Here is a 51119-nt window from a genome sequence, read left to right on the forward strand (position 1 = left end):
GTAATAAGAAGAGGTTGAAGTCAGCCTGGCGCTTAATGTCATTAACAGGACATATATAGGTTTCAATGATAACTTGCTGGGATGTAATAAAAATACTTAATGGCAAATCGCCATATTCATTCATTTTTATAATAAGTGCATCATTGTTATTTTTTAAATCAATATAAATATCGCGCCGGCGCGACAATTCATCGGCAAGCGATGAGAGAGACCATCTCATAATTTCATCCATGTGTTAGTTTTAAAGATATTTATAAAAGCCGAAATCACTTCGGTCGTTATATTACCAGCCAGGGCATAAAAAAAGCCACCCGAATTGGGTGGCTTTTTTACAGATTAATAATCAGCTACGCTGACGCACCGCTTCAAACAGGCAGATACCCGTTGCAACGGAAACGTTCAGAGACGACACGCTGCCCGCCATCGGGATACTGATCAGCTCGTCGCAGTGCTCGCGGGTCAGGCGACGCATGCCTTCACCTTCCGCCCCCATCACCAGCGCCAGACGGCCGGTCATTTTGCTCTGATACAGAGTATGATCCGCTTCGCCCGCGGTACCGACGATCCAGATATTCTCTTCCTGCAGCAGACGCATGGTGCGCGCCAGGTTGGTCACGCGGATCAGCGGAACGTTTTCCGCCGCGCCGCAGGCCACTTTCTTTGCCGTCGCGTTCAGTTGGGCAGAGCGATCTTTCGGTACGATCACCGCGTGCACGCCCGCCGCATCCGCGCTGCGCAGGCACGCGCCGAGGTTATGTGGATCGGTGACGCCATCGAGGATCAGGAAGAACGGATTCTCCAGCTCAGCAATCAGATCCGGCAGATCGTTTTCCTGATACTGACGGCCCGGCTTCACGCGGGCAATGATCCCCTGGTGCACCGCGCCTTCGCTTTTCTCATCCAGGAACTGGCGGTTCGCCAGCTGGATCACCACGCCCTGCGCTTCCAGCGCGTGGATCAGCGGCATCAGACGTTTGTCTTCACGACCTTTCAGAATAAACACTTCCTGAAAACGCTCCGGTGCGCGCTCGAGAAGGGCCTGCACCGCGTGGATGCCGTAAATCATTTCACTCATTGATGGTTCTCGTAATAAGTATTTCCCCTCTCCCGGTTGGGGAGAGGGTCAGGGTGAGGGGAGAATTATTCCGCCTGCTTTTTCTTGGCTGCGCGCTTCGCTTTTGTCGCGGCAGCGATTTTCTGCGTCTTCGCGGAAGGCTTTTTCGCTGAGCGAGCCTCTTTCTTCGCCGCCTTTGGCTTCTGTTTCTTCTCGCCGCGGAACGCGCTGTCCGGCTCGAAGTTCACCTTTTTGCCCGCCTGGCGACGTTTACCGCTCGCTTTGCCGTTTCCGCCTTTTTTCGCCCTTTCACGCTCGGTTTTACCGACGTTACGCGGCGCGCGCTCGCTGGAGATCAGGCTGAAGTCGATTTTACGGTCGTCCATATTCACGGCTTCGACCTTCACTTCCACGCGATCGCCCAGACGGTAGGTCTGGCCGCCGGATTCGCCAATCAGACGCTGGCCGACCTGGTCGAAGCGGTAGTAGTCGTTATCCAGGCTGGAGACGTGCACCAGACCGTCGATAAACAGCTCATCCAGACGAACGAAGAAACCAAAGCCGGTCACGCTGGCAATCACGCCCTTAAAGACGTTGCCCACCTGATCCAGCATAAAGTCACACTTCAGCCAGTCCGCCACGTCGCGCGTCGCTTCATCCGCACGGCGCTCGGTCATGGAACAGTGCTGACCCAGTTGCAGCACTTCGTCCATGGAGTAGTGATACCCACCGGTTTCAGTCGTGTTGCCTTTATGGCCCTGCTCGTGTGCCAGCAGATACTTGATCGCGCGGTGCAGTGACAGATCCGGATAGCGACGGATCGGCGAGGTAAAGTGCGCGTAAGACTGCAGCGCCAGGCCGAAGTGCCCCCGGTTTTCCGGATCGTAAATCGCCTGCTTCATGGAGCGCAGCAGCATTGTCTGCAGCATTTCTGCGTCAGGACGGTCGCTAATGGATTCCAGCAGTTCGGCGTAATCGCGTGGCTCAGGCTTATTACCGCCAGGCAGCTCCAGGCCGAGCTCAGCCAGCACGGAGCGGAACGACGTAATGGCTTCCGTGGTCGGCTTATCGTGAATACGGAACAGCGCAGGTTCTTTGGCTTTCTCAACGAAGCGTGCCGCCGAGATATTCGCCAGAATCATACACTCTTCGATCAGCTTGTGCGCATCGTTACGCTGGGTCTGTTCGATACGCTCAATGCGGCGCTCGGCGTTGAAGATAAACTTCGCTTCTTCGCTCTCAAAGGAGATCCCGCCGCGCTCTTCGCGCGCCTGCTCCAGCGTTTTGTAGAGGTTATGCAGCTCTTCAATGTGTTTAACCAGCGGTGCGTACTGCTCGCGAAGGTCCTGGTCGCCCTGCAGCATATGCCAGACCTTGGTATAGGTCAGACGCGCGTGCGAGCTCATTACCGCTTCGTAGAATTTGTAGCCCGTTAAGCGCCCTTTGGTGGAGATGGTCATCTCACATACCATACAGAGACGGTCAACCTGCGGGTTCAGGGAGCACAGGCCGTTGGAGAGCACTTCCGGCAGCATCGGTACCACCTGCGACGGGAAGTAGACCGACGTACCACGGCTGCGCGCTTCGTTATCCAGCGGCGTGTGCGGACGAACGTAATAGCTTACGTCAGCAATGGCCACCCACAGACGCCAGCCGCCGCCGCGTTTTTTCTCGCAGTACACGGCATCATCGAAGTCGCGGGCGTCTTCACCATCAATGGTGACCAGCGGCAGACTGCGGAGATCCACACGGCCCGCTTTGGACTCTTCCGGTACTTCTTCGCGCAGGTTTTCGATCTGCTCTTCGACCGCTTTCGGCCAGACGTACGGAATTTCATGGGTACGCAGCGCCATATCGACGGCCATGCCAGTGCCCATGTTATCGCCCAGCACTTCGACGATTTTACCGACCGCTTTGGTGCGACGGGTCGGACGCTGGGTGAGTTCAACCACCACCACAAAGCCCATACGCGCGCCCATCACCTCTTCAGGTGGGATCAGAATATCGAAGCTCAGACGGCTGTCGTCAGGCACCACGAAGCCTACGCCCGCATCGGTAAAGTAGCGGCCCACAATCTGGCTGGTTTTTGGCACCAGCACGCGAACCACGCGTGCTTCGCGGCGGCCTTTACGGTCTGCACCCAGCGGCTGCGCCAGGATCTGGTCGCCGTGGATGCACATTTTCATCTGTTCGGATGAGAGGTAAAGGTCGTCCTTACGGCCTTCCACGCGCAGGAAGCCAAAGCCATCGCGGTGACCAATGACGGTCCCTTTCAGCAGATCGAGGCGTTCCGGCAGCGCGTAGCACTGGCGGCGGGTAAAGACCAGTTGCCCGTCACGCTCCATCGCGCGCAGGCGGCGGCGAAGGGCTTCAATTTGCTCTTCACCTTCAATATTTAATTCAACGGCAAGTTCTTCACGATTGGCGGGTTTTTCGCGTTTTGTTAAGTGTTCAATGATGAACTCGCGGCTGGGGATAGGATTCGCGTATTTTTCGGCTTCGCGTTCCTGGAAAGGATCTTGTGACATGTCGGTTCCTCCGTTGTCAGCTCCGGTGGAAATTTTCTTCATTCCACCAGCAATAATTTATAAAGCGGTTGATTCTCTTCAACCAAATCGGCCAGCGTGTAGTTATCCAGTTCCTTGAGAAAACTTTGCACGGCCTTAGAAAGCGCCTGTTTCAGGCGGCAAGCGGGCGTAATGTGGCAGAACGCGCTGCTGCAGTTCACCAGAGACAAGGGCTCCAGCTCGCGTACCACATCCCCGATACGAATACTCTGTGCCGGTTTACCAAGACGGATCCCTCCATTCTTCCCGCGGACGGCAGCAACGTATCCGGCACGGCTAAGTTGATTGATTATTTTGACCATATGATTACGGGATACACCGTATACCTCTGTCACTTCAGAGATACTGGTCATCTTCCCTTCGGGTAACGACGCCATGTAAATCAGCGCGCGTAAGCCGTAATCGGTGAAACTTGTTAACTGCACATCAACCTCAGGAAAAAGGGAAAACGCGGTCAAACCGCAGAGATATTCATTAATGATGATAAACCAGCCAGATAGTTAGCGGCTAATTTATTTGACAGACGGGGCGAAAAAGCGGAGATCCAGGAGCGGTCGCCGGTTGGCGCTACGCTTATCCGGCCTACGGGTCTCCCCGCAGGCCAGCAGTCACGAAGATTATGCGTCGAACGGGTCGCGCAGGATCATCGTTTCAGTACGATCAGGGCCGGTAGAAATAATATCGATCGGCACTTCGGTCAGTTCTTCAATGCGCTTGATGTAATCCAGCGCCGCCTGCGGCAGGCCGCTACGCTCTTTCACACCGAAGGTGGTCTCAGACCAGCCCGGCATGGTTTCGTAGATTGGCTCAATGCCTTCCCAGTCGTCAGCAGCCAGCGGAGTGGTGGTCACTTCGCGGCCATCTGGCATACGGTAACCTACGCAGATTTTCACTTCTTTCAGGCCGTCCAGCACGTCCAGCTTGGTCAGGCAGAAGCCAGACAGGGAGTTGATCTGCACTGCGCGACGCACGGCAACCGCATCCAGCCAGCCGGTACGACGACGACGACCGGTGGTCGCGCCAAACTCGTTACCCTGCTTGCACAGGAACTCGCCGGTTTCATCAAACAGTTCGGTCGGGAATGGACCCGCACCCACGCGAGTGGAGTACGCTTTGATGATGCCCAGAACGTAATCCACATAACGTGGACCCAGGCCAGAGCCGGTCGCCACGCCACCCGCGGTGGTGTTAGAAGAAGTAACGTACGGATAGGTACCGTGGTCGATGTCCAGCAGCGTACCCTGCGCACCTTCGAACATGACGAAATCGCCACGCTTGCGCGCCTGGTCCAGCAGATCGGACACATCAACAACCATACCGGTCAGAATGTCTGCAATCGCCATGACGTCATCCAGCACTTTCTGGTAGTCAACAGCGTCAGCTTTGTAGAAGTTCACCAGCTGGAAGTTGTGATATTCCATCACTTCTTTCAGTTTTTCAGCGAAGGTCGCTTTGTCGAAGAGGTCACCGACGCGCAGACCGCGACGTGCAACTTTATCTTCGTAAGCCGGGCCGATACCACGACCGGTGGTGCCGATCGCTTTCGCGCCACGCGCTTTTTCACGCGCCACGTCCAGCGCCACGTGATAGTCCAGGATCAGTGGGCAGGCTTCGGAGAGCAGCAGACGCTCACGAACAGGGATACCACGGTCTTCCAGACCTTTCATCTCTTTCATCAGCGCAGCAGGAGACAGCACAACGCCGTTACCGATGATGCTGGTGACGTTTTCGCGAAGAATGCCTGATGGAATAAGATGGAGGACGGTTTTTTCACCGTTGATTACGAGAGTATGGCCTGCGTTGTGACCGCCCTGGTAGCGTACAACATATTTAGCCCGTTCAGTCAGAAGATCGACAATCTTCCCTTTACCTTCGTCACCCCATTGGGTGCCCAGTACGACGACGTTGTTACCCATTTTTTTCAAAATCACCGTTTGCTTAAAAATGGATTCTACCATCGCTTTTTCAGATATACAGCACTTTTTGACCTTAAAATACGCCAATTGCGGCTAGTTTTTGATCAGCCAATCGTTTTCCTCAACATGTAGTAGATAACGATACCGGCAACCACAAGACCACCGCCGAAACGACGCAAAATATTATCCGGTAGCTGGCTCATGGTCGCGATCATACGACGCCATGCGCGCGGATAGAGCATCGGGCCGAGACCTTCCAGCACCAGAACCAGGGCCAGCGCGAGCCAGATCGTTGAATTCATTTTTCATCCTTATAAAAGAAAACCACCGCTCCGTTGGGAGCGGTGGTTTGAATACTCAAACGAGCCTGAGTTTATCGCGTTGCGTTGGTCGGCGTCTTCATATAACGGAAGAAATCGCTGTCCGGGCTGAGCACCATCACGTCCTGGTTGCTCTTAAAGCTATTCTCGTAAGCGCGCAGGCTACGGATAAAGGCGTAGAAGTCTGGATCCTGGCTGAATGCATCGGCAAACAGCTTCGCCGCTTCCGCATCGCCTTCACCGCGCAGGATACGGCCCTGACGTTCAGATTCCGCCAGCGTCTTGGTCACTTCATAGTCCGCTGCCGCACGCAGTTTTTCAGCCTCTTCCTGACCCTGTGAACGGTGACGACGGGCTACCGCTTCACGCTCGGCGCGCATACGGTTGTAGATCGCCTCGGACACTTCCGCTGGCAGGTTGATCTGCTTGATACGCACGTCAACCACTTCGATACCCAGTGCCGCCATACTGTTCGGGTTGATCACCGGCACTTTACCGTTGGTTTCAGCCTGAACGCGTTCGGCCGCTTTAGCAATCGCGTCATCCGCTGCTGGCGTTGCCACTTCGTCTTCGGTGCCCGCTGTACCGGAGTTCAGCGCATCGCGCACTTCCAGGGTCAGACGACCGCGGGAGTCGGTCACGATGTCTTTCACATCAAGACGACCAATTTCAGAACGCAGACGGTCAGAGAACTTACGTTTCAGCAGCACTTCTGCCTGAGAAACGTCACCGCCGCCCGTTGCCAGGAAGTAACGGCTGAAATCGCTGATACGCCATTTGATGTAAGAATCAACGATCAGGTCTTTCTTCTCTTTGGTCACGAAACGGTCGGCCTGGTTATCCATGGTCTGGATACGCGCATCGAGCGTTTTCACAGACTGAATGAACGGCACCTTGAAGTGCAGGCCCGGCTCGTAAATCACCGGACGTTTGTCGCCATCACGCACGACGCTGCTGAACTGGAACTTGATCCCACGCTCGCCCTCTTTCACCACAAAGATCGAGGTATACAGCACGACCAGTACGATGACGATGATCGCAATAACTGACTTACGCATCCTTATTCCCCCTGACGCTGGTAGTCGTTACGCTGCGCGTTAGCACGGCGTTGGTCCATAATGTCACCATCGTTCGAAGAAGGCGTTGTGTTCGCGCTGGAGCTGCCTGATGAGGCTGGCGGCAGACGCAGCAGGTTGTTCGCTCCGCTGGTGTCTTTCGCTGCCGGTGCAGAACCGCCTTTCAGCATCTGATCCAGCGGCAGAACCATCAGGTTTCCGCCTTTGCTGTCGTTAACCAGCACTTTGCGGGTGTGGCTCAGCACTTTTTCCATAGTCTCGATATACAGACGCTCGCGGGTAATTTCCGGGGCGGCTTTGTATTCCGGCAGGATGCGCGCGAAGCGAGCCACTTCACCCTGAGCTTCCAGGATGGTCTGGGTCTTATACGCTCGCGCCTCTTCCAGAATACGCTGCGCCTGACCGTTAGCACGCGGCTGAACTTCGTTGGTGTACGCTTCTGCTTCGCGGATGTACTGCTGTTCGTTTTCACGGGCAGCAATCGCATCGTCAAACGCGGCCTTCACCTCTTCCGGCGGACGTGCAGCCTGGAAGTTGACGTCCAGCAGGGTGATACCCATGTTGTACGGACGAATCGTCTCTTCCAGCTCGCGCTGGGTATCGCTACGAATAACGGTACGACCTTCGGTCAGGATGCGGTCCATGGTGTATTTGCCGATCACACCACGCAGGGCGCTGTCGGTCGCCTGACGCAGGCTGTCATCGGCGCTGGTCACGCTAAACAGATAACGCTCAGGATCCGTCACGCGGTACTGCACGTTCATCTCAACGCGCACCACGTTTTCGTCCGAGGTCAGCATCACGCCAGAAGCGGCCAGTTCACGGACGGATTCCACGTTTACCGCAGTCACGTCGTCAATGAAGGTCGGTTTCCAGTTCAGGCCCGGCTCAACCAGGTGGCTGAACTTACCGAAACGGGTGACCACGCCGCGTTCTGCTTCTTTAATGGTGTAGAACCCGCTGGCAGCCCAGACGATCACCAGCCCGGCAGCAACGATGCCCACCAGGCGGCCACCTAATTGCGGGCGCGGTCCCTGGCTGGAACTGCCACCCGAGCCAGAACCTTTTCCTCCGCCAAGGCCACCAAGCTTTTTGCTCAGCTTGCGGAAGATATCATCCAGATCCGGCGGCCCCTGCTCGCGACCACCTTTGTTGCCATTTCCCCCAGAGTTGCCGCCTTGATTATTGCTGCTTCCCCACGGGTCGCGGTCTTGTCCGTTATTACCGGGCTGATTCCACGCCATGTATATGCTCCATATTTGTTATGCAAGGGCGAATTTTTCAGGCTTCCCCTTTCTGATCAGACGATATAGTCCGCCAGCGCAGGTTCTTGTTTACAGAGGCGACGCCAGTCAACGATCGGCATACGCACCTGCATCCCCACGCTGCCGTCATCCTCCATCCACTCTTTTTCTATCGCCTGAAGCTGATAAAACCGGCTGCGCAGCCTGCCTTCCTGTGGCGGCAGTCGCAGCGTGTGCTGAGCTACCTCACCGGAAAGACGTTCTGTCAAAGCCTGGAAAAGCAGTGGCACACCGATTCCGGCCTGAGCAGAAAGCCAGACCCGAATCGGTTTGTTTTCTTCATCACGGTCGATACGCGGTTCGAAATCCTCCAGCATATCGATCTTATTCATCACCAACAGGGTGGGAATTTCGTGGGCGTCAATTTCTTCCAGCACCACGTTCACCGCGTCGATGTTCTCCTGCACGCGTACGTCAGCCGCATCAATCACGTGCAGCAGCAGAGTCGCCTGACGCGTCTCCTGCAACGTCGCCTTAAACGCCGCCACCAGATCGTGCGGCAGATGGCGGATAAACCCTACGGTATCCGCCAGCACTGTTTCACCCACGTCTGCAACGTCAATGCGGCGCAGCGTCGGGTCCAGGGTCGCAAACAACTGGTCTGCGGCATACACCTGGGCCTCGGTTATCTGGTTAAACAGGGTGGATTTACCGGCGTTGGTATAGCCCACCAGCGACACCGTGGGGATGTCGGCTTTGGTTCGCGCCCGACGCCCCTGTTCACGCTGTTTCTCGACACGTTCCAGACGTGAGAGGATCTGGGTAATACGGCCACGCAGCAAACGGCGGTCGGTTTCGAGCTGGGTTTCACCCGGACCGCGCAAACCAATCCCGCCTTTTTGTCTTTCAAGGTGGGTCCAGCCACGCACCAGACGCGTCGCCAGATGGCGCAACTGCGCCAGCTCAACCTGCAGTTTCCCCTCGTGGGTACGGGCACGCTGAGCAAAAATGTCTAAAATCAATCCCGTGCGATCGATAACACGGCACTCGCAGAGAGCTTCCAGGTTGCGCTCCTGGGCTGGAGACAGCGCATGATCAAACAACACGACTGACGCGCCGGTTGCTTTTACGGCATCCGCAATTTCTACTGCTTTACCTTCACCAACAAAATACTTTGGGTGCGGCGCTTTACGGCTACCGGTAATCACCTGCATTGCTTCGACACCGGCGGAAGAGACCAGAGATTCAAACTCCTGGAGGTCTTCCATATCTTTGTCTTGCGAAAAATAGATGTGTACCAGCACCGCCTGCTCACCGGCATCATAACGGTCAAACAAGCGTAAACCTCTCTAAAAAGATCAGCGGGGAACGCAGGATCCCTGGCTCCCCGTGTGGATAACAGCTAAAACCTTATTCGGTCTCGTCGCTGTCCTGCGCAGGAGCAGAAGAACCCTGCGCGTTGCTGCCATGATGGTAGTTACTGCCTGTGCCGCCGCCAGCGTTATTGCTGTGATGAGAGACCGGACGGGACGGAACAACAGTAGAGATAGCGTGCTTGTAGACCATCTGGCTGACCGTGTTTTTCAACAGGATCACGAACTGATCGAAAGACTCAATCTGACCTTGCAGCTTAATACCATTCACCAAATAAATAGAAACTGGAACACGTTCCCGACGCAATGCGTTCAGGAACGGATCTTGTAAAGATTGCCCCTTAGCCATTCTATCTTTTCCTTATATGCTTGTTTTGTACTTAGAACCTTGCGATTCTGAAAAATTGCGCACGATACGTCTCAATTGTACACATTCAGTGGGCGATATCACCAACAACCTCAATCACATCGTTTAACGCCTGTTGCGGTTTTTCACTGTCTAACCAGTGAACCCCCTCCCAACCGCGCAACCAGGTGATCTGGCGCTTCGCTAACTGTCTCGTGGCGCAAACACCTCGATAAACCATTTCATCGTATGAAATCTCACCTTCAAGATACGACCACATCTGGCGGTATCCCACACAACGAACGGAAGGCATATCCGTATGCAAATCTCCACGGGCAAATAGCGCCCGCACTTCTGCTTCAAAATCTGAAGCCAACATCTGATGAAAACGCTGCTCAATTCGTTGATGGAGCAGTTCACGGCTCGCCGGGGCGATGGCGAACTGATGCACCTGATACGGCAGAGCGTCTCCTGACGTTTGCGTCAGTTCCGTTAAAGTTTTACCCGAAATGAAAAAAACTTCCAGTGCCCGGGAAAGCCTTTGCGGATCGTTTGGATGGATTCGCGCCGCCGCAACCGGGTCAATCTCTGCCAGTTGCTTATGCAATGCGTCCCACCCCTGCTCTGCCGCCTGCTGCTCAATCTTTGCTCTGATTTCAGGATCTGCAGAAGGTAAGGGTGATAAACCTTCGAGCAGCGCCTTGAAGTAGAGCATGGTTCCGCCAACCAACAGCGGTATACGCCCCGCCGCCGTTATCTCGGCCATCTCAGCTAAGGCATCCCGGCGGAAATCCGCTGCGGAGTAAGCCTCTGCCGGGTCGAGTATATCCAGCAAACGGTGCGGTGCCGCACGCAGTTCGTCTGCGCCGGGCTTCGCCGTGCCGATGTCCATCCCTCGATAGATGAGGGCGGAATCAACGCTAATCAACTCTACAGGCAAAACTTTACGTAACTCAATGGCTAACGCTGTTTTGCCAGAGGCCGTTGGGCCCATTAAAAAAATCGCCTTTGGCAGGCTCGCCTTGCTTACGTCAGTCATGTTTCAGGGCGGTCATCGCCGTTTTTAAATCAACAGGTTGTAATAACCCACCCGGCGGCGCTTTCACCAACTGTGGGCAGAGGCGTTCCACCTCCGCCAGCAGGGTAATCGCCTGCGCCATACTCCACGGTGAATGTTCGCTGGCCAGATGGCGGGCGATCCACTGCGCGGTGTTGGCAGCCTCCAACGTTGTTTGCTGCGCCAGGTAGCCTATCAGTTCAGGAATCAAGTTTTGTAAATTTTGTTGGCGTAAGGGTAAAGGCACTGCGCGAATTGTCACATGTTGTGGTTCGAGCACAATTTCAATGCCCATTTGCGCCAGCTGGGCCTCTGCACGCTGCAATACCCTTGTTTCTTCAGCGGATATTTTCAGGCGAACCGGGATCAATAACGGCTGCGCACAGGCCGCATGTTCCCCCGGCGTCAGTTGCGCCTGCTTGAGCCAGCGTTCGGCAACCGGCAGCGCCAGAAGCAGCAGTTTGCCGTCGCGCTCAAGCAGGGCCATATCCGGTGCGATAATCGTCAGCACCCGGCCAAAACTCTGGCTATGGCCTTCAAGGGAAGGTGTCGCCACCGAAACGTGCTCTTTGCGCTCGACTGCGGGCGTTTCCAGCAGTTTACGGTACAGCGTCCCCTGCTGCTTCTGATAGCCGGGCTGAGCGTTCGGGTAGTTCACGCCCGTCGGACGCGGCGCGGCTCCTGCAGAGGAGAAACGCGGGGCGTCTAGTTCACGCGCGACGGCAGGCTCCGCAAAATGGTTGCGGCCCGCAGCAACACGGTTTTCCGGAATGGGGCGCGGTGCGGAGTCTTCTTTTTCCAGCGGCAGCGTGGGTTCAAGCTGCTGTTGCAGCACGCTCAGCACGCCCTGGTAGATAAAATCATGCACCAGACGCGACTGATGGAACCGTACTTCATGCTTGGCAGGATGGACGTTGACATCCACCTGATGCGGGTCGATCTCCAGATAAAGCACAAAGGCCGGTTGCTGATCGGCCCCGAGCTTGTCTTCGCAGGCCTGGCGAATGGCGTGGTTAATGAGGCGGTCGCGCATCATGCGGCCGTTCACGTAGCAATACTGAATTTCAGAATACGCCGCGCTACTGGCGTTCGGATCGGCCACCCAGCCGCGTAAAGCCAGATCGCCGTGCTGCCACTCGATAGCCAACGCCTGCTCCAGGAACGGCGTCCCGCAGATAGCGCCTAACCGTCGCTCTTTCTGACCACCTTCAGCCACCGCGCGGTACTGGCGCATCACCTTGCCGTTATGGCTGAGGTTGATGGTGACGTCGAAACGGGCGAGCGCAATTCGGCGGATGATCTCGTCGATATGGCCGAACTCGGTTTTTTCGGTACGCATAAACTTGCGGCGGGCGGGAGTATTGTAGAACAGGTCCAGAACTTCCAGCGTAGTACCGACAGGGTGCGCCGCGGGTTTGACCGTGACGTCCATATCCCGCCCTTCAGCGTAGGCCTGCCAGGCTTCCTGCTGTTCAGCGGTGCGGGAGGTCAGCGTTAAACGAGAAACCGAGCTGATACTGGCCAGCGCTTCGCCGCGAAAACCGAGGCTGATAATCGCTTCCAGGTCATCCAGAGAGGCAATTTTACTGGTGGCATGACGCGCCAGCGCCAGCGCCAGCTCCTCTTTTTTGATGCCGCAGCCGTTGTCGCGAATGCGGATAAGCTTTGCGCCGCCGCGTTCGATATCAATATCAATGCGGGTGGCGCCCGCATCGAGGCTATTTTCAACCAGCTCCTTCACCACCGACGCAGGGCGTTCCACCACCTCACCGGCGGCGATTTGGTTCGCGAGCTGCGGCGGCAGAACCTGAATCGGCATGAATTCTCCTTAATTTGTGGCGGTCAACCCACCCGGCTGCGCGGCGCTGGCCGTCTGGGCTGCTCCGCCCTGCGGCGCGGACTGCAGAGGATGCGCCTCAAAATATTTACGTAAACCGTTATAAATCGCTTCGGCAATTTGCTGCTGATAGCTGTCGCTGCCCAGCAGGCGCTCTTCACTGTTATTGCTGATAAAGCCCGTCTCTACCAGAATTGACGGAATATCCGGCGAGCGCAGAACGCCCAGGCTCGCATGTTCAGGGCGGCGCTTATGCAATGCCCCGATGCCCTGCAACTGGTTCAATACGTTAGTGGCGACATCATACCCGACGCGCTGAGAATGACCGAACTGTAAATCCAGCACCGCCTGGCTGAGGTATGGGTCAGACTGGCTGTTTGCCAGCACATCACCCGCGCCGCCTAACAGTTCAGACTGTTTCTCATGCTCTTCCAGCCAGTTGGCCATTTCGCTGTTTGCCCGGCGGTTCGACAGGACCCATACCGAGGCGCCCGTCGCGTTACGGTTCGGTGCGGCATCCGCGTGAATGGAGACCAGGAAATTGGCGTTTTGCTTACGCGCCACGTCTGAGCGGCCCATCACAGAGATAAAATAGTCGCCGTCGCGGGTTAGTACGCCTTTAAACATCGGATCATCGTTTAACAGCGTCCGCAGCTTGCGGGCCACCGCAATAGTGACATTTTTCTCTCGCGTGCCGCCCGGGCCAATCGCTCCAGGATCCTGTCCACCGTGCCCGGCATCAATGGCGATAATCACTTTGTCACCGCTGACCGTACGCCGTGCGCTGACCGCCGGACGCGTTACCGTGTTACTGCTGGTTGCCGCGGTGATGCGATCGTTCTGCGATTTAAACGGATTACGCGCAGGTTCCGGTGGGCGAGGCGTATACACCGGCTCTTCCACGCGTTTCGCGACAACCGGTGGCGGCGGAGGCGGCGGAACATCGGCATTGATGGTGAAGACCACCGTATAGTTCGCCCCGTTTTGCTGCTTCACCGCCTTCGTTTTGCCCTTTTCGGTCAGATCGACCACCAGGCGCAGTGACTGGCTGTCCTGAGGGGTACCCGAGCGGATACTTTTCACCAGGTTGTTACCGCTGAACCGCAGCGGTAGCCCCTGGATCACGCCTGTCTGTTTGATATCCAGCGCCACGCTGTGGCTGTCTGGCTGTGAAAACGCGTATTCAGGGTCGCCCATAAAGCTGAACGTAATCCGCGCCTGGCTTTCGCCGTTTGACACCTGAATATCCGAAAGGCTTGCCGCCCCGGCCTGCGCGCACAGCAGCACCGTCGCAGCCAACACCCAACCTTTAACGCGACTAATCATCCCGTCATCCCTACTCTTAACCGGCGAGACGCGCCAGTAAGGAACACCCTGATGAGGAAACCGCACTGATGCGAGCCTCACGCCCTTGAGCCTGGTAATCTAAGTGAATTTCGACATCCGGGTCAGGCAGCACACCCGCACCTTGTTGCGGCCACTCCACCAGGCAGATGGCGTCGTTGGCAAAATAATCACGGATCCCCATAAATTCCAGCTCCTCAGGATCCGCAAGGCGGTATAAATCAAAGTGGTACACCATAAGATTGTCGAGGGTGTACGGCTCGACCAGCGTGTAGGTAGGGCTTTTCACGTTCCCGTTATGCCCTAACGCCTGCAAAAAACCCCGGCTGAAGGTGGTTTTACCCGCACCTAAATCGCCATACAGATAAATGACGGTTGCCCCCTGACAGGCCTGCGCCACGCGCTTGCCGAGATCTAAAGTGGCTTGTTCATCAGGTAAAGGAATCGCTCGATTAGTCATTTTCTACGTCAATCACATCCGGGTTAACAACACGCCGCAGCGTGCAAAAAAGATCGGTGGCCAGCATACCGCGTGTCCCCTCCCGCGCAGCAAGCCTGTCAGCTGCCGCGCCGTGGGCCACGCAGCCCGCACAGGCTGCATCATAAAGGGGAAGTTTCTGTCCAAGCAATGCGCCGATGATGCCTGAAAGCACATCGCCCATACCGCCGCTCGCCATGCCCGCATTTCCGGCATCAATAATGCCCTGCGTCTCGTCACTGGCGACAACGGTGCCTGCCCCTTTCAAAACGGCAACACCTCCGTAACGTTTTACCAGACGCTGAGCAGAAAGTAAGCGATCGCTTTCAATTTCTGCCACGCTGCAGTTAAGCAGGCGCGCGGCTTCGCCGGGGTGTGGCGTCAGAATGCGATTGTGACGCTTATCCGGATTTATTGCCAGAAGGTTAAGCGCGTCGGCATCCCACAGCATCGGTTTACGAAAATTCTCGACCTTTTGCAGGGCCTGTTTACCCCATGTCTGTTGCCCAAGCCCGGGACCAATAACCACCACATCCGCCCATTCGAGGCTTTCTTCCAGCGTCTGGGGCGTAAGCTCATGGACCATCAGTTCCGGTCGGGCTGTGATGATTGGCGCAATATTTTCAATGCGAGTGAGTACTCGCACTAACCCGGCACCGCTGCGAAGTGCCGCCTCACCGGTCATGCGAACCGCTCCTGCCGTACCGCGATCGCCACCAATAATCACCAGCCTGCCGTTGTCGCCCTTGTGAGACGTTGGGCGGCGCGGTGGAAGCCACTCTTTTAGCTGCGAGGAATCAAAGCGCGACAGGAGCGTTTCCTGTCCAACGAGCCAGCTCTCCAGCCCCAGCGCGTTATGGTGCAATACGCCGACCACATCCCGCGCTTTTCCGGTTAACAGGCCCGGCTTCAGGGCGATAAAGGTCACGGTGTTCGCAGCCTGAATAACGGCGCCAGGCGTCGCGCCGGTCTGCGCGATCAGGCCCGACGGAATATCCAGCGCGACGACCGGCGCAGGGTACCCGTTAGCGTGTTCAATAAGCGCGGCAATGTTTTCGCGAGGCGCGCTGCGTAGCCCTGTCCCCAGCAGACCATCAACAATCAGATCAACATCTTCCGGCCAGACGATATCAGGAGCATGAATCACGCCGCCTGCGTTCAGCCATGCCTCCCGCGCCGCGCAGGCCTCTTCCGGCAGGGGCTTATCACTCTCCAGCGCCAGCAGGGTAACGCGGAGACCGGCTGCAACGGCAAGACGCGCAACGACGTAACCGTCGCCGCCGTTATTGCCGTGCCCGCACAAAATCAGCCAGTGAGTGGACTGCGTGTACGCGCTGCGGGCAACGTTAAACGCCGCCTCTCCCGCGCGCTGCATCAGTTCATAAAGGGTAATGCCGAGACTGTCTGCGGCCTCTTTTTCGGCGCGCCGGAGGTCATCCGCATGCCAGATGGAATGTGGTATACTTGCGGGGTTTTTCTTCACCGTATGGTCCGTCATGTCACAGCCCCTCGATCTCAATGAATTAGCGCAAAAAATAAAACAGTGGGGTGCTGAGCTTGGCTTCCAGAAGGTAGGCATTACCGATACCGACCTCTCTGCCAGCGAGCCAAAACTGCAGGCCTGGCTGGACAAACAATACCACGGCGAAATGGAGTGGATGGCGCGTCACGGCATGATGCGCGCCCGTCCACATGAACTTTTACCGGGTACACTACGCGTCATCAGCGTGCGCATGAACTACCTGCCTGCCAACGCGGCCTTTGCGCGCACGCTAAAAAATCCCTCCCTGGGTTACGTCAGCCGGTACGCTCTGGGACGTGATTACCATAAGCTTCTGCGTAACCGCTTAAAAAAACTCGGAGAAACCATTCAGCAGCACTGTGATTCGCTGAATTTTAGACCCTTTGTCGATTCCGCGCCTGTTCTTGAGCGCCCGATCGCCGAAAAAGCCGGACTTGGCTGGACAGGTAAGCACTCACTTATCCTGAGCCGCGACGCCGGATCGTTCTTCTTCCTCGGTGAGCTGCTGATTGATTTACCCCTGCCGGTAGATGGCCCGGTGGAGGAAGGCTGTGGCCGCTGCGTGGCCTGCATGACCATCTGCCCGACGGGTGCCATCGTTGAGCCTTACACCGTTGATGCCCGCCGCTGCATCTCCTATCTCACGATAGAGCTTGAAGGGGCGATCCCGGAAGAATTCCGACCGCTTATCGGCAACCGCATCTACGGCTGCGACGACTGCCAGCTGATTTGCCCGTGGAACCGCTATTCACAGTTGACGGACGAAGAGGACTTCAGCCCGCGTAAAGCGCTGCATGCGCCACAGCTTATTGAGCTGTTCGCCTGGACCGAAGCCTGGTTCCTGAAGGTGACGGAAGGTTCCGCTATTCGCCGTATCGGCCACCTGCGCTGGCTGCGAAACGTGGCCGTCGCGCTGGGCAATGCCCCGTGGGATGAAGCGAATATTCAGGCGCTCGAAAGCCGTAGAGGTGAGCACCCACTTCTTGATGAACACATAGAATGGGCGATTGCGCAGCAAATCGAGAAGCGAAATGCCTGCGTGGTCGAGGTGCAGCTTCCTAAGAAACAGCGGCTGGTTAGGGTGATTGAAAAAGGGCTTACGCGGGATGCGTGATATATTCACAGCCTGTGAATAAAAATAAAAACTCAAGCGCCATCTGGACTTGAGAAGAGGTCAAGTGATCTCAATAACATTTTGAAATGAAATTTTATCCACTTAATACAGTGACTTGGGAAGATATTATTCACCCTGCTAACTTTCTGTACGGTTTGGGTAAAGCGCGAATTCTGTGGATAACTCTGTTTACAAGAGTATTTCAGATGCAATAGAAAACGTCCCCAGCGCGTCTTTTCGCTGTGGATATTTTAGAGATGAAGAAGAATTTGGAGCGGGAAACGAGACTCGAACTCGCGACCCCGACCTTGGCAAGGTCGTGCTCTACCAACTGAGCTATTCCCGCAAATCTGTACTGCTTTTGTTGCTGTCGTAACGTGTAATTCTCTGTCGTTACGGGAGGCGCATTATACGAGAAATCCTTTTAGCTGCAACCCCCCTTAAAGTGATTTTTTCGAAATTCAGTTCAAGTGCTTATTTAATCGGCAAGCTGAACAATTTAACGACAAAAACCCGGCCACGCAAGGTGCCGGATCTCAAAATCACAGCTTAATAAAGTTTTCGCGGTAGTACGCGAGTTCCGCCACGGACTCGCGGATATCGTCCATCGCCTGGTGCGTACCCTGTTTTTTAAAGCCGTCCAGAATTTCAGGCTTCCAGCGGCGCGCCAGCTCTTTCAGGGTGCTCACGTCCAGATAGCGGTAATGGAAGTAAGACTCCAGCTCCGGCATGTACTTAAACAGGAAACGGCGATCCTGGCCGATGCTGTTCCCGCAGATCGGCGATTTACCCGCTGGTACCCACTGCTTCAGAAATTCGAGCGTCGCCAGTTCCGCCTCGCGATCGCCCAGCGTGCTCGCCTTCACGCGCTCGACAAGACCGCTGCCGGTGTGGGTACGCACGTTCCACTCATCCATCAGCGCAAGCTGGTCGTCGGACTGATGCACCGCAATCGTTGGCCCTTCGGCAAGGATATTCAGGTTGGCATCGGTCACCAGAGTTGCAATCTCAATAATGCGATCGCGCTCGGGATCCAGCCCGGTCATTTCGAGATCGATCCAAATCAGGTTGTTTTCATCCGCGCTCATGTTATTTTCCACCCTTCTCGCATAACCGGCAGTAGCAGGTTAACTAGTATTAATTAGAGTGTATCATAGAGGTTTTGCCCCTTACGGGCGACCAGGAGCCAGTGCGATTGAGTAAAAATAAACTCTCCAAAGGGCAGCAGCGCCGCGTGAATGCCAATCATCAGCGCCGTCTTAAAACCACTTCGGAGAAGGTCGATTACGACGACAACCTGTTTGGCGAACCAACGGAAGGCGTAGTCATCAGCCGTTTCGGTATGCACGCCGACGTGGAATCCGCTGATGGCGAAATCCACCGCTGTAACATTCGCCGGACCATTCGTTCTCTGGTGACCGGCGACCGCGTCGTCTGGCGACCGGGTAAAGAGGCGGCAGAGGGCGTTACGGTAAAAGGTATCGTTGAAGCGGTCCATGAGCGTACGTCCGTGTTAACCCGTCCCGATTTTTACGACGGGGTGAAGCCGATTGCCGCCAACATTAACCAGATTGTCATCGTATCGGCGATTTTGCCCGAACTTTCGCTCAATATTATCGACCGATACCTTGTCGCCTGTGAAACGCTGCAGGTTGAACCGATTATCGTGCTGAACAAAATCGATCTGCTGGATGACGAAGGCATGGCTTTCGTTAATGAGCAGATGGATATCTACCGCAAGATTGGCTACCGCGTTCTGATGGTGTCCAGCTACACCAAAGACGGACTGAAACCGCTGGAAGAGGCGCTTACCGATCGCATCAGCATCTTTGCGGGTCAGTCCGGCGTGGGGAAATCGAGCCTGCTAAACAACCTTCTCGGCCTCCAGCAGGAAATCCTCACTAACGATGTGTCTGACGTCTCGGGTCTGGGCCAACACACCACCACCGCATCACGCCTGTATCACTTCCCGCACGGTGGCGATGTGATCGACTCACCGGGCGTGCGTGAATTCGGTTTATGGCATCTTGAGCCGGAACAAATCTTTAATGGATTTGTCGAATTCCATGATTATTTAGGCGCTTGCAAATACCGCGACTGCAAACACGATAACGATCCAGGCTGCGCTATCCGCGAAGCGGTTGAGAAAGGTGAAATCGCGGAGACCCGCTTCGAGAATTACCACCGCATTCTTGAGAGCATGGATCAGGTAAAAACGCGTAAAAACTTTTCTGATTCTGATAACTGACAACTAAGCTAAGCATCGCTAAAATCGTCCCCTTTTTTCAGGTTCCGGCGGCTTACTGCCGGATCAGGAACGACAAAACAATGGCCTGGAGGCTACCTTGTTAAACGCATTTAAACTTTCGCTTCAATACATTCTGCCAAAACTGTGGCTCACTCGCCTGGCGGGCTGGGGCGCAAGCAAACGCGCGGGCTGGCTGACCAAACTGGTCATCGACCTTTTCGTTAAGTATTACAAGGTCGACATGAAAGAAGCGCAGAAGCCGGACACCGCCAGCTACCGCACGTTCAACGAGTTTTTCGTGCGCCCGCTCCGCGACGAAGTGCGCCCGCTGAACACCGACCCTAACGTCCTGGTGATGCCAGCAGACGGCGTGATCAGCCAGTTGGGTAACATCGAAGACGACAAAATACTGCAGGCGAAGGGCCACAACTACAGCCTGGAAGCGCTGCTGGCGGGCAATTACCTGATGGCGGACCTGTTCCGCAACGGCACCTTTGCCACCACCTATCTGTCACCGCGCGACTACCACCGCGTACACATGCCGTGTAACGGTATCCTGCGTGAGATGATCTACGTGCCGGGCGATCTGTTCTCCGTGAATCACCTGACCGCGCAAAACGTACCGAACCTGTTTGCCCGTAACGAACGCGTCATCTGCCTGTTCGATACTGAGTTCGGCCCTATGGCGCAGATTCTGGTGGGCGCGACCATTGTCGGCAGCATCGAAACCGTCTGGGCTGGCACCATTACCCCGCCGCGTGAAGGCGTGATCAAGCGCTGGACGTGGCCTGCCGGTGAAGAAGAAGGCTCTGTCGCCCTGCTGAAAGGCCAGGAAATGGGTCGCTTCAAGCTGGGCTCTACCGTCATCAACCTGTTTGCGCCGGGCAAAGTGAAGCTGGCTGAGCAGCTCGAAAGCCTGTCGGTCACCAAACTGGGTCAGCCGCTGGCGGTCTCTACCGAAACCTTCGTGATGCCGGATGCAGAACCTGCTCCGCTGCCGCAAGAAGAGATCGACGCCGAGCACGACGCCAGCCCGCTGGTTGACGACAAAAAAGACGAAGGCTAACAACAGAAGGATCGCTGACGTGCGCCCGATTATCGTTCTACTGATGGCCTGGTGCCTCAGCATGGGGGCGTACGCAGCGACAGCCCCCGACGCCAAACAGATAACCCAGGAGCTGGAGCAGGCGAAAGCGGCTAAACCCGCTCAGCCAGAGACCGTTGAGTCACTCCAGTCCGCACTGAACGCGCTTGAAGAGCGGAAAGGCTCGCTTGAGCGCGCTCAGCAGTATCAGCAGGTTATCGACAACTTCCCTAAACTCTCGCAAACGCTGCGCGCGCAACTCGCTAATCTGCGCGATGAGCCGCGCGAAGTGCCGGAAGGCATGACCACCGACGCCCTGAATCAGGAAATCCTGCAGGTCAGCAGCCAGCTCCTGGAAAAGAGCCGCCAGGCTCAGCAGGAGCAGGAGCGAGCGCGTGAAATTGCCGACTCCCTCAGCCAGCTTCCGCAGCAGCAAACCGACGCCCGCCGCCAGCTTAACGACGTTGAGCGCCGCGTGGGTACGCAAAGCGGCAACACGCCGCAGGCTCAGGCGCAAAATCTGGGTCTGCAGGCGGAATCTGCCCGTCTGAAGGCCCTTGTGGATGAGCTGGAGCTGGCGCAGCTTTCCGCCAACAACCGCCAGGAGCTGGCGCGGATGCGCTCTGAACTCGCTCAGAAGCAGAGCGAGCAGCTGGATGCGTACCTTCAGGCCCTGCGTAATTTGCTTAACAGCCAGCGCCAGCGCGAAGCCGAGCGAGCGCTTGAAAGCACCGAGCTGCTGGCGGAAAACAGCGCCAATCTGCCGGAAGGTATCGTCGATCAGTTTAAGGTCAACCGCGAGCTTTCTGCCGCCCTGAATCAGCAGGCGCAGCGTATGGATCTGGTTGCCTCCCAGCAGCGTCAGGCGACGAATCAAACCCTGCAGGTGCGCCAGGCGCTCAACACCCTGCGCGAGCAGTCCCAGTGGCTCGGGTCATCAAACCTGCTGGGCGAAGCGTTACGCGCCCAGGTCGCGCGCCTGCCGGAAATGCCGAAACCGCAGCAGCTGGATACCGAGATGGCCCAGCTGCGCGTGCAGCGACTGCACTTTGAAGATCTTCTCAATAAGCAGCCGCAAATACGCCAGATCCGTCAGGCTGACGGACAACCTCTGACCAGCGAGCAAAACCGTATTCTGGAAGCCCAGTTGCGCACCCAGCGCGAACTGCTGAACTCCCTGCTGCAGGGCGGGGATACGCTGATTCTGGAACTGACTAAGCTCAAGGTCTCTAACAGCCAGCTGGAAGACGCGCTGAAAGAGGTGAACGAGGCTACGCACCGTTATCTCTTCTGGACATCCGACGTACGTCCAATGACCTTCTCGTGGCCAATTGAGATCGTTCAGGATCTGCGCCGCCTGATTTCCCTCGACACCTTTAGCCAGCTCGGACAGGCCAGCGTGATGATGCTGACCAGTAAAGAGACGATTTTCCCGCTGCTGGGCGCGTTGGTTCTGGTGGGCTTCAGCATTTATTCGCGCAGACATTTCACCCGCTTCCTGGAGCGTTCCAGCGCGCGGGTGGGGAAAGTCACTCAGGATCACTTCTGGCTAACGCTGCGCACCGTGTTCTGGTCGATTCTCGTCGCCTCTCCGCTACCGGTGCTGTGGATGACGCTTGGCTATGGCCTGCGGGAAGCCTGGCCCTATCCGCTCGCGGTCGCCATTGGCGATGGCGTCACCGCCACGGTACCGTTGCTGTGGGTGGTGATGATTTGCGCGACGTTCGCGCGGCCTAACGGCCTGTTCATCGCCCACTTTGGCTGGCCTCGTAATCGCGTGGCGCGCGCCATGCGCTATTACCTGATGAGCATCGGGCTGATTGTGCCGCTGATAATGGCGCTGATCATGTTTGATAATCTCAACGACCGGGAATTCTCAGGCTCGCTGGGCCGCCTCTGCTTTATGCTGATCTGCGGCGCGCTGGCCATCGTCACGCTCAGCCTGAAACGCGCGGGGATACCGCTCTATCTGGATAAATCCGGCAGCGGCGACAACATGTTCAACCGGCTGCTCTGGAACCTGCTGCTGAGCGCTCCTCTGATTGCGATGCTGGCAGCGGCGGTAGGTTACCTGGCAACCTCGCAGGCGCTGCTGGCGCGACTGGAAACGTCGGTGGCGATCTGGTTCCTGCTGCTGGTGGTGTATCACGTGATCCGGCGCGGGATGCTGATCCAGCGCCGCCGTCTGGCCTTTGACCGCGCCAAGCACCGCCGGGCAGAGATCCTCGCTCAGCGTGCCCGTGGCGAGGAAGAGCCAACCCATGTCAACAGCACGGAAGGCACGATGGATGCGGACGAGGTCGAACTGGATCTGGATGCCATCAGTACCCAGTCTCTGCGCCTGGTGCGCTCCCTCCTGATGCTGATTGCCCTTCTGTCGGTGATCTTCCTGTGGTCGGAAATTCACTCCGCGTTTGGCTTCCTGGAGAACATCTCTCTGTGGGACGTGACGTCCACGGTGCAGGGCGTTGAAAGCCTGGAGCCGATTACCTTAGGCGCGGTGCTGATTGCCATTCTGGTGCTGATCATCACCACCCAGCTGGTGCGTAACTTCCCGGCTCTGCTGGAGCTGGCGCTGCTGCAGCATCTGGATTTAACCCCCGGCACGGGATACGCCATTACGACCATTACGAAATACCTGATACTGCTGTTTGGCGGAATGGTCGGGTTCTCAATGATTGGTATTGAGTGGTCTAAACTGCAGTGGCTGGTGGCCGCGCTGACGTTTGGCCTTGGCTTTGGCATGCAGGAGATTTTCGCTAACTTTGTATCCGGCCTGATCATCCTGTTTGAAAAGCCGATTCGCATTGGCGATACGGTGACGATCCGCGATCTGACCGGGAGCGTAACGAAGATCAACACCCGCGCTACCACTATCAGCGACTGGGACCGTAAAGAGATCATCGTGCCGAACAAGGCATTTATTACCGAGCAGTTTATCAACTGGTCCCTGTCGGACTCCGTCACGCGCGTGGTGCTGACGGTACCGGCGCCGTCGGATGCCAACAGTGAAGAGGTCACGCAGATCCTCTACACCGCCGCTGAACGCTGTACGCTGGTGCTCGATAACCCTGCGCCGGAAGTATTCCTGGTTGATTTACAGCAGGGGATCCAGATTTTCGAGTTGCGTATCTACGCCGCCGAAATGGGACACCGCATGCCGCTGCGCCATGAGATCCACCAGCTCATTCTGGCGGGCTTCCGCGAGCATGGTATTGATATGCCGTTCCCACCGTTCCAGATGCGTCTGGAAAGCATGGACGGACGCAAGATGGGTAAAACGCTCACGTCGGCGGCAAGATCGCGCCCGGCGGGAAGTCTGTAATCGTTCTCCCCTCCCTTTCGGGAGGGGCATTTTACCGCTACGCCACTTCCGTGACGTACGCCATTGAGCGCCGGCGGTAATTCTCATAAATCCCCATCGCCAGCAGCGAGAAGAAGACTGGCCCACCGACCATCCACAGCGCGCTGTTCCAGTCGTTCGCCTCAACCACGGGCTGAATAACGGTAAAGATGTTGGCAAACGCCACGACCAGCACCACCACCGTGGTCGCCAGCAGCGTTGCCGCGCGGGTTTTGAAGATCACAAACGGACGCTCAAGATCCCGCTTCGCCTTAAAGAACGGGAACGCCAGCGTCAGGAACAGGTACGGCAGCGTCATCGACACGTTCGCCATCAGGGTCAGCTTGTTATAGAACGCAGACGCGGTATCACCGCCAAATGACACCAGCAGAATGAACACGCACACCAGCAGACACTGCATCCACATGGCGTTGGCAGGCATGCCTGCGGTATTGAGCTGCGTCATGCGTGCCGGCCACAGCGCCTTTGGCGTACCCTGGATGATTGCTTTCAGCGGCGAGTAGATTAGCGTGAAGAACGCGCCGGTATAGGCAAGGAACATCGACAGGCCGGTAATGCGCGCAAACCAGATCCCCAGGGTGGCCGATGCTTCCGGCGTCAGGTGCATGGCGTTACCCAGCGTCATTCCCAGGCTTTTCATCAGCACGTAGGTGATGTTCCCGAGGTTAGTGGTATTGTTACTCAACACCTGCTGCCAGTTAGTGCTAACGCCCCAGAGGAAAATCGCCAGCGAATAGCCGATGGAGATGACAATGGCGGCAAAAATAATCCCTTTGGCAAAGTTTTTTTCCGGGTTCTCGGTCTTATCGACCAGCCCACCTACCGCTTCAATACCGCCGTAGGCAAAAATGGCAAATACCACGAAGGAGAGCATGGCCAGCCCGGACTGATAGCCCGGATTAGGCGATGAAACGAAGTTCACCTCCTGCGCGAAGTGTCCGCCGTTCAGGCACAGAATGGCGATACTCACCAGCAGCAGCACCAGGTTCAGGCACATCACGGAAATACCGCCAACGGCGGTGATACGGGCAATTTTGTTGATGCCTTTTGACGCCACCAGCGTCACCACCACCATCCAGCACACCGCCAGAATCCCGACCACCTGCGTGGAGCTCAGCCCGGCTAAAGACCAGACCTGCGTTTTATCCGCACCGAAAAGAAACGTGGAGAACGGCACCCAGACTTTGGCCGCCGTGCTGACCATCCAGACGACGTAGGAGGAGAACCACATAAACGTCCCGATAAACGCGTAGCGCGGGCCGATGCTGTTGTTCATCCATGAATAGATACCGCCCTCTTCTTTCCGGTAAGCCGAGCCCATCTCCGCCATCATCAGCGCAAACGGGATAAAGAAGAACAGAGCAGAAACGATATAAAACGGCGTCGCGCTGTAGCCCATCAGATAGAAAGCCGACGGGCTGTTGGCAAAGCCAAAAACTGACGTAAAAATCATCAGAATGAGCCCGGTGAGGGTCATCTTTTTGAGTGACTGGGACATATAACCATCCGAAGAGGAATTAAACTGCGCGGATGGTAGCAGATGACCAGACTAATATTGTGGCTATACGAGGCAATTTAAGAAAAAGACCCGTGTACAGAGAAAATGGCAGTTTTTAATGTTGCGGAGAAGAAATGGAAAGGAAAATTGCCACAGATATATATGCCGGGTAAGCGACAGCGCCACCCGGCCATTTTTTAGGCGCGATCGACCGTAAAGGCAATCACATCGCCCAGCTGCTCGGCGCCCAGCGCCAGCATGACCAGACGATCCACGCCCAGCGCCACGCCGGAGCAATCCGGCAGGCCTGCTTTTAACGCTTCCAGCAAGTTAACATCAATCGGCTGCTGCGGCAGACCGCGCGCGGCGCGTTTGCGGTTATCCTGCTCGAAACGTTGCGCCTGCTCGCGCGCGTCGGTCAGTTCGTGGAAGCCGTTCGCCAGCTCAATACCTTTGTAATAGACCTCAAAACGTTCCGCCACGCGGTGGTCTTCGGTGCTGATCTGCGCCAGTGACGCCTGGCTTGCCGGGAAGTGATAGACAAACGTCGGACGGTCTTTGCCAATCTGCGGTTCCACGCCGAAGGTGAACAGCAGCTGCAGCAGCGTGTCGCGATCCTCTTCGGTATCCGCCACGTTGCTCAGATCCAGTTTTGCCGCCACTTCACGCAGCTGGGCTTTGTCCGCCGACAGCGGATCGATTTCCAGATGGCGCTGGAAGGCCTGCTGATAGGAGAGCGTTTCGGCTTCTGAGCAGTCCAGTACCTGCTGCAGCAGATCGTCCACCTCATTCATCAGGCGGTACATATCATAGTGCGGGCGGTACCACTCCAGCATGGTGAATTCCGGGTTGTGGTGACGCCCCATCTCTTCATTACGGAAGCTGCGGCACAGCTGATACACCGGACCACACCCCGCCGCCAGCAGGCGCTTCATGTGATATTCCGGGCTGGTCATCAGATACAGATTCATGCCCTGGGAGTGGCCTGGGCCAACAAAACGGGTTTCAAACGGGACCAGATGAATATCCGTTACCGTTGCCTGACTCATGCACGGGGTTTCCACCTCCAGGACGCCGCGGTCGGCAAAGAAACGGCGGATCTCCGTCATAATTGCGGCGCGTTTTAACAGATTTGGGATGGATGCGCTCGGCTGCCAGGTGGCCGTTTCGCTCATGAGTTTTTCTCCGATTTCAGACAAGGGCACGAAGTCTACTCGTTAGCAGTGGCAGAGACAAATTTTGCGCAGTAAAAACGCGTATTTCATTTATGTGGATTATTCTGTGATGCATTTCATCAATCACGATGATAAATCACCGCACAGAACAGCAAAAAAATCGAACACGTCAAATTTCCCTCACATCTACGCGGTTATACTGTTATACCCATAAAGGAGCAGTGGAATCGCTTCCGCAATCGCCCGTTCGGGCAGGTGAACGTCCTTTAGTTCATCGCATTGCGGGAAAACAAAAATCTGGAGGAATGTCGTGCAAACTTTTCAAGCCGATCTTGCCGTAATAGGCGCTGGCGGGGCTGGATTACGCGCTGCAATTGCTGCGGCACAAGCCAACCCGAATGCTAAAATCGCATTGATTTCAAAAGTCTATCCGATGCGCAGCCACACGGTGGCAGCAGAAGGAGGATCCGCCGCCGTCGCGCAGGATCATGACAGCTTCGAATACCATTTCCACGACACGGTTGCAGGGGGCGACTGGCTTTGCGAGCAGGATGTCGTTGACTACTTTGTTCACCATTGCCCCACGGAAATGACCCAGCTTGAACAGTGGGGATGTCCGTGGAGCCGCCGCCCGGACGGCAGCGTTAACGTCCGCCGCTTCGGTGGCATGAAAATCGAACGCACCTGGTTCGCCGCCGATAAGACCGGCTTCCACATGCTGCACACCCTCTTCCAGACCTCCCTTCAGTTCCCACAAATTCAGCGCTTCGATGAACATTTTGTCCTCGACATTCTGGTCGATGACGGTCATGCACGTGGCCTGGTGGCGATGAATATGATGGAAGGCACGCTCGTCCAGATCCGCGCCAATGCGGTGGTGATGGCAACGGGCGGTGCAGGTCGCGTCTATCGCTACAACACCAACGGCGGCATCGTCACCGGCGACGGGATGGGCATGGCGCTGAGCCACGGCGTGCCGTTGCGCGATATGGAGTTTGTGCAGTATCACCCAACCGGCCTGCCGGGCTCCGGCATTTTGATGACGGAAGGCTGCCGCGGTGAAGGCGGTATTCTGGTCAACAAAAACGGCTACCGCTATCTGCAGGATTACGGCATGGGCCCGGAAACCCCGCTCGGCGAGCCGAAAAACAAATACATGGAGCTCGGCCCGCGCGACAAAGTTTCTCAGGCCTTCTGGCACGAGTGGCGCAAGGGCAACACCATCTCAACGCCACGCGGCGACGTGGTCTATCTCGACCTGCGTCACCTGGGCGAGAAGAAACTGCTGGAGCGTCTGCCGTTTATCTGCGAACTGGCAAAAGCCTACGTGGGCGTCGACCCGGTGAAAGAGCCGATTCCGGTACGCCCAACCGCGCACTACACCATGGGCGGGATTGAAACCGACCAGCAGTGTGAAACCCGCATTAAAGGGCTTTTCGCGGTGGGCGAGTGTTCCTCCGTCGGCCTGCACGGCGCCAACCGTCTGGGCTCTAACTCGCTGGCAGAGCTGGTCGTCTTTGGCCGCATGGCGGGCGAGCGCGCCATGGAGCGTGCGGCGACCGCAGACGAAGCAAACGGTACGGCGCTGGATGCGCAGGTCACAGACGTTGAAAAACGCCTGAAGGATCTGGTGAACCAGGAAGGCAACGAGAACTGGTCAAAGATCCGCGACGAGATGGGCCTGTCGATGGAAGAAGGCTGCGGTATCTACCGTACGCCGGAACTGATGCAGAAAACCGTCGACAAGCTGGCGGAGCTTCAGGAGCGCTTCAAGCGCGTGCGCATCACCGATACCTCCAGCGTCTTCAACACCGACCTGCTCTATACCATTGAGCTTGGCCACGGCCTGAACGTCGCGGAATGTATGGCGCACTCTGCGCTGGCGCGTAAAGAGTCTCGCGGCGCCCACCAGCGTCTGGACGAAGGCTGCACCGAACGTGACGACGTCAATTTCCTGAAACACACTCTCGCCTGGCGCGATGCGGATGGCACCACGCGTCTGGACTACAGCGACGTGAAAATCACCACGCTGCCACCGGCTAAACGCGTGTATGGCGCAGAAGCAGAAGCCGCCGAGAAGAAGGAGAAGGCGAATGGCTGAGATGCAAAAATTGAAAGTTGAAGTGGTGCGCTACAATCCGGAAGTGGATACCGCCCCCCACAGCGCTTTCTACGAAGTGCCTTATGACGAGCAAACCTCCCTCCTGGATGCGCTCGGCTATATCAAAGACAACCTGGCGCCGGACCTGAGCTACCGCTGGTCCTGCCGCATGGCGATCTGCGGCTCCTGCGGCATGATGGTCAACAAGGTGCCGAAGCTGGCCTGTAAAACCTTCCTGCGTGACTACACCAAAGGCATTAAGGTTGAAGCGCTGGGCAACTTCCCGATTGAGCGCGATCTGGTGGTCGATATGACCCACTTTATCGAAAGCCTGGAAGCGATTAAGCCGTACATCATCGGCAACCCGCGCACGCCGGACCAGGGTCCGAACACCCAGACGCCGGCGCAGATGGCGAAATACCATCAGTTCTCCGGCTGCATCAACTGCGGCCTGTGTTACGCCGCCTGTCCTCAGTTTGGCCTGAACCCGGAGTTCATCGGCCCGGCCGCCATTACCCTGGCGCACCGCTATAACGAAGACAGCCGCGACCACGGCAAAAAAGAACGTATGGCGCAGCTAAACGGCCAGAACGGCGTCTGGACCTGTACGTTTGTGGGCTACTGCTCCGAAGTCTGTCCGAAGCACGTCGACCCGGCCGCCGCAATTCAGCAGGGTAAAGTGGAAAGCTCGAAAGACTTTCTTATCGCTACCCTGAAACCACGCTAAGGAGTGCATGATGACGACTAAACGCAAAGCCTACGTGCGGCCTGTGCCGTCCACCTGGTGGAAAAACCTGCCGTTTTATCGCTTCTATATGCTGCGTGAAGGCACGGCGGTACCGGCGGTCTGGTTCAGCCTTGAGTTAATGTATGGCGTTTTTGCCCTTAAACACGGGCCGGAAACCTGGGCGAACTTTGTCGGTTTCCTGCAAAACCCAATCATCGTGGTTCTGAACCTGATCGCGCTCGCGGCGGCGCTACTTCATACCAAAACCTGGTTTGAACTGGCGCCAAAAGCGGCAAACATCATCATTAAAGACGAAAAAATGGGGCCGGAGCCAGTCATTAAAGGGCTATGGGCAGTGACGATCCTGGTCACTGTTGTCATTCTGTTTGTCGCACTGTTCTGGTAAGGAGACTACTGTGATCAATCCAAATCCAAAACGTTCAGACGAGCCGGTCTTCTGGGGCCTGTTTGGCGCAGGCGGCATGTGGAGTGCCATCATCGCCCCGGTGATCATCCTGCTGGTCGGCATTATGCTGCCGCTGGGGCTGTTTCCGGGCGATGCGCTGAGCTACGAGCGCGTGCTGGCGTTTGCGAGCAGCTTTATTGGCCGCGTGTTCATCTTCCTGATGATCGTCCTGCCACTGTGGTGCGGCCTGCACCGCATTCACCATGCGATGCATGACCTGAAAATCCATGTGCCGAGCGGTAAATGGGTGTTCTACGGGCTGGCAACCATCCTGACCGTGGTGACGCTGATTGCCGTTGTCACTATCTGACGCTTCTGGCCCGCCATCCGGCGGGCCTTTTATTTCTGCATCTTTGCCACCAGCCACTGGGCAAATTCACGCATTGCGGACGTTTCAGCCCGCGACTGCAGTCTCGTTAACCAATAACTGCCCAGATCAATTTGCGTTGTAAACGGCTGCACGATGCGCTCGCTGTTCAGCAAATGGGTAAACATATCGACAGGCGCAATGGCAATGCCCATACCTGCCTGTGCGGCTTCCAGCATGGTGACAGACGAATCAAACACCATCACCCGGTGCGTTGGCGACGGAGGATGCTCGCCTGCCGCCTGCATCCACGCCGACCATTCGTCGCGTCGGTAAGAGCGCAGCAGGGTAAACTTCAGGATGTCGGCCGGAGACTGGAGCACGGCGGCGATTTCGGGCGAGCAAAGCGGCGCCAGCGGCGCAGGGCACAGGAATTGCGCCTCGGTGCCGTGCCACGCCCCTCCGCCGTAGCGGATCGTATAATCAAGCCCTTCAGCAGCCGGATCGACGCGGTTGTTATGGGTGGAAAGGTGAAGATCGATATGCGGATAACAGCGGCGAAAGTCCGCGAGATGAGAGAACAGGATACCCGTGGCGAAAGTCCCTACTACGCCAATTTTTAGCTTCTCCTGAGCGCGCTGGCTGGCAAAGCGATCCAGCATTCCGGCGATACGATCGAATGAATCATTCAGCACCGGCAGCAGATTTTCACCCTCCGTGGTCAGCATCAGGCCGCGCGAGACGCGGACAAACAGCTGGCAATTCAGATGCTGCTCCAGCGCCTTAACGTGCTGGCTGATGGCGGAATGGGTGACGTTCAGCTCTATCGCTGCATGCGTAAAACTGAGGTGCCGGGCGGCCGCTTCGAAGGCGCGAAGCGAATTAAGCGGAAGATAGCTGCGGGTCATTGTTCCATCCGTTAGAAAAATTAACAGCTCATGCTAAATTTAACCGTTTGTCAGCCATAGTCAAATCCAACAGACTACAGCGGTCTGCCGGGCCCGGACACTCCCTTGACCTGCTATTATGGAAGATAATTGATGATGAAAAAATTCCTTTGCTGCGCCCTGCTGCTCAGCACATCCTGCTCTGTACTCGCCGCGCCGATGTCGGAAAAACAGCTGGCTGACGTGGTAGAACGTAACGTTACGCCCCTGATGAAAGCGCAGGGTATTCCAGGCATGGCGGTGGCCGTGATTTATCAGGGCCAGCCACACTACTTTACCTTTGGAAAGGCCGATATCGCGGCGAACAAACCCGTCACCCCGCAAACCCTGTTCGAGCTGGGCTCTATAAGTAAAACCTTCACCGGCGTGCTGGGGGGCGATGCTATTGCCCGCGGCGAAATTTCGCTGGGCGATCCGGTAAGCAAATATTGGCCTGATCTGACCGGCAAGCAGTGGCAAGGGATTCGCATGCTGGATCTGGCAACCTACACCGCCGGTGGCCTGCCTTTACAGGTGCCCGATGAGGTCACAGATAACGCATCCCTGCTGCGCTTCTATCAAAACTGGCAGCCTCAGTGGAAGCCGGGCACAACGCGTCTTTACGCCAACTCCAGCATCGGTCTTTTTGGCGCGCTGGCGGTCAAACCTTCCGGCATGAGCTATGAGCAGGCCATGACGACGCGGGTCTTTAAGCCGCTCAAGCTGGATCATACCTGGATTAACGTTCCGAAAGCGGAGGAGGCGCATTACGCCTGGGGATATCGTGACGGTAAAGCGGTCCACGTTTCACCGGGCATGCTGGACGCAGAGGCATATGGCGTGAAAACCAATGTGCAGGATATGGCGAGCTGGGTGATGGCCAATATGGCCCCTGACGCACTGCAGGATTCGTCCCTGAAGCAAGGCATTACGCTGGCGCAGTCTCGCTACTGGCGCGTGGGTGCCATGTATCAGGGGTTAGGTTGGGAGATGCTTAACTGGCCAGTCGATGCCAAAACCGTCGTCGGAGGCAGTGATAACAAGGTGGCGCTGGCACCGTTGCCTGCGAGAGAAGTGAATCCACCCGTTCCCCTGGTTAAGGCCTCATGGGTGCACAAAACGGGCTCCACCGGCGGGTTTGGCAGCTACGTGGCCTTTATTCCTGAAAAGCAGCTCGGCATTGTGATGCTGGCGAATAAAAGCTATCCGAACCCGGCGCGAGTTGAGGCGGCATACCGTATCCTCGACGCGCTGCAGTAAAACATTGCCGGGTAGCGCTGCGCTTACCCGGCGAAACACACCGCACAAAAACCACATTTTCCTTGCCGTCATCTACACTTAACAAAAAACAGTAAGGAAACTCCTATGCGCATTTTGCCTGTTATCGCCGCGGTGACAGCCGCGTTTTTAGTGGTTGCATGCAGTTCCCCTACCCCACCTCCTGGCGTTACCGTCGTCACGCCTTTTGATGCACAACGCTTCCTTGGAACATGGTATGAAATCGCGCGCCTCGACCATCGGTTTGAGCAGGGCTTAGAGAAGGTTACTGCAAATTACAGCCCAATGGATGATGGCGGTATTCAGGTGATCAACCGGGGCTATAATCCCGATCGTGAGATGTGGCAGCAGTCGGTCGGGAAAGCCTACTTCACTGGCGACCCGCGACGGGCCGCGCTCAAAGTCTCTTTCTTCGGCCCGTTTTATGGCGGCTATAACGTGATAGCGCTCGACAGAGAGTACCGTCACGCGCTGGTCTGCGGGCCGGATCGCGACTATCTGTGGATACTTTCCCGCACGCCAACTATTTCGTCAGAAATGAAACAGCAGATGCTGGACGTCGCGACCCGACAGGGGTTTGATGTGTCGAAACTTATTTGGGTAAAACAGCCCCGTTAATGGGTACTGAGCTTCAGCCCAATGATACCGGCAACAATCAGAGCGAGGCTGGCAATGCGCGCCAGGCTCGCTGACTCACCCAGCAGCAGAATGCCGGTAATCGCCGCGCCTACGGCACCGATCCCCGTCCAGACGGCATAGGCCGTTCCCACGGGCAGAGAACGCATTGCCCACGATAGCAGAACAATGCTCACGATCATCGCCGTAACGGTAATAACGCTGGGCGTCAGGCGGGTAAATCCGTGGGTGTACTTGAGACCAATCGCCCATACCACTTCGAGCAGACCAGCAATAAAGAGAATAATCCAGGACATCTCGGGCTCCTTAACTTAAAACAGTTGGGGCCGTCCCCGATGAAGGAAGCGCTTACGGGTCGTCCCGCAAGGCAGATAACACCCCATATTTTGGTTAGCGTGTGATTTTTTTTCAATCATTTTCTGATGAACGCGTTAAGCCCAGAAATAGCCGCAGTATGGCGCGGAGTTCAGGCATTTATAGCTCATCGGACTTCTCTATGATGATGTGCTTTCTGATGGCAGGAAGCCAAACCACTAGCCGACTGCGAATAAAATATGTTCAAGATTCTTTTGATTGACCGTTGTCACTTCACCCGCACCGGGTTTGAAGCATGGCTCAATCATTCCGGTTTGTTCCCGGGGCACTACGTTGTGACCGGGCTGAACAATCTATTCCTCGCCAGGGAGCACATTCTGCAATGGAAACCTGAGCTGGTCATCGCTGACCTGCATGGTTTCAGGCAGGATATTCACCATTTCCAGCAACTCTCTTCTTTGCTGAATGCCAGCGAAAAATTACCTTTTATTATGCTGCAATCGGGAGAGGACAAGGACCTGGCGACCTGGCTCGGGAACTTCCCGGTCTGGTCTTCGCTAATGAAAAATGCCCCTCTTGAGGAAATCGCGACGGTTATCAATGACGCGTTAATTTCGCGCGCAAGCACGTACCGCCCGACGGTGGCCGCCCCCTTGCTGACACGACAGGAGGAGAAAGTGTTGACGTTATGGATGGACGGCGCGAGCAACCAAAAGATAGCCGCTCACCTGAGCATTAACGGAAAAACGGTTTATACCTATAAACGAAATATCCGCATGAAGCTGCATATGGATACACGCTTTTCACCGTTTTTATCCCTGCAGGAAGCAGAGAATTGACGGTACGGTGAAACTCACGTGCCGTACCGTCCATGCTTCATTAGTTCTGAGCTTTAGTTGCTGCACCAGAAATCGCGTTACCACCGTCGGAGATATCTTCCCCTACGCCGCGGGTGGTATTACATGCAGTCAACACGGAGGAAAGCACGAGGACAGAAAAGATCGCTGCAATTGTTTTCTTAACCATAATATCTTCCTTTTATAGCCAAAGTTGTTTTGTGTATAGCAACTTAAGAATAGACAAGATCCCGCCGATTGACGGAAAAGGAAGCAATTTTAGGAAAATTAGACGGACTTAGCTGGCGGCGTGAGAAATGATATGACCGAGGTCCTGGATATCTTCCCCCATGCCACGGGCGGTGTTACAGCCGGAAAGCAGTACGCTGGAGAGCGCTAACAGAAGCAGAATTTTAACGGTACGTTTCATCATCCCTGCCTGCAAAAATCAGGCGCAGCGGGCGCTGCGCCTCGAATCATGACGTAAATTACTTCACGCGAGATACGTATTCGCCGGAGCGAGTATCCACTTTGATCACTTCACCGATCTGTACGAACAGCGGTACTTTCACCACAGCGCCGGTGGAGAGCGTTGCTGGCTTGCCGCCAGTACCCGCGGTGTCACCTTTCAGACCTGGATCGGTTTCAACGATTTCCAGCTCAACAAAGTTTGGTGGGGTAACGGCGATAGGCTGGCCGTTCCACAGGGTCACGATGCACTCAGCCTGATCCAGCAGCCACTTCGCGTTATCGCCAATCGCTTTCGCGTCAGCAGACAGCTGCTCGAAGGTTTCGTTGTTCATGAAGTGCCAGAACTCACCGTCGTTGTACAGGTAAGTCAGGTTCATATCGACAACATCAGCGCCTTCAGCGGAGTCAGTAGATTTGAAGGTTTTCTCAACACGGGTGCCGGTCAGCAGGCGGCGCAGCTTAACGCGTGCGAATGCCTGGCCTTTACCTGGTTTAACGAATTCGCTGGCTTCAACCGCGTACGGTTCGCCGTCCATCATGATTTTAAGACCAGCACGAAAATCGTTGCTATAGTACGTTGCCATAAGGCCCTCTAAATTTGTTAACTGGTAGCTAAGCCACAAAATGGCGCATATTGTAACCCTAAACACCCCATCCAGAGAAGATTGGTTATCGCAACTTGCCGATGTAATCACCAGTCCTGATGAATTGCTGCGTCTTTTAGACCTCGATCAGCATCCGGAGTTGCTTGCTGGCCGTGAGGCAAAGCGACTTTTCGCCCTGCGCGTTCCCCGCGCGTTTGTTGCGCGCATGGAAAAAGGCAACCCTGACGATCCTTTATTAAAACAAACCCTTACGTCGCAGGATGAGTTTATTACAGCGCCGGGCTACAGCACCGATCCGCTGGAAGAGCAAAACAGCGTGGTGCCGGGTTTACTGCACAAATATCTCAATCGCGCCCTGCTGCTGGTAAAAGGCGGCTGTGCGGTAAATTGTCGTTACTGCTTCCGTCGGCACTTCCCGTATGCCGAAAACCAGGGAAATAAGCGCAACTGGCAGGTTGCGCTGGACTATATCGCCGCCCATCCAGAGCTGGATGAGATTATTTTTTCCGGCGGTGACCCGCTGATGGCAAAAGATCATGAACTGGACTGGCTTTTGACGCAGCTTGAAGCCATCCCGCACATCAAACGTCTGCGCATTCACAGCCGTTTACCGATCGTCATCCCGGCGCGTATTACCGACGCCCTGGTCACGCGCCTGGAGCAGTCACGTCTACAGGTGCTGCTGGTAAACCATATCAACCACGCGAATGAAATCGACGATGAATTTCGCGCGGCGATGGCGCGTCTGCGTAAGGCGGGCGTGACGCTGCTCAACCAGAGCGTATTGTTGCGCGGCGTGAACGACAGCGCCCGGGTGCTGGCCGATCTCAGCAATGCCTTGTTTGACGCAGGCGTTATGCCCTATTACCTGCATGTGCTGGATCGCGTGCAGGGCGCGGCGCATTTCATGGTGACGGATGAGGAAGCCCGACAGATTATGCGCGAGCTGTTAACGCTGGTTTCAGGTTATATGGTGCCGAAGCTGGCACGCGAGATTGGCGGAGAGCCGAGTAAGACGCCGCTGGATTTGCAACTGCGGCAGCGCTAAAAGGCAGGTGGCGCTACGCTTACCTGCCCTACGAGGTGGGGCGCAGCGCCATCAGCAAGTAAACTCAGTTCGGGCACTTATAGACCTGGCCGCTCATCTGGCTGGCCGTTGGCACGAAGCTGGAAAGCATTCCTTGCGTCGGGCTGCTCACGCCGTAAATCACGTTCCCCCCCATTGCAGCAGCCTGGTTACGCAAGGCATTCGCCGCGCCGCGCATAGAGCCGCCTTCTTCACCGTGCTGACCCGACATCCAGTTACTTTGTTCACCGGTGGCCGTGCCTAACAGCTGGCATTCGCTGCCTGGCTTATCTTCCACAAAGCGAACGCCCTGGCCCGCTGCCGACAGTTCATTGCTGGAGCTACAACCCGCCAGCAGCAACGCTGCTCCTACGATCCCTGCACAGACTTTTACGCGCATGTTATTCCTCGTTTTCAATAAGCTGGACAGTAATTGTCCGTGTGTAAATCTTATACCTAAAAGATGACTAAAAGAAAAATCCCCGCGCATTTCTGCGAGCCGGATTCCGTACATCACTCCTCCGACATCTTAAATGAATTCTGATAATGCCCTTTGGGATATCGTGTTTTAGCCCTCGATCGTTTTTAGTGTTGCGACGTACAACTTTTGTACGCGATTAAAACAGGGGGTTTCATGAGTGCATCATCCTCAGGAGAGGAAAAGGTAACATGGGTGGGCTATCTGGCGTTTGTGCTCACCATCGTATTTTTCTCAGGCTTTTTCGCCAAAAGTACCGAATGGTGGCGCGTGCTGGATTTTACCGTCCTAAACGGCAGCTTCGGTCCGGTGAACGGCGCGCTAACGTTTCGCGGTGAGGGCGGCACGGGGGCGAAAGACGGTTTCTTATTTGCCCTTGAACTGGCGCCTTCGGTCATTTTATCGCTCGGGATCATTGCCGTCACCGAGGGGCTGGGCGGGCTGCGTGCCGCGCAACAGCTGATGACGCCCATTTTGCGCCCACTGCTTGGCGTACCGGGCGTCTGCTCTCTGGCCCTCATCGCCAACCTGCAAAATACCGATGCCGCAGCAGGGATGACCAAAGAGTTGACCGACGAAGGGGCTATTACCGATCGCGAGCGCGCCATTTTCGCCACCTTCCAGACCAGCGGTAGCGCCATCATTACCAACTATTTTTCTTCCGGCGCCGCACTCTTCACGTTTATTACCGTCCCGGTAATCACGCCGCTGGCCGTCATACTGATGTTTAAATTTGTTGGCGCGAACCTCCTGCGTCTGTGGATCGCTCACATGGAAGATCGTCGTATTCAGGAGGAAAAAAATGATCGCCCAGCCGCGTAAAAATATCATGGACATGTTTATCGATGGCGCCCGCCGAGGCTTTACCATCGCCACCACCAGCCTGCTGCCGAACGTGGTTATGGCGTTTGTCATCATTCAGGCGCTCAAGGTGACCGGCCTGCTGGATATTGTTGGCAATATTTGCGAGCCAATTATGGCCCTGTGGGGGCTTCCGGGCGCGGCGGCAACGGTCCTGCTGGCCTCGGTGATGAGTATGGGCGGCGGCGTGGGGGTTTGCGCCAGCCTGGTGGCTGCCGGCACGCTCAACGGCCACGATGCCACCGTTCTGCTGCCCGCCATCTATCTGATGGGCAATCCGGTGCAAAACACCGGCCGCTGCCTGGGCACCGCAGGCGTTAACCCGAAGTATTATCCACACATCATTACCGTCTGCGTTATTAACGCCCTGCTCTCAATGTGGGTAATGCAGCTACTCTTCTGAGGAGATAAAAATGGATTTTTCAGTGCTGGAACCCCATCTTTTCCGCAATGTGCACCTTTACGCGCCGGAGGATCAGGGACGTTGCGATCTGCTCATCGCCGGGGGAAAAATCATCGCGATTGAAAAAACGGATCGCGCAGCAATGCAGCTTAGCTGTCCTGAAACCGATCTCGCCGGGGCGGTGGTTTGCCCGGGCTTTATCGATCAGCACGTACACCTGATCGGCGGCGGCGGTGAAGCCGGTCCGCACACCCGGACGCCGGAGGTACGGTTGTCCGCGCTGGTGGCGGCGGGCATCACCTCCGTTGTTGGCCTGCTGGGTACCGACGGCGTGACCCGCCACCCCGAATCTCTGCTGGCAAAAACGCGGGCGCTTGAGCATGAAGGGATCAGCGCGTGGATGCTGACAGGCGCGTATGGGCTGCCTTCTCCGACGATTACCGGCAGCATCGAAAAGGATGTGGCGCTGATTGATAAAATCATCGGCGTGAAATGCGCGATTTCCGACCATCGCTCTTCCGCACCAGCAGATGACCAGCTCGCGAATATGGCCGCCCAGTCGCGCGTCGGCGGGCTGCTGGGCGCTAAAGCGGGCATATCCGTGTTTCACCTCGGCAACAGCCCGAAGCTGCTGGAGCCGCTGCTTAACATCCTGAAAAACGCCGACGTGCCCCGCACGAAGCTGCTGCCAACCCACGTTAACCGCGACCAGGCGCTGTTCCTCGCCGCGCTGGATTATGCCCGCGATGGGGGCTATATCGACATCACCACCAGCATCAGTGAGCCCATTGATGCCGCCACCGCCATCGCGACGGCCCGTGAAGCGCAGGTGCCGTTTAACCGGCTTACGCTCAGCTCGGATGGTAACGGCAGCCAACCGAATTTTGACGCGAACGGTAATCTGGTGGGCATTGGTGTAGCCGGGTTCGAATCTCTGCCTCAGACGCTGCAGCAACTGGTCAGCCGGTATCACCTGCCGCTGGAGGAGGCGCTTCTGCCGTTTACGCGTAACGTAGCGGAGTTTCTCGGGCTGGAGCATAAGGGGCGGCTCGCGCCCGGATGCGATGCCGATTTCCTGGTGCTGACGGATGACCTGAAGATCCGCGAGGTCTGGGCGAAAGGCCGCCAGATGGTGCGCGAAGGCGCAGCATGCGTAAAGGGAACATTTGAGTAGCGGCAATAAAAAACCCCGGACATTTCTGCCCGGGGTTCGTTCTGAGAGGTTCAGAACAACATGATTACATCATGCCGCCCATTCCACCCATGCCGCCCATACCAGCAGCACCTAAGTCAGGCGCGTCGCCTTTTGGCAGGTCGGTTACCATGCACTCGGTCGTGATCATCAGGCCAGCTACAGATGCCGCGTACTGCAGAGCAGAACGGGTCACTTTAGTTGGGTCCAGGATACCGAAGTCGATCATGTTGCCGTATTCTTCAGTTGCCGCGTTGTAACCGTAGTTACCTTCACCCGCTTTCACGTTGTTCGCAACCACAGACGGCTCTTCACCGGCGTTGGACACGATCTGACGCAGAGGAGCTTCCATTGCGCGCAGCGCAACTTTGATACCCACGTTCTGGTCTTCGTTCTGAGCGGTCAGGCCAGCCAGCTTAGCGGCTACACGTACCAGCGCGACACCACCACCAGCAACTACGCCTTCTTCTACCGCAGCACGGGTCGCGTGCAGGGCATCGTCAACGCGTGCTTTCTTCTCTTTCATTTCAACTTCGGTCGCCGCACCAACTTTGATTACCGCAACGCCGCCAGCCAGTTTCGCTACGCGCTCCTGCAGTTTTTCACGGTCGTAATCAGAAGTGGCTTCTTCGATCTGCTTACGGATCTGACCAACACGGCCCTGAATAGCGGCTTCTTCACCCACACCGTCGATGATGGTGGTGGTGTCTTTGTTGATCACAACGCGTTTCGCCTGGCCCAGGTCTTCCAGGGTCGCTTTTTCCAGCTCCATACCGATCTCTTCGGAGATCACGGTACCACCGGTCAGGGTAGCGATATCCTGCAGCATTGCTTTACGGCGATCGCCGAAGCCAGGTGCTTTAACCGCAGCCACTTTCACGATGCCGCGCATGGTGTTAACCACCAGGGTCGCCAGCGCTTCGCCTTCAACATCTTCAGCGATGATAACCAGCGGCTTGCCTGCTTTCGCAACGGCTTCCAGCACTGGCAGCATTTCGCGGATGTTGGAGATTTTCTTGTCAGCCAGCAGGATGAACGGGCTTTCCAGCTCAACAGCGCCAGTTTCTGGCTTGTTGATGAAGTATGGGGACAGGTAACCGCGGTCGAACTGCATACCTTCAACCACGTCCAGTTCGTCTTCCAGACCGGTACCGTCTTCAACGGTGATCACGCCTTCTTTACCGACTTTATCCATCGCTTCAGCGATCAGTTTACCTACGGTTTCGTCGGAGTTAGCGGAGATAGTACCAACCTGAGCAATGGCTTTAGAGTCAGAGCACGGTACGGACAGCGCTTTCAGTTCTTCAACAGCGGATGCGACAGCTTTGTCGATACCACGTTTCAGATCCATTGGGTTCATGCCCGCAGCAACGGCTTTCAGGCCTTCAGTGATGATAGCCTGCGCCAGTACGGTCGCGGTGGTGGTACCGTCGCCTGCAGCGTCGTTCGCTTTAGAGGCAACTTCTTTCACCATCTGCGCGCCCATGTTTTCGAACTTGTCTTCCAGCTCGATTTCACGTGCAACGGAAACACCATCTTTGGTGATGGTTGGCGCGCCGAAGGATTTATCCAGCACTACGTTACGGCCTTTCGGGCCCAGGGTCACTTTAACTGCATCTGCCAGTACGTTTACGCCGCGGAGCATTTTTACACGAGCGTCGTTACCGAATTTTACGTCTTTAGCTGCCATGTTCTTATTTCCTCAAATTCTCGTGCGTAAATTACGCTTCAACAATTGCCAGAATGTCGCTCTCGGACATGATCAACACTTCTTCATTGTCGATCTTCTCGGATTTCACGCCGTAGCCATCGTTGAAAATTACGATGTCACCAACTTTAACGTCCAGCGGCTGCACAGTTCCGTTTTCCAGGATGCGGCCCTTACCGACAGCGATGATTTCGCCACGCGTTGATTTGGCTGCTGCAGAACCGGTCAGAACGATGCCGCCAGCAGACTTGGTTTCAACTTCTTTACGTTTGACGATCACACGATCATGTAACGGACGAATACTCATTGATAGCTCTCCTTTGAGAAAGTCATTATCAGTTATGGATGACGCCGGCCCGCATGCGGTTTTCCGACTAGTGCCCTGAGAGATGGGGATAGCTTTTTACCCCTTCAAGGGGGAATCGAAAAAAAATTTGCGAAAGTGTTACCATCCACTCTCTTTTGATGGTGGCAGGGCAAGGTAAATGAGTGGACTCAGACAGGAGCTGGGGCTGGCGCAGGGCGTTGGCCTGCTTTCAACCTCCTTGTTAGGTACCGGCGTGTTTGCCGTACCGGCACTGGCGGCGCTGGTCGCCGGAAATAACAGTCTTTGGGCATGGCCGGTGCTGATCCTGCTGGTGTTCCCGGTGGCGATTGTGTTTGCCATACTCGGGCGGCACTTCCCCAGCGCGGGCGGCGTGGCGCATTTTGTCGGCATGGCGTTTGGTCCGCGCATGGAGCGCGTAACCGGCTGGCTGTTTTTGTCGGTAATACCCGTTGGCCTTCCGGCAGCCCTGCATATCGCCACCGGCTTTGGACAGGCGCTGTTTGGCTGGCACGACGAACAACTGCTGCTGGCTGAGCTGGGTACGCTGGCGATTGTCTGGTGGGTGGGCTCGCGCGGGGCCAGTTCAAGCGCGAATCTGCAAACGCTGGTTGCAGCGTTGATCGTCGTGCTGATCGTCGCCATCTGGTTTGCGGGTAACATTACCGTAGCAGATATCCCCTTCCCTGCAATAAACGATATCGACCATTCACAGCTTTTCGCTGCGTTATCCGTCATGTTCTGGTGTTTTGTTGGCCTTGAAGCGTTCGCTCACCTGGCATCCGAGTTTAAACAGCCCGAGCGTGATTTTCCCCGCGCTCTGATGATTGGTTTACTGCTGGCGGGCACCGTATATTGGGCCTGTACCGTGCTGGTGCTGCACTTCAACGCGTTCGGCGAAGATAAAGCCGCCGCCGCATCGCTACCGGGTATCGTGGTTAAACTTTTCGGCGTGAAGGCGCTATGGGTGGCCTGTGTGATTGGCTATCTCGCCTGCTTTGCCAGCCTCAACATTTATATCCAGAGCTTCGCCCGTCTGGTGTGGTCACAGGCGCGCTACAAACCTGAGAGCCGCCTCGCGCGGTTGTCTAAACGTCAGCTCCCGATGAATGCGCTGAATGCCGTGCTGGGCTGCTGCGTCCTGAGCTCGCTGGGTATTTATCTTCTCGACATCAACCTCGATGCTCTAATTATCTACGCCAACGGTATTTTCATCATGATCTACCTGCTGTGCATGCTGGCGGGCTGTCGTCTGCTGAAAGGTCGCTATAAAGCACTGGCGGTCGTCGGGGGCGTGCTGTGCCTGCTGTTGCTGGCGATGGTGGGATGGAAGAGTGCGTACGCCATCGTCATGCTGGCGGGGCTGTGGGCATTTTTACCGAAGCGGAAAAATCCGTAGGCCCGGTAAGCGAAGCCACCGGGCAAAAAAATTATCGATCGTCTTTATGGTCTAAACGGTCGCGCTGTTCATCCTTGCGCTGATACTCCCCTTCGAAGGTATCGCCTGGCCCTGTGCTGAACCCGCCGCCCGGCATGCGGCTGAAGCGCAGGTGCGGCAGCAGCTTCATGGTCAGGTGCTTCTGTACGGGCGGCAACAGCAACAGCAGGCCGAGGAAGTCGGTGAAGAACCCCGGCAGGATCAGCAGCAGGCCAGCAATAATCAGCGACACGCTTTTGATCATCTCTTCTGCCGGGCTTTCGCCTGCGGCCATCTTCTGCTGCATTATCAGGAAATTTTTGAAACCCTGATTACGCACCAGCGACATGCCGATGACGGAGGTGAAGATCACCAGAATCAGCGTCAGCAGGACGCCCAGCACGTGAGCTACCTGAATGAAAATAGAAATCTCAATGTAAACATAGAGAAAGAAAGCAATAAACGGTATCCAGCGCACTGGCATCTCCTGTGTGGCAGGTGCCATCTGGCCCCTGTCTGAATGTGTTCGCGTCACGCGTCTGTAAGAGATGGAGACGGTTAGCCAAAATTCAATCGGTTTGCACGGATATTTTTTTCGGAAATATTAAAGCGGTGACACATTTCACAGATTAATAATTATCATGGAATCGGGTCGATAATAAGTGATCCAGCTTACGGCAATTCGCTATCATCAGCATATGATCTCGAACATCTGGCCGATTGAGGGAATAATCGTCGGTCAGAAAATATTCAAAACCACATATATGTTATGTGTTTAGTACAATCCATCGGCAGCTTGAAAAGAAGGTTCACATGTTAAACAACATTCGTATCGAAGAAGACTTGTTGGGTACCAGGGAAGTTCCAGCGGATGCCTACTATGGTGTTCACACTCTGAGAGCGATTGAAAACTTCTACATCAGCAACAGCAAAATCAGCGATATCCCTGAGTTTGTCCGTGGCATGGTGATGGTGAAGAAAGCCGCAGCACTGGCGAACAAAGAGCTGCAAACCATTCCTAAAAGCGCGGCAAATGCGATTATCGCTGCCTGCGATGAAGTGCTGAACAACGGCAAATGCATGGACCAGTTCCCGGTTGACGTCTATCAGGGCGGCGCGGGTACCTCCGTCAACATGAATACCAACGAAGTACTGGCAAACATCGGCCTTGAGCTGATGGGCCACCAGAAAGGTGAATACCAGTACCTCAACCCGAACGACCACGTTAACAAATGCCAGTCCACCAACGACGCCTACCCAACCGGCTTCCGTATCGCGGTGTATGCCTCCGTGGTCAAACTGGTCGACGCGATCAACCAGCTGGGCGATGGCTTCCAGCGTAAGGCCGTTGAGTTCCAGGACATTCTGAAAATGGGCCGTACCCAGCTGCAGGACGCGGTGCCAATGACCCTCGGTCAGGAATTCCACGCGTTTAACGTGCTGCTGAACGAAGAGACCAAAAACCTGCTGCGCACGTCCGAGCTGCTGCTGGAAGTGAACCTGGGCGCAACCGCCATCGGTACGCGTCTGAACACCCCGGATGGCTATCAGCAGCTGGCGGTTCAGAAGCTGGCGGAAGTGTCTAACCTGCCGGTGGTGCCTGCGGAAGACCTGATTGAAGCCACATCCGACTGCGGCGCGTACGTAATGGTACACAGCGCCCTGAAACGTCTGGCGGTGAAACTGTCCAAAATCTGTAATGACCTGCGCCTGCTCTCCTCCGGCCCGCGCGCTGGCCTGAACGAAATCAACCTGCCAGAGTTGCAGGCGGGTTCTTCCATTATGCCAGCCAAAGTTAACCCGGTAGTGCCAGAAGTGGTGAACCAGGTTTGCTTCAAAGTCATCGGTAACGACACCACTGTGACCATGGCTTCCGAAGCCGGTCAGCTGCAGCTGAACGTGATGGAGCCGGTGATTGGCCAGGCGATGTTTGAATCCATTCACATCCTGACTAACGCCTGCTACAACCTGCTGGAAAAATGCATTAACGGCATCACCGCGAATAAAGAAGTCTGTGAAGGCTATGTTTATAACTCCATCGGGATCGTTACTTACCTCAACCCGTTCATCGGCCACCACAACGGTGACATCGTTGGTAAGATTTGTGCCGAAACCGGTAAGAGCGTGCGTGAAGTCGTGCTGGAGCGTGGACTGTTGACCGAAGCCGAGCTGGACGATATCTTCTCGGCCCAGAACCTGATGCATCCGGCATATAAAGCGAAACGATATACCGATGAAAGCGAACAGTAACAGTTCAGGCTAGGCTTCCGAAAGGCACGTCACTTGTGACGTGCCTTTTTTCTTTTTAGGCGTTACCTAAATACAACAATTCAATATCAACTTGTTAATAAGCAAGGCAGGTCTTTATGTTTGGAGCAGAACTCGTCATCGTCCTGTTGGCGATTTATTTGGGCGCGCGGCTCGGGGGTATCGGCATTGGTTTTGCCGGCGGTCTCGGGGTGCTCGTACTTACCCTTATCTTTCAGATTAAACCCGGCGCAATCCCTTTTGACGTTATCGAAATCATCATGGCGGTTATTGCCGCTATTGCGGCCATGCAGGTGGCGGGCGGTATGGACTACCTGGTGAGCCTGGCGGAGCGCATGCTGCGCCGCCATCCGAAATACATCACCTTCCTTGCCCCGCTGGTGACCTGGTTTATGACCATTCTCGCGGGAACCGGCCACACGGCGTTCTCCACGCTGCCGGTGATCACCGAGGTGGCAAAAGAACAGGGGATTCGCCCGTCTCGTCCACTTTCTATTGCCGTGGTGGCGTCGCAGATTGCGATCACCGCGTCGCCAATCTCAGCCGCCGTAGTCTTCTTCGCGGGTATCCTTGAGCCGATGGGCGTGAGCTACCTGACGCTGCTGGCGATCTGTATTCCAGTCACGCTGATTGCGGTGATGATTACCGCCGTGCTGTGTAACTTCCTGGGTGCCGAGCTGAAAGACGATCCGGTTTACCAGGAGCGTCTGGCAAAAGGTGAAGTGAGCCTGCGCGGTAGCCAGGTCTTCGAGCTGAAGCCGCACGCGAAACGCTCCGTGCTACTGTTCCTGATCGGTATCGTCGCCGTGATGTTCTACGCGACCGCCATCAGCGACACCGTGGGGCTGATCCAGAACCCGGTGCTGCCGCGTAACGAAGCGATTGTGGTATTCATGCTGACCATCGCCACGCTGATTAGCATCACCTGTAAAATCGACACCAGCGAAGTGCTGAACGCCAGCACCTTCAAATCCGGTATGAGCGCCTGCGTGTGCGTACTGGGCGTGGCGTGGCTCGGTGACACCTTCGTGAAAGCACACATCAGCGACATCCAGACCGTTGCCGGCGACCTGCTTCACAACTACCCGTGGCTGCTGGCGGTGGTACTGTTCTTTGCCGCGACGCTGCTTTACTCTCAGGCTGCCACCACCAAAGCGCTGATGCCTGCGGCACTGATGCTGGGCGTGACGCCGCTGACGGCGATTGCCTCTTTTGCGGCCGTTTCCGCCCTGTTCGTGCTACCAACCTACCCAACCCTGTTGGCCGCGGTTGAGATGGATGACACCGGCTCAACCCGCATCGGTAAGTACGTGTTTAACCACGCGTTCCTGATCCCGGGCGTGGTGGCGATTACGCTTTGCGTCGTCCTCGGCTTTATCATCGGTGGCATTGTGCTGTAAACGGTTAGCCGTTGTAAAAATAGTTAAAATCGGGCCGCTCTGCGGCCCGTTTCATTAATGACCAATCGCATGGCGTGATATAGTGAAGACTTTCGTGATGAGGAGGTCGACTGTGAACACGCCTGATGCTGTTGTCGTACTTTGTACCGCCCCTGATGAAGCCTCTGCCCAGGATCTCGCCGCCAAAGTGCTGGCCGAAAAACTGGCTGCCTGCGTCACGCTGCTCCCCGGCGCGACCTCCCTTTATTACTGGGAAGGCAAGCTGGAGCAGGAGTATGAAGTCCAGATGTTGCTCAAAACCAATCTGGCGAATCAGCAGGCGCTCCTTGACTGCCTCAAGTCTCATCATCCTTATCAAACCCCGGAGCTGCTGGTGCTGCCAGTGGTCCACGGCGATAACGACTATCTCTCATGGCTCAACGCTTCTTTACGCTGATCCTGCTGCTGTGCAGCACGTCAGTATTTGCCGGTTTGTTTGACGCGCCCGGCCGTTCGAACTTTATTCCCGCCGACCAGGCGTTCATTTTTGACTTTCAGCAAAACCAGCACGATCTCAATCTGACCTGGCAGGTGAAAGAGGGTTACTACCTCTACCGCAAGCAGGTCAGCATCACGCCGGCAAAGGCTAACGTTGGCGCATTGCAGATGCCCGCTGGCGAATGGCATGAGGACGAGTTCTACGGTAAAAGTGAAATTTATCGCCAGCGCTTAAGCGTGCCCGTCACGGTGAATCAGGCGGATAAAGATGCCACGCTGACGGTTACGTATCAGGGCTGTGCCGACGCGGGCTTCTGCTACCCTCCTGAAACGAAGGTCGTTCCGCTTACTGAAGTTAAAGCGGCTGCCTCCCCTCTCCCCTCAGGCGAGAGGGACAGGGTGAGGGATGAAGGCGAAGCCAAAGCTGCTTCCGATCTGCCGTTCTCAGCACTTTGGGCCTTACTGATTGGTATCGGCATTGCCTTTACCCCTTGTGTCCTGCCGATGTACCCGCTTATCTCCGGGATTGTTCTGGGCGGCAAACAGCGTCTTTCTACCGCCCGGGCGCTGCTCCTGGCGTTTATTTATGTGCAGGGCATGGCGCTCACCTATACCGCGCTCGGCCTCGTGGTCGCCGCGGCCGGACTGCAGTTCCAGGCAGCCCTCCAGCACCCATATGTGCTAATCGGCCTGTCAGCCGTATTTATTCTGCTTGCGCTGTCGATGTTTGGCCTGTTCACGCTTCAGCTGCCCTCTTCGCTGCAAACCCGCTTAACGCTGATGAGCAATCGCCAGCAGGGTGGCTCTGCGGGCGGCGTGTTCGCAATGGGCGCCATCGCCGGGTTGATTTGTTCCCCCTGCACTACAGCACCGCTGAGCGCTATCCTGCTGTACATCGCCCAGAGCGGTAATATGTGGCTCGGCGGGGGTACGCTGTATCTTTACGCGCTGGGGATGGGCCTGCCGCTGATTCTGGTGACGGTGTTTGGCAACCGCCTGCTGCCGAAGAGCGGCCCGTGGATGGAGACGGTGAAAACCGCGTTCGGCTTTGTCATCCTGGCGCTCCCGGTGTTCCTGCTGGAGCGCATCATGGGTGATGCGTGGGGTTTGCGCCTGTGGGCCATGCTTGGCGTGGCGTTCTTCTCCTGGGCGTTTATCGTCAGCCTGGGGGCAAAAAAAGCGTGGATGCGTCTGGTGCAAATTCTCCTGCTCGCCGCCGCGTTGGTGAGCGTGCGCCCGCTTCAGGATTGGGCGTTCGGCTCGCCTGTGGGCCAGACGCAGGCACATTTAAACTTTATACACGTTAAGAACGTCGATGAGCTCAACAGCGCGCTGGCGCAGGCAAAAGGCAAACCGGTGATGCTCGACCTCTATGCCGACTGGTGTGTTGCCTGCAAAGAGTTTGAAAAATACACCTTTAGCGATCCTCAGGTGCAAAATGCCCTGAAAGAGACGGTACTCCTTCAGGCAAACGTCACAGCCAACAATGCGCAGGATAAGGCCCTGCTTAAACACCTTACCGTACTCGGGCTGCCAACCATTCTGTTCTTCAATGAGCAGGGGGAAGAGCTGCCAGAACAGCGTGTAACCGGGTTTATGGACGCACCGGCATTCAGCGCGCATTTGCGCAATCGCCAACCGTAAACAACACTTTAGACGGGACATACCGTTGGGAATAGCGGAGGAGATAACCGTGCAACGCGAAGACGTACTGGGACAAGCCCTGCAACTACTTGAGATTCAAGGGATCGCCAGCACCACGCTTGAGATGGTAGCCGACCGTATCGATTACCCTCTGGATGAGCTTAAGCGCTTCTGGCCGGATAAAGAGGCGCTGCTTTATGATGCCCTACGCTATCTTAGCCAGCAGGTGGATATCTGGCGCAGGCAGCTAATGTTGAATGAAGAGCTGACCGCTGAGCAAAAACTGTTAGCGCGCTACACCGCCCTGACAGAGTGCGTCAGCAACAATCGTTATCCAGGCTGCCTGTTTATTGCTGCCTGTACGTTTTATCCCGATCCTGGCCATCCAATACACCAGCTGGCGGATCAGCAAAAACGTGCGGCGCATGACTTCACCCACGAACTGCTGACAACGCTTGAAGTGGATGACCCGGCAATGGTCGCTAAGCAGATGGAGCTCGTACTGGAGGGTTGTCTGAGCCGCATGCTGGTGAACCGTAGCCAGGCCGATGTGGATACGGCGCACCGCCTGGCGGAAGACATTCTGCGCTTTGCCCTGTGTCGTATGGGGGGGGCGTTAACCTAGACCAGCATGCCCGCCCAGGCGGAGACGAGCAGACATAGCGCCATCAGGCGCTGAAACCGCACCATCGCCACGGTGGTGCGAAACACCCGGTTTACCGCCTTCCCCAGCCACGCCCAGCACATCAGGCACATCACAGAAATCAGTAAGAACCATAGCGCCATCAGCGCAATATCTCTTAACGGATGAATGCTCGCGGGAGCAAAAAGACTCACTACTGCCAGCGCCATCATCCACGTTTTCGGATTCACCATTTGCAGCAGCGCTGCGGCTTGCGCTGTGAAGCGATGAGGCGTCTTCTCAGAAAGATTCGCCGCAGGCGCCCGATACAGTTGCCAGCTCATCCAGGTTAGCCACAGCACGCCCGCCCAACTCATTGCCTGGCGTATCAGAGGAAACTGACGCAGCACCTCCCCGGCGCCGGCACCCGATATCAGCACAATCAGACTCGCCGTAATACATCCCCCCAAAATGGCGGGAATGGTATTTTTCACACCAAAGTACTGGCTGTTAGTGAGAACGAGGATATTCGTCGGGCCGGGCGTTATCGACGCGACAAAGGCAAACAGCAGATAAGGCATCAGACTCACAGATGGCTCCTTTTTTGTTAGAGCCATTACTGTGCCGCTATTTTCTGGAAACGTCTGGAAGGTTTGTGCACAACCGGCGGTAGTGGGCAGGGGAAATGCGGTATGCACGCTGGAACCAGCGTCCCAGATGGCTTTGGTCGGCAAAACCGAGCGCTGTAGCCACATTAACAGGCTGTTCGCCGTGCGCCAGCAGCTGTCGCGCCTTTGCCAGACGCAGCTGAATAAGCCAGGCGTGAGGTGCCAGGTTGAACTCGCGCTTAAAGCAGCGCGTCAGCGTAAAGCGATCCGTGCCCGTCTCGCGCGCAAGGTCTGACAACCCCACGTTCTCGCCGATATGCGCATAAAGATAGTCGCGTGCGCGGTGCGCCACGGCAGCGCTTTGTAGCTGCGACGGGAGTTTCTTACGCCAGTGGCAATGGGAGGTGATCTGAGAGAGCAGCTTATCCATTGTGCTCTGCTGAACAATTTTCATCTCATCGCTATGCAACGCGTTAAACGTCTCGCCGATAGAACGGACCAGCTGAGGTTCTCGCGTTAGCGTTTGAGCAAAGTGAAGCGAGTAGCGATCCGGCGTGGCTTCATATAATCCACGGAGGGTACGCGTCAGCCACTGCTCGTCAAGATAGAAGGTGAGATAGGTAAAGCCTCCTTCCACAGGCGCGTCGCCGTCGTGAATTTCGCCCGGCTCCAGTAAGAACGCATCACCAGGATGGCTGCGGTGGCGTTCGCGACGACAGTGGAACTGCTGGGTGCCTGAAAGGGTAATCCCGACCAGATAACTATCGTGCCAGTGGGGATCGAAGGCATGGCCTTCGAAGTGCGCTTTAATCGTTTCAATGCCGGTATCCGCATGCTGACGGAGCTCAAGCCAGTCGTTTGCCATACTGCCCTCCTGTTGTCATCAGCATTGCCGCACGGCCCGGTATTGTCTGGAAGATTTGTGCATTTTCACGGTGAAAACGTACAGATTGCCGCAAACTTAAGCAGTTGAACAGCTTTTCCTGAAATAATGTTGACGATAAGGCGCGATTGCGGTTTAATGCGCTCCGTTGCCCGGATAGCTCAGTCGGTAGAGCAGGGGATTGAAAATCCCCGTGTCCTTGGTTCGATTCCGAGTCCGGGCACCACTATTTAAAGAACCCAGCCTATGGCTGGGTTTTTGCTTTTCTGCGTTTATCAAAACCTTACCTTATTTTTACTCCTGTATCTCTTCCCGGTAAGATCGTGCGGTTAGCATTTCCCGGTGGCGCTGCGCTTACCGGGCCTACAAAACCTGTAGGCCGGATAAGGCGAAGCCGCAACCCGGTATTTTCCGGCGCACAAAGCAAAAAACCCCGCACCTTACGGTACGGGGTTCTTCTTGATTGATGCCTGGCAGTTCCC

The 51119-nt window shown here is 56.0% G+C and carries 50 protein-coding genes and 2 tRNA genes; 22 read left to right on the forward strand and 30 right to left on the reverse strand.

Going from position 1 to position 51119, the window contains the following annotated elements:
* The 15 genes from IM284_RS15650 to nnr form a co-directional block, all read right to left on the reverse strand.
* A partial coding sequence (locus tag IM284_RS15650) for a DUF2170 family protein (RefSeq protein WP_193055841.1) occupies window positions 1–220 on the reverse strand: 220 nt, incomplete at its 3' end.
* Between the two features lie 123 nt (window positions 221–343).
* The gene (rlmB, locus tag IM284_RS15655; protein ID WP_047364106.1) at window positions 344–1075 is read right to left on the reverse strand and encodes a 23S rRNA (guanosine(2251)-2'-O)-methyltransferase RlmB; all 732 of its coding nucleotides are present in this window, start codon (window positions 1073–1075) and stop codon (window positions 344–346) included.
* Window positions 1076–1140: 65 nt separating this feature from the next.
* Window positions 1141–3582, reverse strand: coding sequence for a ribonuclease R (rnr, locus tag IM284_RS15660; protein WP_028015257.1), 2442 nt, complete (start codon window positions 3580–3582; stop codon window positions 1141–1143).
* Between the two features lie 38 nt (window positions 3583–3620).
* Window positions 3621–4046 carry a nitric oxide-sensing transcriptional repressor NsrR gene (gene nsrR, locus IM284_RS15665; protein WP_028015256.1) on the reverse strand — a complete coding sequence of 142 codons (426 nt, stop codon included), beginning with the start codon at window positions 4044–4046 and terminating at the stop codon, window positions 3621–3623.
* A gap of 192 nt (window positions 4047–4238) precedes the next feature.
* Window positions 4239–5537: an adenylosuccinate synthase gene (locus IM284_RS15670; protein WP_006178975.1), complete on the reverse strand. Its 1299-nt coding sequence runs from the start codon at window positions 5535–5537 to the stop codon at window positions 4239–4241.
* Between the two features lie 104 nt (window positions 5538–5641).
* Entirely contained in the window at window positions 5642–5839 is a 198-nt protein-coding gene (locus IM284_RS15675; RefSeq protein WP_003855996.1) for a DUF2065 domain-containing protein, read from the reverse strand.
* Window positions 5840–5910: 71 nt separating this feature from the next.
* Window positions 5911–6915 (reverse strand): protease modulator HflC, encoded by a 1005-nt coding sequence (gene hflC, locus IM284_RS15680; protein WP_028015255.1) that lies wholly within the window; start codon window positions 6913–6915, stop codon window positions 5911–5913.
* 2 nt (window positions 6916–6917) lie between these two features.
* Window positions 6918–8177 (reverse strand): FtsH protease activity modulator HflK, encoded by a 1260-nt coding sequence (gene hflK, locus IM284_RS15685; protein WP_028015254.1) that lies wholly within the window; start codon window positions 8175–8177, stop codon window positions 6918–6920.
* Between the two features lie 56 nt (window positions 8178–8233).
* Complete coding sequence (gene hflX / locus IM284_RS15690; protein ID WP_023331851.1) at window positions 8234–9514, reverse strand: ribosome rescue GTPase HflX; 1281 nt, start codon at window positions 9512–9514, stop codon at window positions 8234–8236.
* A gap of 73 nt (window positions 9515–9587) precedes the next feature.
* Window positions 9588–9899, reverse strand: a complete 312-nt coding sequence (hfq, locus tag IM284_RS15695) for an RNA chaperone Hfq (protein ID WP_013095287.1) — start codon at window positions 9897–9899, stop codon at window positions 9588–9590.
* Window positions 9900–9984: 85 nt separating this feature from the next.
* Window positions 9985–10935, reverse strand: a complete 951-nt coding sequence (gene miaA, locus IM284_RS15700; RefSeq protein WP_028015253.1) for a tRNA (adenosine(37)-N6)-dimethylallyltransferase MiaA — start codon at window positions 10933–10935, stop codon at window positions 9985–9987.
* A complete protein-coding gene (mutL, locus tag IM284_RS15705; RefSeq protein WP_193055842.1) occupies window positions 10928–12772 on the reverse strand; it encodes a DNA mismatch repair endonuclease MutL in 1845 nt (614 codons plus the stop codon). Before mutL ends, miaA begins: the two co-directional genes overlap by 8 nt.
* Before the next feature lie 9 nt (window positions 12773–12781).
* Window positions 12782–14116 (reverse strand): N-acetylmuramoyl-L-alanine amidase AmiB, encoded by a 1335-nt coding sequence (amiB, locus tag IM284_RS15710; RefSeq protein WP_047366970.1) that lies wholly within the window; start codon window positions 14114–14116, stop codon window positions 12782–12784.
* Window positions 14117–14132: 16 nt separating this feature from the next.
* Window positions 14133–14594 (reverse strand): tRNA (adenosine(37)-N6)-threonylcarbamoyltransferase complex ATPase subunit type 1 TsaE, encoded by a 462-nt coding sequence (gene tsaE, locus IM284_RS15715; RefSeq protein ID WP_028015250.1) that lies wholly within the window; start codon window positions 14592–14594, stop codon window positions 14133–14135.
* The gene (gene nnr / locus IM284_RS15720) at window positions 14587–16110 is read right to left on the reverse strand and encodes a bifunctional ADP-dependent NAD(P)H-hydrate dehydratase/NAD(P)H-hydrate epimerase (protein ID WP_047366969.1); all 1524 of its coding nucleotides are present in this window, start codon (window positions 16108–16110) and stop codon (window positions 14587–14589) included. Before nnr ends, tsaE begins: the two co-directional genes overlap by 8 nt.
* Between nnr and queG the strand changes: the two genes are divergently transcribed.
* A complete protein-coding gene (gene queG, locus IM284_RS15725; protein WP_028015248.1) occupies window positions 16109–17248 on the forward strand; it encodes a tRNA epoxyqueuosine(34) reductase QueG in 1140 nt (379 codons plus the stop codon). The two genes, nnr and queG, sit on opposite strands and share 2 nt — an antisense overlap.
* Window positions 17249–17518: 270 nt before the next feature.
* Here the strand turns inward: queG and IM284_RS15730 are convergent.
* Together IM284_RS15730 and orn are read right to left on the reverse strand one after the other, a co-directional pair.
* Window positions 17519–17594 (reverse strand) — tRNA-Gly (locus IM284_RS15730).
* A 196-nt stretch (window positions 17595–17790) separates the two neighbouring features.
* Window positions 17791–18336, reverse strand: coding sequence for an oligoribonuclease (gene orn / locus IM284_RS15735; protein WP_028015247.1), 546 nt, complete (start codon window positions 18334–18336; stop codon window positions 17791–17793).
* 107 nt (window positions 18337–18443) lie between these two features.
* On the opposite strand from orn, the gene rsgA reads away from it, so the two are divergent.
* The 3 genes from rsgA (at window position 18444) to mscM (ending at window position 23905) form a co-directional block, all read left to right on the forward strand.
* Window positions 18444–19496, forward strand: coding sequence for a small ribosomal subunit biogenesis GTPase RsgA (gene rsgA / locus IM284_RS15740; RefSeq protein WP_032644955.1), 1053 nt, complete (start codon window positions 18444–18446; stop codon window positions 19494–19496).
* Between the two features lie 97 nt (window positions 19497–19593).
* Window positions 19594–20562 (forward strand): archaetidylserine decarboxylase, encoded by a 969-nt coding sequence (gene asd / locus IM284_RS15745; RefSeq protein WP_047366968.1) that lies wholly within the window; start codon window positions 19594–19596, stop codon window positions 20560–20562.
* Window positions 20563–20581: 19 nt separating this feature from the next.
* Window positions 20582–23905: a miniconductance mechanosensitive channel MscM gene (gene mscM, locus IM284_RS15750; RefSeq protein ID WP_028015244.1), complete on the forward strand. Its 3324-nt coding sequence runs from the start codon at window positions 20582–20584 to the stop codon at window positions 23903–23905.
* A 37-nt stretch (window positions 23906–23942) separates the two neighbouring features.
* On the opposite strand, the gene yjeM is transcribed toward mscM, so the two are convergent.
* Both yjeM and epmA read right to left on the reverse strand, forming a co-directional pair.
* Window positions 23943–25442 carry a glutamate/gamma-aminobutyrate family transporter YjeM gene (gene yjeM, locus IM284_RS15755; protein ID WP_045261278.1) on the reverse strand — a complete coding sequence of 500 codons (1500 nt, stop codon included), beginning with the start codon at window positions 25440–25442 and terminating at the stop codon, window positions 23943–23945.
* Window positions 25443–25639: 197 nt separating this feature from the next.
* The gene (epmA, locus tag IM284_RS15760; protein WP_047366967.1) at window positions 25640–26617 is read right to left on the reverse strand and encodes an elongation factor P--(R)-beta-lysine ligase; all 978 of its coding nucleotides are present in this window, start codon (window positions 26615–26617) and stop codon (window positions 25640–25642) included.
* A 310-nt stretch (window positions 26618–26927) separates the two neighbouring features.
* Here epmA and frdA point away from each other — a divergent pair, with 310 nt between their 5' ends.
* From frdA to frdD, 4 genes are read left to right on the forward strand one after another with little or no spacing between them, the layout of a single operon-like run.
* Complete coding sequence (frdA, locus tag IM284_RS15765) at window positions 26928–28718, forward strand: fumarate reductase (quinol) flavoprotein subunit (RefSeq protein ID WP_047366966.1); 1791 nt, start codon at window positions 26928–26930, stop codon at window positions 28716–28718.
* A complete protein-coding gene (locus IM284_RS15770; protein ID WP_041911494.1) occupies window positions 28711–29445 on the forward strand; it encodes a succinate dehydrogenase/fumarate reductase iron-sulfur subunit in 735 nt (244 codons plus the stop codon). Before frdA ends, IM284_RS15770 begins: the two co-directional genes overlap by 8 nt.
* Window positions 29446–29455: 10 nt before the next feature.
* Window positions 29456–29851 carry a fumarate reductase subunit FrdC gene (frdC, locus tag IM284_RS15775; protein ID WP_028015239.1) on the forward strand — a complete coding sequence of 132 codons (396 nt, stop codon included), beginning with the start codon at window positions 29456–29458 and terminating at the stop codon, window positions 29849–29851.
* 10 nt (window positions 29852–29861) lie between these two features.
* The gene (gene frdD / locus IM284_RS15780; RefSeq protein ID WP_000609653.1) at window positions 29862–30221 is read left to right on the forward strand and encodes a fumarate reductase subunit FrdD; all 360 of its coding nucleotides are present in this window, start codon (window positions 29862–29864) and stop codon (window positions 30219–30221) included.
* Between the two features lie 29 nt (window positions 30222–30250).
* Here frdD and ampR read toward each other — a convergent pair whose 3' ends face one another.
* On the reverse strand, window positions 30251–31126 hold the full coding sequence (gene ampR, locus IM284_RS15785; RefSeq protein ID WP_047366965.1) for a LysR family transcriptional regulator AmpR: 876 nt from the start codon (window positions 31124–31126) through the stop codon (window positions 30251–30253).
* Between the two features lie 132 nt (window positions 31127–31258).
* On the opposite strand from ampR, the gene blaACT reads away from it, so the two are divergent.
* Together blaACT and IM284_RS15795 are read left to right on the forward strand one after the other, a co-directional pair.
* Window positions 31259–32404: an ACT family cephalosporin-hydrolyzing class C beta-lactamase gene (blaACT, locus tag IM284_RS15790; protein ID WP_047366964.1), complete on the forward strand. Its 1146-nt coding sequence runs from the start codon at window positions 31259–31261 to the stop codon at window positions 32402–32404.
* A gap of 105 nt (window positions 32405–32509) precedes the next feature.
* The gene (locus IM284_RS15795) at window positions 32510–33040 is read left to right on the forward strand and encodes a lipocalin family protein (RefSeq protein WP_028015236.1); all 531 of its coding nucleotides are present in this window, start codon (window positions 32510–32512) and stop codon (window positions 33038–33040) included.
* Here the strand turns inward: IM284_RS15795 and sugE are convergent.
* A complete protein-coding gene (sugE, locus tag IM284_RS15800) occupies window positions 33037–33354 on the reverse strand; it encodes a quaternary ammonium compound efflux SMR transporter SugE (RefSeq protein ID WP_006178944.1) in 318 nt (105 codons plus the stop codon). The two genes, IM284_RS15795 and sugE, sit on opposite strands and share 4 nt — an antisense overlap.
* 258 nt (window positions 33355–33612) lie before the next feature.
* Between sugE and IM284_RS15805 the strand changes: the two genes are divergently transcribed.
* Window positions 33613–34212 carry a LuxR C-terminal-related transcriptional regulator gene (locus IM284_RS15805; protein WP_041911497.1) on the forward strand — a complete coding sequence of 200 codons (600 nt, stop codon included), beginning with the start codon at window positions 33613–33615 and terminating at the stop codon, window positions 34210–34212.
* 40 nt (window positions 34213–34252) lie between these two features.
* On the opposite strand, the gene ecnB is transcribed toward IM284_RS15805, so the two are convergent.
* From ecnB to efp, 3 genes are all read right to left on the reverse strand, one after another.
* Window positions 34253–34399, reverse strand: a complete 147-nt coding sequence (ecnB, locus tag IM284_RS15810; RefSeq protein ID WP_003855942.1) for a lipoprotein toxin entericidin B — start codon at window positions 34397–34399, stop codon at window positions 34253–34255.
* Between the two features lie 108 nt (window positions 34400–34507).
* On the reverse strand, window positions 34508–34639 hold the full coding sequence (locus tag IM284_RS15815; protein ID WP_028015234.1) for an entericidin A/B family lipoprotein: 132 nt from the start codon (window positions 34637–34639) through the stop codon (window positions 34508–34510).
* Between the two features lie 58 nt (window positions 34640–34697).
* Complete coding sequence (gene efp / locus IM284_RS15820) at window positions 34698–35264, reverse strand: elongation factor P (protein WP_003855940.1); 567 nt, start codon at window positions 35262–35264, stop codon at window positions 34698–34700.
* 40 nt (window positions 35265–35304) lie between these two features.
* On the opposite strand from efp, the gene epmB reads away from it, so the two are divergent.
* Entirely contained in the window at window positions 35305–36333 is a 1029-nt protein-coding gene (gene epmB / locus IM284_RS15825; protein ID WP_028015233.1) for an EF-P beta-lysylation protein EpmB, read from the forward strand.
* Window positions 36334–36397: 64 nt separating this feature from the next.
* Here epmB and IM284_RS15830 read toward each other — a convergent pair whose 3' ends face one another.
* The gene (locus tag IM284_RS15830; RefSeq protein ID WP_014882205.1) at window positions 36398–36751 is read right to left on the reverse strand and encodes a DUF4156 domain-containing protein; all 354 of its coding nucleotides are present in this window, start codon (window positions 36749–36751) and stop codon (window positions 36398–36400) included.
* Between the two features lie 234 nt (window positions 36752–36985).
* On the opposite strand from IM284_RS15830, the gene IM284_RS15835 reads away from it, so the two are divergent.
* Genes IM284_RS15835 through iadA form a run of 3 tightly spaced genes read left to right on the forward strand, consistent with a single transcriptional unit; the run spans window position 36986 to window position 39267 of the window.
* Window positions 36986–37651 (forward strand): nucleoside recognition domain-containing protein, encoded by a 666-nt coding sequence (locus IM284_RS15835; RefSeq protein ID WP_045261285.1) that lies wholly within the window; start codon window positions 36986–36988, stop codon window positions 37649–37651.
* The gene (locus tag IM284_RS15840; protein WP_028015231.1) at window positions 37632–38093 is read left to right on the forward strand and encodes a YjiG family protein; all 462 of its coding nucleotides are present in this window, start codon (window positions 37632–37634) and stop codon (window positions 38091–38093) included. Before IM284_RS15835 ends, IM284_RS15840 begins: the two co-directional genes overlap by 20 nt.
* A gap of 10 nt (window positions 38094–38103) precedes the next feature.
* Window positions 38104–39267, forward strand: coding sequence for a beta-aspartyl-peptidase (gene iadA / locus IM284_RS15845; RefSeq protein ID WP_047366963.1), 1164 nt, complete (start codon window positions 38104–38106; stop codon window positions 39265–39267).
* Between the two features lie 64 nt (window positions 39268–39331).
* Here iadA and groL read toward each other — a convergent pair whose 3' ends face one another.
* Both groL and IM284_RS15855 read right to left on the reverse strand, forming a co-directional pair.
* Window positions 39332–40975 carry a chaperonin GroEL gene (groL, locus tag IM284_RS15850; RefSeq protein ID WP_023310114.1) on the reverse strand — a complete coding sequence of 548 codons (1644 nt, stop codon included), beginning with the start codon at window positions 40973–40975 and terminating at the stop codon, window positions 39332–39334.
* A 31-nt stretch (window positions 40976–41006) separates the two neighbouring features.
* Entirely contained in the window at window positions 41007–41300 is a 294-nt protein-coding gene (locus IM284_RS15855; RefSeq protein ID WP_003855929.1) for a co-chaperone GroES, read from the reverse strand.
* A 178-nt stretch (window positions 41301–41478) separates the two neighbouring features.
* Here IM284_RS15855 and yjeH point away from each other — a divergent pair, with 178 nt between their 5' ends.
* On the forward strand, window positions 41479–42717 hold the full coding sequence (gene yjeH / locus IM284_RS15860; RefSeq protein WP_047366962.1) for an L-methionine/branched-chain amino acid transporter: 1239 nt from the start codon (window positions 41479–41481) through the stop codon (window positions 42715–42717).
* A gap of 31 nt (window positions 42718–42748) precedes the next feature.
* On the opposite strand, the gene IM284_RS15865 is transcribed toward yjeH, so the two are convergent.
* Window positions 42749–43213 (reverse strand): FxsA family protein, encoded by a 465-nt coding sequence (locus IM284_RS15865; protein ID WP_028015228.1) that lies wholly within the window; start codon window positions 43211–43213, stop codon window positions 42749–42751.
* 335 nt (window positions 43214–43548) lie between these two features.
* On the opposite strand from IM284_RS15865, the gene aspA reads away from it, so the two are divergent.
* The 5 genes from aspA (at window position 43549) to IM284_RS15890 (ending at window position 49149) form a co-directional block, all read left to right on the forward strand.
* On the forward strand, window positions 43549–44985 hold the full coding sequence (gene aspA / locus IM284_RS15870) for an aspartate ammonia-lyase (protein ID WP_003855923.1): 1437 nt from the start codon (window positions 43549–43551) through the stop codon (window positions 44983–44985).
* Between the two features lie 116 nt (window positions 44986–45101).
* Window positions 45102–46403 (forward strand): anaerobic C4-dicarboxylate transporter, encoded by a 1302-nt coding sequence (locus IM284_RS15875; RefSeq protein ID WP_008502949.1) that lies wholly within the window; start codon window positions 45102–45104, stop codon window positions 46401–46403.
* Window positions 46404–46515: 112 nt separating this feature from the next.
* Complete coding sequence (gene cutA, locus IM284_RS15880) at window positions 46516–46839, forward strand: divalent cation tolerance protein CutA (protein ID WP_014168278.1); 324 nt, start codon at window positions 46516–46518, stop codon at window positions 46837–46839.
* Window positions 46815–48524: a protein-disulfide reductase DsbD gene (locus IM284_RS15885; RefSeq protein ID WP_047366961.1), complete on the forward strand. Its 1710-nt coding sequence runs from the start codon at window positions 46815–46817 to the stop codon at window positions 48522–48524. The genes cutA and IM284_RS15885 overlap by 25 nt, the downstream gene beginning before the upstream one ends.
* Window positions 48525–48573: 49 nt before the next feature.
* Window positions 48574–49149 carry a transcriptional regulator gene (locus IM284_RS15890; protein ID WP_047366960.1) on the forward strand — a complete coding sequence of 192 codons (576 nt, stop codon included), beginning with the start codon at window positions 48574–48576 and terminating at the stop codon, window positions 49147–49149.
* On the opposite strand, the gene IM284_RS15895 is transcribed toward IM284_RS15890, so the two are convergent.
* Together IM284_RS15895 and IM284_RS15900 are read right to left on the reverse strand one after the other, a co-directional pair.
* The gene (locus IM284_RS15895; RefSeq protein ID WP_028015224.1) at window positions 49146–49736 is read right to left on the reverse strand and encodes a LysE family translocator; all 591 of its coding nucleotides are present in this window, start codon (window positions 49734–49736) and stop codon (window positions 49146–49148) included. The two genes, IM284_RS15890 and IM284_RS15895, sit on opposite strands and share 4 nt — an antisense overlap.
* Before the next feature lie 37 nt (window positions 49737–49773).
* On the reverse strand, window positions 49774–50619 hold the full coding sequence (locus tag IM284_RS15900) for an AraC family transcriptional regulator (protein ID WP_041911503.1): 846 nt from the start codon (window positions 50617–50619) through the stop codon (window positions 49774–49776).
* A gap of 168 nt (window positions 50620–50787) precedes the next feature.
* Between IM284_RS15900 and IM284_RS15905 the strand changes: the two genes are divergently transcribed.
* Window positions 50788–50863 (forward strand) — tRNA-Phe (locus IM284_RS15905).
* Window positions 50864–51119: the final 256 nt, after the last annotated feature.

Origin of the sequence: Enterobacter cloacae complex sp. P12RS (genome assembly GCF_014895875.1) — a bacterium.
GTDB lineage: Bacteria > Pseudomonadota > Gammaproteobacteria > Enterobacterales > Enterobacteriaceae > Enterobacter > Enterobacter bugandensis.

Coding starts and splice junctions, on each gene's coding strand:
- rlmB (WP_047364106.1), bottom strand. CDS start 1,075: ATGAGTGAAATGATTTACGGCATCCACGCGGTGCAGGCCCTTCTCGAG.
- rnr (WP_028015257.1), bottom strand. CDS start 3,582: ATGTCACAAGATCCTTTCCAGGAACGCGAAGCCGAAAAATACGCGAAT.
- IM284_RS15670 (WP_006178975.1), bottom strand. CDS start 5,537: ATGGGTAACAACGTCGTCGTACTGGGCACCCAATGGGGTGACGAAGGT.
- IM284_RS15675 (WP_003855996.1), bottom strand. CDS start 5,839: ATGAATTCAACGATCTGGCTCGCGCTGGCCCTGGTTCTGGTGCTGGAA.
- hflC (WP_028015255.1), bottom strand. CDS start 6,915: ATGCGTAAGTCAGTTATTGCGATCATCGTCATCGTACTGGTCGTGCTG.
- hflK (WP_028015254.1), bottom strand. CDS start 8,177: ATGGCGTGGAATCAGCCCGGTAATAACGGACAAGACCGCGACCCGTGG.
- hfq (WP_013095287.1), bottom strand. CDS start 9,899: ATGGCTAAGGGGCAATCTTTACAAGATCCGTTCCTGAACGCATTGCGT.
- miaA (WP_028015253.1), bottom strand. CDS start 10,935: ATGACTGACGTAAGCAAGGCGAGCCTGCCAAAGGCGATTTTTTTAATG.
- mutL (WP_193055842.1), bottom strand. CDS start 12,772: ATGCCGATTCAGGTTCTGCCGCCGCAGCTCGCGAACCAAATCGCCGCC.
- amiB (WP_047366970.1), bottom strand. CDS start 14,116: ATGATTAGTCGCGTTAAAGGTTGGGTGTTGGCTGCGACGGTGCTGCTG.
- tsaE (WP_028015250.1), bottom strand. CDS start 14,594: ATGACTAATCGAGCGATTCCTTTACCTGATGAACAAGCCACTTTAGAT.
- queG (WP_028015248.1), top strand. CDS start 16,109: ATGTCACAGCCCCTCGATCTCAATGAATTAGCGCAAAAAATAAAACAG.
- nnr (WP_047366969.1), bottom strand. CDS start 16,110: ATGACGGACCATACGGTGAAGAAAAACCCCGCAAGTATACCACATTCC.
- orn (WP_028015247.1), bottom strand. CDS start 18,336: ATGAGCGCGGATGAAAACAACCTGATTTGGATCGATCTCGAAATGACC.
- yjeM (WP_045261278.1), bottom strand. CDS start 25,442: ATGTCCCAGTCACTCAAAAAGATGACCCTCACCGGGCTCATTCTGATG.
- epmA (WP_047366967.1), bottom strand. CDS start 26,617: ATGAGCGAAACGGCCACCTGGCAGCCGAGCGCATCCATCCCAAATCTG.
- IM284_RS15770 (WP_041911494.1), top strand. CDS start 28,711: ATGGCTGAGATGCAAAAATTGAAAGTTGAAGTGGTGCGCTACAATCCG.
- frdC (WP_028015239.1), top strand. CDS start 29,456: ATGACGACTAAACGCAAAGCCTACGTGCGGCCTGTGCCGTCCACCTGG.
- ampR (WP_047366965.1), bottom strand. CDS start 31,126: ATGACCCGCAGCTATCTTCCGCTTAATTCGCTTCGCGCCTTCGAAGCG.
- blaACT (WP_047366964.1), top strand. CDS start 31,259: ATGATGAAAAAATTCCTTTGCTGCGCCCTGCTGCTCAGCACATCCTGC.
- IM284_RS15795 (WP_028015236.1), top strand. CDS start 32,510: ATGCGCATTTTGCCTGTTATCGCCGCGGTGACAGCCGCGTTTTTAGTG.
- sugE (WP_006178944.1), bottom strand. CDS start 33,354: ATGTCCTGGATTATTCTCTTTATTGCTGGTCTGCTCGAAGTGGTATGG.
- IM284_RS15805 (WP_041911497.1), top strand. CDS start 33,613: ATGTTCAAGATTCTTTTGATTGACCGTTGTCACTTCACCCGCACCGGG.
- ecnB (WP_003855942.1), bottom strand. CDS start 34,399: ATGGTTAAGAAAACAATTGCAGCGATCTTTTCTGTCCTCGTGCTTTCC.
- IM284_RS15815 (WP_028015234.1), bottom strand. CDS start 34,639: ATGAAACGTACCGTTAAAATTCTGCTTCTGTTAGCGCTCTCCAGCGTA.
- efp (WP_003855940.1), bottom strand. CDS start 35,264: ATGGCAACGTACTATAGCAACGATTTTCGTGCTGGTCTTAAAATCATG.
- epmB (WP_028015233.1), top strand. CDS start 35,305: ATGGCGCATATTGTAACCCTAAACACCCCATCCAGAGAAGATTGGTTA.
- IM284_RS15830 (WP_014882205.1), bottom strand. CDS start 36,751: ATGCGCGTAAAAGTCTGTGCAGGGATCGTAGGAGCAGCGTTGCTGCTG.
- IM284_RS15835 (WP_045261285.1), top strand. CDS start 36,986: ATGAGTGCATCATCCTCAGGAGAGGAAAAGGTAACATGGGTGGGCTAT.
- IM284_RS15840 (WP_028015231.1), top strand. CDS start 37,632: ATGATCGCCCAGCCGCGTAAAAATATCATGGACATGTTTATCGATGGC.
- iadA (WP_047366963.1), top strand. CDS start 38,104: ATGGATTTTTCAGTGCTGGAACCCCATCTTTTCCGCAATGTGCACCTT.
- groL (WP_023310114.1), bottom strand. CDS start 40,975: ATGGCAGCTAAAGACGTAAAATTCGGTAACGACGCTCGTGTAAAAATG.
- IM284_RS15855 (WP_003855929.1), bottom strand. CDS start 41,300: ATGAGTATTCGTCCGTTACATGATCGTGTGATCGTCAAACGTAAAGAA.
- yjeH (WP_047366962.1), top strand. CDS start 41,479: ATGAGTGGACTCAGACAGGAGCTGGGGCTGGCGCAGGGCGTTGGCCTG.
- aspA (WP_003855923.1), top strand. CDS start 43,549: ATGTTAAACAACATTCGTATCGAAGAAGACTTGTTGGGTACCAGGGAA.
- IM284_RS15875 (WP_008502949.1), top strand. CDS start 45,102: ATGTTTGGAGCAGAACTCGTCATCGTCCTGTTGGCGATTTATTTGGGC.
- IM284_RS15885 (WP_047366961.1), top strand. CDS start 46,815: ATGGCTCAACGCTTCTTTACGCTGATCCTGCTGCTGTGCAGCACGTCA.
- IM284_RS15900 (WP_041911503.1), bottom strand. CDS start 50,619: ATGGCAAACGACTGGCTTGAGCTCCGTCAGCATGCGGATACCGGCATT.